Annotated in this window: 50 protein-coding genes (1 of these 50 cut by a window edge); 36 read left to right on the plus strand and 14 right to left on the minus strand. The window is 45.6% G+C overall.

The annotated features are described in order from the left end of the window. Positions 1–892 precede the first annotated feature (892 nt). From HMPREF0240_RS07050 to HMPREF0240_RS07105, 12 genes are all read left to right on the plus strand, one after another. Positions 893–1,585, plus strand: a complete 693-nt coding sequence (locus HMPREF0240_RS07050; protein ID WP_050794499.1) for an ABC transporter ATP-binding protein — start codon at positions 893–895, stop codon at positions 1,583–1,585. Next, complete coding sequence (locus HMPREF0240_RS07055) at positions 1,573–2,328, plus strand: hypothetical protein (protein ID WP_009002759.1); 756 nt, start codon at positions 1,573–1,575, stop codon at positions 2,326–2,328. The genes HMPREF0240_RS07050 and HMPREF0240_RS07055 overlap by 13 nt, the downstream gene beginning before the upstream one ends. 2 nt (positions 2,329–2,330) lie before the next feature. Continuing rightward, positions 2,331–3,323: a hypothetical protein gene (locus HMPREF0240_RS07060; RefSeq protein WP_035312621.1), complete on the plus strand. Its 993-nt coding sequence runs from the start codon at positions 2,331–2,333 to the stop codon at positions 3,321–3,323. A 189-nt stretch (positions 3,324–3,512) separates the two neighbouring features. Then, positions 3,513–3,812 (plus strand): 2'-deoxycytidine 5'-triphosphate deaminase, encoded by a 300-nt coding sequence (locus HMPREF0240_RS07065; RefSeq protein WP_009002761.1) that lies wholly within the window; start codon positions 3,513–3,515, stop codon positions 3,810–3,812. A 42-nt stretch (positions 3,813–3,854) separates the two neighbouring features. Continuing rightward, on the plus strand, positions 3,855–4,415 hold the full coding sequence (locus tag HMPREF0240_RS07070; protein ID WP_009002762.1) for a YdeI/OmpD-associated family protein: 561 nt from the start codon (positions 3,855–3,857) through the stop codon (positions 4,413–4,415). A gap of 182 nt (positions 4,416–4,597) precedes the next feature. Next, entirely contained in the window at positions 4,598–5,272 is a 675-nt protein-coding gene (locus HMPREF0240_RS07075; RefSeq protein ID WP_009002763.1) for a response regulator transcription factor, read from the plus strand. After that, the gene (locus tag HMPREF0240_RS07080) at positions 5,260–6,459 is read left to right on the plus strand and encodes a HAMP domain-containing sensor histidine kinase (RefSeq protein ID WP_009002764.1); all 1,200 of its coding nucleotides are present in this window, start codon (positions 5,260–5,262) and stop codon (positions 6,457–6,459) included. The genes HMPREF0240_RS07075 and HMPREF0240_RS07080 overlap by 13 nt, the downstream gene beginning before the upstream one ends. Positions 6,460–7,339: 880 nt before the next feature. Next, complete coding sequence (locus HMPREF0240_RS07085; protein WP_035312622.1) at positions 7,340–8,413, plus strand: ABC transporter permease subunit; 1,074 nt, start codon at positions 7,340–7,342, stop codon at positions 8,411–8,413. Further along, entirely contained in the window at positions 8,413–9,063 is a 651-nt protein-coding gene (locus HMPREF0240_RS07090; protein WP_009002766.1) for an ABC transporter permease, read from the plus strand. The genes HMPREF0240_RS07085 and HMPREF0240_RS07090 overlap by 1 nt, the downstream gene beginning before the upstream one ends. A 4-nt stretch (positions 9,064–9,067) precedes the next feature. Continuing rightward, positions 9,068–9,943, plus strand: a complete 876-nt coding sequence (locus HMPREF0240_RS07095; RefSeq protein WP_009002767.1) for an ABC transporter ATP-binding protein — start codon at positions 9,068–9,070, stop codon at positions 9,941–9,943. A 109-nt stretch (positions 9,944–10,052) separates the two neighbouring features. Next, complete coding sequence (locus HMPREF0240_RS07100; RefSeq protein ID WP_242833306.1) at positions 10,053–10,814, plus strand: response regulator transcription factor; 762 nt, start codon at positions 10,053–10,055, stop codon at positions 10,812–10,814. Next, positions 10,814–12,214 carry a HAMP domain-containing sensor histidine kinase gene (locus tag HMPREF0240_RS07105; RefSeq protein WP_009002769.1) on the plus strand — a complete coding sequence of 467 codons (1,401 nt, stop codon included), beginning with the start codon at positions 10,814–10,816 and terminating at the stop codon, positions 12,212–12,214. Before HMPREF0240_RS07100 ends, HMPREF0240_RS07105 begins: the two co-directional genes overlap by 1 nt. Positions 12,215–12,292: 78 nt before the next feature. Here HMPREF0240_RS07105 and HMPREF0240_RS07110 read toward each other — a convergent pair whose 3' ends face one another. The 4 genes from HMPREF0240_RS07110 to treR all read right to left on the minus strand — a co-directional run bounded on the left by HMPREF0240_RS07110 (position 12,293) and on the right by treR (position 15,764). Continuing rightward, positions 12,293–13,039, minus strand: coding sequence for an NAD(P)H-dependent oxidoreductase (locus tag HMPREF0240_RS07110; RefSeq protein WP_347462570.1), 747 nt, complete (start codon positions 13,037–13,039; stop codon positions 12,293–12,295). Then, positions 12,996–14,306, minus strand: a complete 1,311-nt coding sequence (locus HMPREF0240_RS07115) for a replication-associated recombination protein A (protein WP_035312624.1) — start codon at positions 14,304–14,306, stop codon at positions 12,996–12,998. The genes HMPREF0240_RS07110 and HMPREF0240_RS07115 overlap by 44 nt, the downstream gene beginning before the upstream one ends. 111 nt (positions 14,307–14,417) lie before the next feature. Continuing rightward, positions 14,418–15,011, minus strand: a complete 594-nt coding sequence (locus tag HMPREF0240_RS07120; RefSeq protein ID WP_009002772.1) for an SOS response-associated peptidase — start codon at positions 15,009–15,011, stop codon at positions 14,418–14,420. 21 nt (positions 15,012–15,032) lie between these two features. Next, positions 15,033–15,764, minus strand: coding sequence for a trehalose operon repressor (treR, locus tag HMPREF0240_RS07125; RefSeq protein ID WP_035312625.1), 732 nt, complete (start codon positions 15,762–15,764; stop codon positions 15,033–15,035). A 393-nt stretch (positions 15,765–16,157) separates the two neighbouring features. On the opposite strand from treR, the gene asrA reads away from it, so the two are divergent. The 8 genes from asrA (at position 16,158) to HMPREF0240_RS07160 (ending at position 25,818) form a co-directional block, all read left to right on the plus strand. Continuing rightward, positions 16,158–17,192 (plus strand): anaerobic sulfite reductase subunit AsrA, encoded by a 1,035-nt coding sequence (gene asrA / locus HMPREF0240_RS07130; RefSeq protein WP_009002774.1) that lies wholly within the window; start codon positions 16,158–16,160, stop codon positions 17,190–17,192. Positions 17,193–17,205: 13 nt separating this feature from the next. After that, positions 17,206–17,997 (plus strand): anaerobic sulfite reductase subunit AsrB, encoded by a 792-nt coding sequence (gene asrB, locus HMPREF0240_RS07135; protein ID WP_009002775.1) that lies wholly within the window; start codon positions 17,206–17,208, stop codon positions 17,995–17,997. Between the two features lie 18 nt (positions 17,998–18,015). Continuing rightward, on the plus strand, positions 18,016–19,083 hold the full coding sequence (asrC, locus tag HMPREF0240_RS07140; RefSeq protein ID WP_009002776.1) for a sulfite reductase subunit C: 1,068 nt from the start codon (positions 18,016–18,018) through the stop codon (positions 19,081–19,083). A gap of 444 nt (positions 19,084–19,527) precedes the next feature. After that, positions 19,528–19,743 carry a PTS transporter subunit EIIB gene (locus HMPREF0240_RS25300; RefSeq protein WP_009002777.1) on the plus strand — a complete coding sequence of 72 codons (216 nt, stop codon included), beginning with the start codon at positions 19,528–19,530 and terminating at the stop codon, positions 19,741–19,743. Continuing rightward, the gene (gene treP, locus HMPREF0240_RS07145; RefSeq protein WP_347462571.1) at positions 19,682–21,544 is read left to right on the plus strand and encodes a PTS system trehalose-specific EIIBC component; all 1,863 of its coding nucleotides are present in this window, start codon (positions 19,682–19,684) and stop codon (positions 21,542–21,544) included. Before HMPREF0240_RS25300 ends, treP begins: the two co-directional genes overlap by 62 nt. Before the next feature lie 80 nt (positions 21,545–21,624). Continuing rightward, complete coding sequence (gene treC, locus HMPREF0240_RS07150; protein ID WP_009002779.1) at positions 21,625–23,271, plus strand: alpha,alpha-phosphotrehalase; 1,647 nt, start codon at positions 21,625–21,627, stop codon at positions 23,269–23,271. A 640-nt stretch (positions 23,272–23,911) separates the two neighbouring features. After that, positions 23,912–24,745 (plus strand): MerR family transcriptional regulator, encoded by an 834-nt coding sequence (locus tag HMPREF0240_RS07155; RefSeq protein ID WP_009002780.1) that lies wholly within the window; start codon positions 23,912–23,914, stop codon positions 24,743–24,745. Positions 24,746–24,825: 80 nt separating this feature from the next. After that, the gene (locus HMPREF0240_RS07160) at positions 24,826–25,818 is read left to right on the plus strand and encodes a serine hydrolase (protein ID WP_009002781.1); all 993 of its coding nucleotides are present in this window, start codon (positions 24,826–24,828) and stop codon (positions 25,816–25,818) included. A 166-nt stretch (positions 25,819–25,984) separates the two neighbouring features. On the opposite strand, the gene HMPREF0240_RS07165 is transcribed toward HMPREF0240_RS07160, so the two are convergent. From HMPREF0240_RS07165 to HMPREF0240_RS07185, 5 genes are all read right to left on the minus strand, one after another. After that, a complete protein-coding gene (locus HMPREF0240_RS07165; RefSeq protein WP_009002782.1) occupies positions 25,985–29,770 on the minus strand; it encodes a multicopper oxidase domain-containing protein in 3,786 nt (1,261 codons plus the stop codon). 14 nt (positions 29,771–29,784) lie between these two features. Next, positions 29,785–30,690 (minus strand): DUF2935 domain-containing protein, encoded by a 906-nt coding sequence (locus HMPREF0240_RS07170; RefSeq protein WP_009002783.1) that lies wholly within the window; start codon positions 30,688–30,690, stop codon positions 29,785–29,787. A 169-nt stretch (positions 30,691–30,859) separates the two neighbouring features. Next, positions 30,860–31,348, minus strand: a complete 489-nt coding sequence (locus tag HMPREF0240_RS07175; protein ID WP_009002784.1) for an ureidoglycolate lyase — start codon at positions 31,346–31,348, stop codon at positions 30,860–30,862. A 95-nt stretch (positions 31,349–31,443) separates the two neighbouring features. Further along, positions 31,444–32,769 carry a M20/M25/M40 family metallo-hydrolase gene (locus HMPREF0240_RS07180; protein WP_009002785.1) on the minus strand — a complete coding sequence of 442 codons (1,326 nt, stop codon included), beginning with the start codon at positions 32,767–32,769 and terminating at the stop codon, positions 31,444–31,446. A 56-nt stretch (positions 32,770–32,825) separates the two neighbouring features. Then, positions 32,826–33,839, minus strand: coding sequence for a LacI family DNA-binding transcriptional regulator (locus HMPREF0240_RS07185; RefSeq protein ID WP_009002786.1), 1,014 nt, complete (start codon positions 33,837–33,839; stop codon positions 32,826–32,828). Positions 33,840–34,350: 511 nt separating this feature from the next. On the opposite strand from HMPREF0240_RS07185, the gene HMPREF0240_RS07190 reads away from it, so the two are divergent. The 9 genes from HMPREF0240_RS07190 to HMPREF0240_RS07230 all read left to right on the plus strand — a co-directional run bounded on the left by HMPREF0240_RS07190 (position 34,351) and on the right by HMPREF0240_RS07230 (position 44,696). Next, on the plus strand, positions 34,351–35,325 hold the full coding sequence (locus tag HMPREF0240_RS07190; RefSeq protein WP_009002787.1) for an aldo/keto reductase: 975 nt from the start codon (positions 34,351–34,353) through the stop codon (positions 35,323–35,325). A gap of 90 nt (positions 35,326–35,415) precedes the next feature. Continuing rightward, positions 35,416–36,366, plus strand: a complete 951-nt coding sequence (locus HMPREF0240_RS07195; protein ID WP_035312626.1) for a substrate-binding domain-containing protein — start codon at positions 35,416–35,418, stop codon at positions 36,364–36,366. 186 nt (positions 36,367–36,552) lie between these two features. After that, positions 36,553–38,091, plus strand: a complete 1,539-nt coding sequence (locus tag HMPREF0240_RS07200; RefSeq protein ID WP_009002789.1) for a sugar ABC transporter ATP-binding protein — start codon at positions 36,553–36,555, stop codon at positions 38,089–38,091. Next, entirely contained in the window at positions 38,084–39,055 is a 972-nt protein-coding gene (locus tag HMPREF0240_RS07205) for an ABC transporter permease (protein WP_035312627.1), read from the plus strand. The genes HMPREF0240_RS07200 and HMPREF0240_RS07205 overlap by 8 nt, the downstream gene beginning before the upstream one ends. 19 nt (positions 39,056–39,074) lie before the next feature. Next, positions 39,075–39,812, plus strand: a complete 738-nt coding sequence (gene fabG / locus HMPREF0240_RS07210; RefSeq protein ID WP_009002791.1) for a 3-oxoacyl-ACP reductase FabG — start codon at positions 39,075–39,077, stop codon at positions 39,810–39,812. A gap of 13 nt (positions 39,813–39,825) precedes the next feature. Then, on the plus strand, positions 39,826–41,460 hold the full coding sequence (locus HMPREF0240_RS07215) for a class I adenylate-forming enzyme family protein (protein ID WP_009002792.1): 1,635 nt from the start codon (positions 39,826–39,828) through the stop codon (positions 41,458–41,460). Between the two features lie 26 nt (positions 41,461–41,486). Further along, a complete protein-coding gene (locus tag HMPREF0240_RS07220; protein WP_009002793.1) occupies positions 41,487–42,665 on the plus strand; it encodes a thiolase family protein in 1,179 nt (392 codons plus the stop codon). 31 nt (positions 42,666–42,696) lie between these two features. Then, complete coding sequence (locus HMPREF0240_RS07225; protein WP_009002794.1) at positions 42,697–44,280, plus strand: acyl CoA:acetate/3-ketoacid CoA transferase; 1,584 nt, start codon at positions 42,697–42,699, stop codon at positions 44,278–44,280. 14 nt (positions 44,281–44,294) lie between these two features. Then, the gene (locus HMPREF0240_RS07230; protein WP_009002795.1) at positions 44,295–44,696 is read left to right on the plus strand and encodes a VOC family protein; all 402 of its coding nucleotides are present in this window, start codon (positions 44,295–44,297) and stop codon (positions 44,694–44,696) included. Positions 44,697–44,832: 136 nt separating this feature from the next. On the opposite strand, the gene HMPREF0240_RS07235 is transcribed toward HMPREF0240_RS07230, so the two are convergent. The 4 genes from HMPREF0240_RS07235 to HMPREF0240_RS07250 all read right to left on the minus strand — a co-directional run bounded on the left by HMPREF0240_RS07235 (position 44,833) and on the right by HMPREF0240_RS07250 (position 48,808). Beyond that, on the minus strand, positions 44,833–46,293 hold the full coding sequence (locus HMPREF0240_RS07235; RefSeq protein ID WP_009002796.1) for a M20/M25/M40 family metallo-hydrolase: 1,461 nt from the start codon (positions 46,291–46,293) through the stop codon (positions 44,833–44,835). An 83-nt stretch (positions 46,294–46,376) separates the two neighbouring features. Further along, the gene (locus HMPREF0240_RS07240; RefSeq protein ID WP_035312628.1) at positions 46,377–47,039 is read right to left on the minus strand and encodes a membrane protein; all 663 of its coding nucleotides are present in this window, start codon (positions 47,037–47,039) and stop codon (positions 46,377–46,379) included. Positions 47,040–47,041: 2 nt separating this feature from the next. Further along, positions 47,042–47,767, minus strand: coding sequence for a DUF5058 family protein (locus tag HMPREF0240_RS07245; RefSeq protein WP_009002798.1), 726 nt, complete (start codon positions 47,765–47,767; stop codon positions 47,042–47,044). A 168-nt stretch (positions 47,768–47,935) separates the two neighbouring features. Continuing rightward, entirely contained in the window at positions 47,936–48,808 is an 873-nt protein-coding gene (locus tag HMPREF0240_RS07250; RefSeq protein WP_009002799.1) for an AraC family transcriptional regulator, read from the minus strand. A 262-nt stretch (positions 48,809–49,070) separates the two neighbouring features. Here HMPREF0240_RS07250 and HMPREF0240_RS07255 point away from each other — a divergent pair, with 262 nt between their 5' ends. The 5 genes from HMPREF0240_RS07255 (at position 49,071) to HMPREF0240_RS07275 (ending at position 54,608) form a co-directional block, all read left to right on the plus strand. Then, on the plus strand, positions 49,071–49,946 hold the full coding sequence (locus HMPREF0240_RS07255) for an alpha/beta hydrolase (RefSeq protein ID WP_009002800.1): 876 nt from the start codon (positions 49,071–49,073) through the stop codon (positions 49,944–49,946). Continuing rightward, positions 49,915–50,901 (plus strand): ABC transporter permease, encoded by a 987-nt coding sequence (locus HMPREF0240_RS07260; protein WP_198137775.1) that lies wholly within the window; start codon positions 49,915–49,917, stop codon positions 50,899–50,901. The genes HMPREF0240_RS07255 and HMPREF0240_RS07260 overlap by 32 nt, the downstream gene beginning before the upstream one ends. A gap of 29 nt (positions 50,902–50,930) precedes the next feature. After that, positions 50,931–52,424 carry a sugar ABC transporter ATP-binding protein gene (locus tag HMPREF0240_RS07265; protein WP_009002802.1) on the plus strand — a complete coding sequence of 498 codons (1,494 nt, stop codon included), beginning with the start codon at positions 50,931–50,933 and terminating at the stop codon, positions 52,422–52,424. Positions 52,425–52,437: 13 nt separating this feature from the next. Beyond that, complete coding sequence (locus tag HMPREF0240_RS07270; protein ID WP_035312630.1) at positions 52,438–53,433, plus strand: ABC transporter permease; 996 nt, start codon at positions 52,438–52,440, stop codon at positions 53,431–53,433. A gap of 68 nt (positions 53,434–53,501) precedes the next feature. Continuing rightward, the gene (locus tag HMPREF0240_RS07275) at positions 53,502–54,608 is read left to right on the plus strand and encodes a substrate-binding domain-containing protein (RefSeq protein WP_035312631.1); all 1,107 of its coding nucleotides are present in this window, start codon (positions 53,502–53,504) and stop codon (positions 54,606–54,608) included. A 207-nt stretch (positions 54,609–54,815) separates the two neighbouring features. Here the strand turns inward: HMPREF0240_RS07275 and HMPREF0240_RS07280 are convergent, their stop codons facing one another. After that, a complete protein-coding gene (locus HMPREF0240_RS07280) occupies positions 54,816–55,769 on the minus strand; it encodes an AraC family transcriptional regulator (protein WP_009002805.1) in 954 nt (317 codons plus the stop codon). A 315-nt stretch (positions 55,770–56,084) separates the two neighbouring features. Here HMPREF0240_RS07280 and HMPREF0240_RS07285 point away from each other — a divergent pair, with 315 nt between their 5' ends. Next, complete coding sequence (locus HMPREF0240_RS07285; protein WP_009002806.1) at positions 56,085–57,206, plus strand: carbohydrate kinase family protein; 1,122 nt, start codon at positions 56,085–56,087, stop codon at positions 57,204–57,206. A 15-nt stretch (positions 57,207–57,221) separates the two neighbouring features. Continuing rightward, positions 57,222–57,671: the start of a class II fructose-bisphosphate aldolase gene (locus HMPREF0240_RS07290; protein WP_009002807.1), read on the plus strand. 504 nt of this gene lie beyond the right edge of the window; the window shows 450 of its 954 coding nt (coding positions 1–450); it begins with the start codon at positions 57,222–57,224; the stop codon falls past the right edge of the window.

Genomic DNA, 57,671 nt, shown 5'->3' on the forward strand with positions numbered 1-57,671 from the left:
ATCCGCAAAATCAGCCAGAACCGAACGCATTCAACGCTTAATCTGATGATTAAGCGTCTCAGGCGTTCTGAAAAGTTGCTTCGGAAGCAACTTTTCTCTGGCTGATTTTGCGGATTTCTTCTAACTGCTGTTAAGCTCGCTGGGATGCATTTCAAACAGGACAGGTGCTTTACACAGTCCGTCCCGGCTCTTGGTAAGCTAGGTGCATCCCCCGGTAGGAGAAAACCTGCTGAGGGGCGCTCTTTGGCCGGGGCAGCGTATGGATGCTGGATTGAGGGAAGGTTGGTATCCACGCTAAGTCTTTGTGGAAGATATTGAAGATATTATCACAGTTGAATTGAATTCAATTGTGATAATTCTATCTTCAAAGTCTTGCTGGAGATACGAATGCACCACCAATTCAACCCCCATACGCCGCCCCCGCCAGAACCCCCAGAATGAACGGTTTTAGCTTCTTATTGGAATACACCAGCTCCATGAAGGGACAGGCGCAAGCCTCCTTCCGGGCATACAGGGCGTTTTAAATCGCTAAAGCGGATCTTAGAAATTCTTGGAGGCAGACAGCCTGGAAAATGGGGAGATTCTGTGATCTCCGAATCACAGAATCGTCTGACCCAGCGTGGGAAAATATCAATTTTCCCATGATGTGTCAGACGTGCCCCATTTTCCAGGCTGTCTGCCTCCTAGAATTTCTTAGTTCCGTGTCCGCGATTAAAAACGCCCTGTATGCCCGGAAGGAGGCTTGCGCCTGTCCCTTCATGGAGCGCCCCCTTATCCAAAAAGCTCCCGCTTCATTCCCCCCTTCTCATTTAAGGTTAACTTTAGGTTGCGTTTATTTTTTCTTTAGCCCCCCGCCGTAAGATAGATGTATCTTAACAAAGGGAGGGTACATATGAACATGTTATCATGCAGCAATCTGAAAAAAATATACCAAAAGCAGTGTGTGGTCAATGATTTGAGTTTTTCGGTTAAAAGAGGAGAGGTGTTTGCTCTGCTGGGAAGTAATGGAGCGGGCAAGACCACTACGATTAAGATGATACTGGATCTGATACCAAAGGACGCGGGAAATGTTGAGATCCAGGAGGGGATCCGGATTGGATATTCTCCTGAAACGCCGTATTTCCATCCGTTTCTGAGCGGCAGAGAGGTGCTGGAGTTCTACGGGGGGCTTCAGAAGATACCGAAAGAGGAACTGAAAAGGCAGATTCCTGTGCTGCTTGAACGGACAGGGCTGGAGGAGTGCAAAATAAAGGTGAAAAATTATTCCAAAGGGATGCTGCAGCGGCTGGCGCTGGCACAGGCCCTGCTGGGGGATCCGGAGTTTCTGATCCTGGACGAGCCGTCCGCCGGGCTGGATGCACTTGGGCGTGTGGAGATGATGCATACGATACAGCGATTAAAAGAAGAAGGGAAAACTATTCTCATTAATTCTCATATTCTCAATGACATTGAGAGAGTGTGCGACAGAGGAATCATTATGAAAAAGGGCAGCCTGCTTCATGAGTGGGAGAAAGGAACAGATAGGAGAAGCCTGGAAGAGATATTTGTAGAGAAGATTGGAGGAGCGAAGAGATGGGAATCATGAAAAATGCTTTACTGGAACGGATGAGGAGAAAAGATATTTATGTTGTGCTTGTCATTGGAATACTGATTGTGATGATGTGCATGAGCGGAGCGGCAACGCTGTCTATTGACGGCGTACCGGTAACAGAATTCAGCATGATGATGCCTATGGTGCTGAATGTTATTTCCGTGATCGGAGGCGGGATTGCCATTGCACTTAGCCTGAGGACGATACCGAATGAGTATGAGCGAAAGACCAGCCATCTTGTCTGGATCCGCGGTATCAGCCAGTGGAAATATCATGGTCAGCTGGCTCTGGCCAATATCATCAGTTCTCTGGGTTCCTTATTTATCCTGTATGCCGGTGTCATGGTATTTGCGGGAATTAAAGGGGAATACGCGGTTCTGGCAAAATGTATTCCGGCGTTTCTGCTTTTTTCAGTCAGTACGGCGGCAGTCAGCCTGTTTACAAGTGCGGTCAGTCTTGTTCTTCCGGGCATGGCAGCGGGCGTGCTTGCCGCGGCGCTGATGCTGGCGGGGACGATGCATCCGATTCTGGAAACATTTTCGGGAATCGTGTCGGGCGTGGCGAGGCAGGTGCTGAGGGGGATTCTGTTCCTGACACCTGATTTGTATGCGGCGGAGTCACAGGCGGGAAGATTTCTTTCTGGCAAAGATATTCAGATCCACAGTATACTGGGCGGCCTTCTGGTTCTTTATGTATGCGGCATGCTGTTATATCTGCTGCGCAGAAAGGAGGCATAGGGATGAAAAAGAGTACAGGAAAAATCAGCATACAAAAAGCGATTGCAGCCGTTATGGGAACCGCATTGCTGGCAGGGTGGATTTTTACAGCAGACAGGGGGATTGGAAGCCAGGAGAAAAAGATTTACAGGGAAGCAGTGGAACAACAGGGGCTGGTGGATAAACTGGGTTTTTCCGGTTTCCGGCTGGAAGAGTATCCGGTTGCCATGTATGACGGAAAAGCGGATTATGTATTTTATCAGGGGAAAATAGAAAAGCGGTCCCCGGTACTGGAGACATTTGCAGGGACAGCGTATCCGGTAGGAGATCATTATGAAGTGATCGTACCCACGCTGGAGAGGTTTGACGGCCTGCTGTCTCTGGCAGGCGGTGTGGAAGGGATGGTCTCGGGGAGCGGATATGGCGGGGAAGAGCAGATTGCAACGATCTGGCACGAAGGCCTCCATGCATGGCAGATGAGTCATTTTCAAATACTGGGAGAGAATCTGACTCCAGCAGAGATGGAGAAGGAACTGGAGCAGAGCGGCAATGAGAACGGTGATTCTGAGGAAACCCTGCTTGTTAAAGAGTTAGATCAGAATGCGGAGCAGAAGAAACGGATGAAGAAGGAAATGCAGCTTCTGAAAACGGCGGCAGAGAAAAAGGATATTGATGGAATGAAAGCGGCTATATTAGAATATAGAGAGCAGCAGGAGAAGCGGCAGGAAAATATGTCAGCCGAAGCATTGATGGCGGAAAAGCGCTGTGAACTGACGGAGGGAACCGCATACTATGTGGAGGGAAATGTTCTGAAAGCACTGCGCGGGGAGAATGTTTACCGGGAACGGTATCTGGATACGCTGGATGTATTTGAGGGCGGCAGAGGAAAGTTTTACCGTACAGGCATGGCCAAGTGCCTGATTCTGGACAGACTGGAACCGGACTGGAAGACAGGGCTGGACTTTACAGAAAGCCTGGATGAACTGCTTTATAAGGCTGTGGAAAGTACGCTGTAAGCAGCGGGTGGTTTTAGAGTTAGAATAAGCGATAAATATATTCGAGTTCAAAATGTTGTTTGACGCTTTTAGCTAACCATAGGCTCACGAATGAAGTGGAAAATAAGCAAGAGATATGATACAATCTTTTTCAAGGAAAATCACATGGAATATGAAGAAAATTTATATTAGGTGAAGGAGATTATTTTAATGATATTGTCAGATAAAACTTTGCTTAAAATGTTAGAAGCAAAATCACTTATTATTGAGCCTTTGGAGAAAAAACAGGTTCAACCTGCAAGTGTAGATATTCGTTTAGGAAATACATTTAGCATTGTTGAAGATTCATCAACAGGAATTATAAATTTAGAAAATGAAATAAAATATAAAACAATTACAAGCGATACTTATATTCTTTTGCCTAATCAATTTGTCCGAGTGCTTTCCTTCGCACAAACATTTATAAGAAGATATAAGGCGTTTTTCATCTATCAGATCAATAAAAAATAGTAAATCTTTAGCGGAGAAGGCATACGAAAGGTGGGGCACATAGTGAGTGACGTAATAGAATTTACAAACAGAGAAGAATTTAGGCAATGGCTTTCTGACCATTGCCTGTCAAATGCTGGCGTTTGGCTTCTATTTGGAAAAGCGGGCGGGCCGAAAACAATAAAGGCAGGCGAAGCGCTTGAAGAAGCCCTCTGCTTTGGCTGGATTGACGGACAGATGCAAAGTATTGATGACAAAACTTACAAGAAATATTTTTCTTTACGCAGGGAGAATAGTAAGTGGTCGGAGAAGAATAAGGCATTGGTTAAAAGCCTTGAAGAACAAGGACTTATGACCGATTGGGGCAGGAAGAAAATAGAGGAAGCCAAAAAAAACGGACAATGGGATGCCCCCAAATCCCCGACGGTGACAGAGGAACAGATAGCCTTTTTATCTGATTTACTAAAAGTGCACGAGCCCGCTTATGCAAATTTCCAGGCGATGTCTTCATCAGTAAAGAAAACCTACACGCGGGCATATTTTGACGCAAAGACAGATGCCGGGCGGGAAAAGCGAATCGCATGGATGGTGGACAGGCTCAATAGAAATCTAAAACCGATGTAAATGTCATGTATGCCTTCTTGGTCAGCCTGTGTGAAAACAAAGATCCATATTATAGCCATTATTCTATAATACGATTTGCTGCGTTATGAGGGCGAAATTAGCTATAAGGGCAATAAAAAATAAGCGCCTGACACAGGCCATCTCAAAGAAGATGTCCTGCGTCAGGCTGGAGGTCTTTATTTATGCAATATAAAATTCTGATTGTGGATGATGACACGGAACTGCTGAAAATGCTGAGGAGCTATTTTGAGATCAAGAAGTATGAGGTAATTACCGCGTGCTGCGGTGCCGAGGCGTTTGACAGGATAAGGCCGGAGCCGGACATTATTCTGCTGGATATTAACATGCCGGGGATAGACGGGCTGGATGTGTGCAGGCAGATTCGGGATAAGGTTATGTGCCCCATTATATTTCTGACGGCAAAGGTCGAGGAACAGGACCGGGTGAACGGCCTTCTCTCCGGAGGGGACGACTACATCTTAAAGCCATTCAGTCTGAAAGAACTGGAGGCCAGGATTACCGCGCATCTGAAAAGAGAGGAGCGGCACAGGGGGCAGACAGAATACCGGTTCTTAAACGGCCTGTGTATCAACTATTCGGCTAAGACGGTAACAATCGGTGAAAATGAGATCGAACTGACGAAAGCAGAATATGACATTATCGAATTCCTTTCCTCAAATGCCGGGCAGGTGTTTGATAAAGAAAGAATTTATGAAAAGGTGTATGGTTATGATGCGGAGGGCGGCAGCAGGGGAATCACGGAGCTGGTTCGGCGGATCCGGAATAAGTTCTCGGCTTATACCGAAACGGAATACATTGAGACGGTCTGGGGAATGGGGTACCGATGGAAAAAATAAGAAATTTGTCAATCAGGAAAACAATTGTACTTTATATGACTGTCAATCTGATCGTATGCTTTTTTCTCTCTGCTGCCATTATGCTAACAGCGGAAAAAACGCAGAATGCAATCTGGCAGAAGTACATTGATATGGGGGTATATTACCAGGCGCAGCAAGAATCAATGGAAGAGGAGAACAAAAGCTATGAGGCGGTTGTTCCAAGGGTCAGCGGATCCAGGATGTCAGATCTAGACGGACATATCTCAGAATTATGCGATTTTCTTGAGACATACAGTATTTTAGTGATTTCATGGATTGGGACGATCATAACGGTTATCTTATTCTATAAAAAGAAGATCAGAGTTCCGCTGACAGAACTGAAACAAGCCTCGCAGCTGATCTCACAGGACGAACTGGATTTTACTATAAGTTATTCGAATAAGGACGAACTGGGACAGCTGTGTCAGGAGTTTGAAAAAATGAGAAAACAGCTCATGGAAAACAATAAACAGCTGTGGAAGATGGTGGAGCAGGAAAAAGCGCTGCGGTCCGCCATTGCACATGACATCCGCTCCCCTCTTGCCATCATGAAGGGATATCAGGAAATGCTGCTGGAATTCGTGCCCGACGAATCTCTGGACAAGGATCAGATTCTGGAAATGCTGGACGCGGGAATGAAGCAGATCGGACGGATGGATGCATTTATAAATGCCATGCAGAAGCTGACAAAATTGGAAGATCGTGAGATAGAAGCAGAAGAAATCGAGATTAAAGAATTTGCCAGGCAGTGTCAGCAGAACGCAGATGTCTTGGGGAAAAAAGCGGGGAAAGAGTGCAGGGTTTATCTCAGGACTGAAGACGAAAAAGTATGGTTTGACCCCGGGATCGTTTACGAGGTATTGGATAATCTGGTTTCCAATGCCCTGCGGTATGCCAGAGAAAATGTAGAGGTCATAATAACGGCCGAAAACGAAAAGCTGACCCTTGCGGTGACGGATGACGGGGAAGGCTTTAAAGAAGGGACGGAAACATTGACAAAAGCCTGCTACCACGCCAACCCACAGGATGACCTGAACCACTTTGGACTGGGATTGTATATCTGCAGAATATACTGCGAAAAACATGGGGGGAGACTGCTGCTGCAAAATGCACCAACCGGAGGGGCCAGTGCGGTAGCGGAGTTTGGGGAAGGTGCGGGCGACTAGGGGGCGCCTGAGGGAAGCGGGATGTTTTGATGCTGCCCGGGGAGGCTTATGCTGATTTTGGAAACCGGCCACTTAGCTTAGAAGCACTAATTGCGAAAAAGCTGCATCTTATGGAACCGAGCGTATTCACTTAGAAAGCCGATGCTTTCTAAGCTCAGACGCTCTGGATAATTGATTCGGAATCAATTATCCTCCATAAGATGCAGCTTTTTCGCAATAAGTGCTTCTACAGCACGTTAGAGGCTTCCATAATCAGCATAAGCCTCCCCGGGCAGCATCAAAACATCCCGCTTCCCTCAGGCTGGACGCATCCAGGCGGGACGGTAATATTCCCCGGGAGGATCCTCTGGGCGGGGGCAGTGGATCTTGGCCGGCTGGGCGCAGAGCGGTTGGCTGGAGATGGTTAAAAAGGCTTGCATGGGGTTTGCACCGGTGTTCTGGGGCAATTTCCGCGGCACCAGTTCAACTTGATCCACTGCCCCCGCCCGAGACTCCTCCCGGAAGGGGACTTTTTCCGCCCGGATGCGACCAGCTGTGCGGAATTGGAATATGCCTGTCCCGGATGCTGAATCAGGGCATTAGTGCCGCTTCATCAAAATCGGAGCCGGCATGTGAACTGCTTCCAGGCCCACAAGGCCTGGAAGCAAGCAGACCCGCAGTGAGAATTCATCAGAATTCTCGCAAGTGTCCGCGGTGTTCACCATGCCGGCTCCGATTTTGATTAGCGGCACTTATGCCCTGATTCCGCATCCGGGACAGGCATATTCCAATTCTGCACAGCGGCCCCCACCCCCAAAAAAATCCCCCTCCCGATTGTCTTTTCGTTGTTATTTAGGGAGTATTCTTTTCCTATAAAGAGATAAAGGAGGTGCCTTCGTTTATGTGGGTTATTTTAAAACGGGAATTTAAGAATTATCTGAGGAATCCGATTTTATGGATTGGTATGGTTGTGGTGATCCTGGGGGTTTATCAGGATGTGTCTCCGGGACTTCAGGTGCATTATTTTCAGTCGCAGGAGGAACTGGATAATCTGGAAAAGGTGATACCGTCGGATGCAGATATCTGGGATGGGTATATTCCGGCTTCGGAAGATAAACAGATGGAGCTTGGGTATGCAGAGATAAAACGGCAGCTGATAGAAGCCATGGAGTTCTCAGAGGAAGATGCACAGAAAGTGATTGATGAAATCCAGAAAGCGGATATGACGATCTCCGAGGTGGATACTTATATGGAGGAAAATTATAGTTATTATAATGCAAAGTATTCGTTCGAGGATGCTGCGGTCTATAAGGGAACGAAAGATGAAGTGAATTCTTATATCCGGGAGAAGATGGAGGAAAAACCGTTTTCTTTTTACTTTTCCAGAAAATTTGCTGATTTCGGTGGATTGTATATGGGCTTTTTTGCTGCTGTTATGCTGGCTTTTCTGTACATCAGGGATACGAGAAAGGATATTTATGAGCTGCTGCATACTAAGCCGATCTCTGCGGGGGCATATGTGGCAGGCAAGGCGGCTGGGGGATTTCTTTCCATGCTGGCCGTGCTTGGAGTTATGAATCTGATATTTGGAGTATTGTGCTGGACAGTTGGAAATAATGCGGGACTCCCGGTCAGATTCTGGGATATAGCTGCGGCATCTGTTATGTATATTGTTCCTAACCTGATGATGATAACCAGCGTATATACCGTTGTGGCAGTCATTTTTAAAAATCCGCTGCCCGGGGTACCCCTTCTGTTTCTCTATATGCTTTACTCTAACATGGGAAGCATAGGGATTGACGGAGAGTGGGGATATTATGGCAGGGCGCTGGCGATTATGGTGCGGTTCCCGGGTTCATTTCTGGAAACTTCTCCCCCGCCTATGGTGTGGATGAATCAGATATTTCTTGTGATTGCATCGGCACTGCTTTTGCTTCTTGCGGCGGCAATATGGAAAAAGAGGAGGGTTTATTGATGAAAGAGGTTAAGATCTGTCTGCCTGCATTTAAAGTGGCCTATTCCATTTGTTTTACAGTGATCTTAAGCCTTGTGAGGGGGATTTCGAATGTCACGGAAATCGGAATTACGCTGGATGCGTATATGCCGGTGCTGGCAATTGTATTTTGTGCGGATGCATACAGAATGGAATACTCTCAAAAACGATGGGAAGTTTTTCGTTTGTATCCGGTAGGAACAAGGCGGAAAACGATTTTAAAGAGGCTTGTGATTCAGTGGATTTATCTGTGTGTGTTAACTTTTGCAGGCTATGCCTGTTTCTATTGGCAGAGACCTATGAATCTGAATGAAATACCGCAGATACTGCTGTACGGGATGTCCATGGGGTCCGTGGCTGTCTCTATCATATTCTGGGGGACATTTGCCATGACAGTTTCCAATATATTCAGAAATATCTGGGCCGGTATCGGAATTTCAGTTATCTTGTGGATGGCGGTATATTCCACAAGCGGGGAGCGGATTTTAGGAAAATTCAATGTGTTCTCATTCATTTTCCGTGACATTGCGGACGTGGGAGACTGGAGCTGGCTCTGGGGCAAAGGAACAGCACTGGTGCTGACTGCGGTTATGCTTGTCATAATGCCGGTAATTATAAAGAAAAGAGGTTGACGATATGAGTATAAAAGTAAAAAACTTATCTGTGAGTTTTAAAAACGGTGTGAAGGCAGTAAACCATGTGGATCTGGAGATTGACACCGGAGTTTATGGGCTGCTGGGGGAAAACGGAGCGGGAAAAACAACGCTTATGCGTGTTCTGACTACGATTCTGAAGCCTACAAAAGGCATGGTTTCCCTGAACGGTATCCTTTATAATGAGGCAAACTATGAAAAAATACAGAAGAAAATAGGCTACCTTCCTCAGGAGCTGAATCTGTATCCCAACCTTACTGTATGCGAATGCCTGCAGTATATGGGAGAGCTTGCAGGAATTCCGAAGAAGAAATGCGGGAAACGGATCGAATATTATCTGGAGAAGACCAACCTGGCAGAACAGCAGAAGAAAAAAATCAAACAGCTTTCCGGTGGGATGAAAAGGAGAGTCGGACTGATACAGGCGGTTTTAAATGATCCGGAATTTTTGATTATTGATGAGCCCACATCAGGGCTTGACCCGGAAGAGAGAATCCGGATCCGGAATCTGCTGATTGATCTGGGCAAGGAGAGGACCGTCCTGTTTTCTACACATGTGGTGGAAGACCTGGCGGCAACCTGTTACCAGCTGGCCGTTATGAAAAAAGGCTCCTTTTTGTATGCGGGTACGCTGATGGAATTGCTGGCCCAGACACGGGGGCATGTATGGGAGATTGATGCCAGGGAGGAAGGCCAGATCAAACGGTTGGAGGAGCGTTTCTGCATATCGTCCAGGCAGGTGACGGAGGCGGGGACTAAGGTAAAGATTATCAGTCCTGTCAGGCCTTCACTGGAATGTGTGCCGGTGGAGGGGACGCTGGAAGATGCCTATATGTATCTGATGAGGGAGAAGGAGTAAATAAGTTGTAGGTCTGGGAGGCAAAGCGGCATATCGCAAAAACTGCAGGGGTATGCTATACTATGCGCATGGGAAGATCGGGTTTACGATGGACAGGGAGGAAATGGAGATGCATATATTTAACGGGGATTCTGCGGCAGGACAGTCTTTGATGAAATCTGAGAGGGAGGATTCTGGATATACTATTCTTGCGGCAGATGACGAAGCGGAGCTTCTGGATGTGCTGGAATTATATCTGGAAAGGGAAAATATTGGAATCAGGAAAGCGAAGGATGGGATCGAGGCAATGGAGATCTTTCGGAGCGAGAAAGTGCATCTTGTTCTTCTGGATATTATGATGCCGGGGCTGGATGGGTATGCGGTTCTGCGGAAGATTCGGGAGACAAGCCGGATTCCGGCGATTATGCTGACGGCGAAGAGCGAGGACTATGATAAGATACTGGGGCTGGAGCTGGGGGCGGATGATTATATTACAAAACCATATAATCCGCTGGAGGTGGTAGCGCGGATCAAGGCGCAGCTCAGGAGAAATTATGATTACCGTGAGGAAACAGGGCAGAACAGGGAGGTGCTTCGCCTCCGGGGTCTGCAGCTTTGTGTGGAGGAGGGAAACGTGGAACTGGATGGCAGGGCGGTAGAGCTGACATCTACGGAGTTTAAGATTCTCAGGCTGTTTATGGGACAGCCTGGCCGAATATTTACAAAACAGCAGATCTTCGAAAACGTGTGGGAGGATTCTTATGAGGGGGATGATAATACTGTCATGGTACATATCAGCAATCTGCGGGGCAAGCTGGAACAGTCGGGCGGACAGCCGCCTCAGATTAAGACAGTTAAAGGTCTGGGGTATAAGATCGAGAGGGAAGCGTAATGAGAAAAAGAAACAAATCAGGCAGTGTGTTCCGGCAGATGGTCGGCAGCTATGTTCTCTTTGCTATTTTTCTGGTAATCGGACTGTACGTATGCATGTTTGGAATACTGATCGGAATCGGGGGCGGCAGTATTGAGTCACTTGCCCCCTACGATATGGTGGATGACAGCGGAAAGATTCAAGATTTAAGTGCGCTTGAGAAAAATGGCGGCTGGATTGAAAAGCTGGATAAAAACTATCGTGTTTTGGAGGTATACGGAAATAAACGGGATGAACCGATGTCTTACACACAGGAAGAGATCTACGAATATCTGGTGACGGACAAATTTCTGGAAACGGATACCTCGGCAAAGGAGTACAGGGGGTTTATAAAGACGGTACAAAACGAAGATGAAACCTGTTATTATCTTGTAAAAATAGGCCGGACCACTCTGGGACTGACTTACAGCTATAATGCGGGAAACAGTGAGCAGGGAAGAAGACTGACACTCGGATTCTTTTTGCTGTTTGTGGTGTTTTTTGTGGGGAACTGTTTCCTGATGAGCCGTTACCTTTCCAGAAAGATACGCAGGCCGCTGGGAGAGATCACCGGCGGGATGGAGCAGGTGATTAAAAACGGTGTGGATCAGGTGCGGCTGGATTTCCGGGCACAGCGTGAGTTCGAGGAAATACGTGACAGTTTTAACATTATGACGGAACGGCTGGAAGCAGAGAAGCGGGAGAAAAGGATCAGTGAAGAAAAGAAAAACAGAATGCTGTTGGAGCTTTCCCATGATATCAAGACCCCGGTCGCCACGATCAAAAGCTATGCAAATGCCCTGGAAGAGGGTCTGGTAAAGAGTGAAAATCTGAAGGAATGCTACCGGATCATAGACAAGAAAGCTGTCAGAGTGGATGTGCTGGTCAATGAGATGTTTCTGCTGCTGAAGCTGGATAATCCGGAGTATGAACTGGAGCTGAAACATACGGATCTCTGCGAGCTGGTGCGTTCTGCCTGTACCGGATATTATGAGGAGCTGGAAGACAAGGGAATCGAGATGCATATTGATATCCCCGAGACCCCGATCCGGGCGGATGTTGACTTAAAAGAGTTCCCAAGGGTTATTGAAAATCTTCTCGGCAATATTGGAAAATATAACCAGACTGGACGGGGAGCCTGGATTACGGTAAGAGAAGTTGAGGGAAAAGCAGAGATCATTGTACAGGATGACGGGGAAGCGGTTGCAGAAGAGATCCGTCAGATCATGTTTGACCCGTTTGTGCGCGGGGATAAAGCCAGAACCTCAAAAGGCGGCACCGGACTGGGGCTTGCCATAGCCCGGAAGATCGTGGGCAAGCTGGGCGGAACGATTGAGTATGCCTATGAAGCGGAGAAGAATCAGTTTAAGATTACACTTTGATTTATGAAGCAGGGGAATCTGATACAGAGGCCCCTGCTTGATGGAGTTTGTCAAGTTAAGTGGTGCGATTTCAATGGTTTACTTTTTCCACGGACGTTTTTTACCCGTCCATCCTTTTTCATGCCAATAATTGGCATCTGCTTCATTCCATCCATTTTTTTGTACGATTCGCATAATACTAAAAAATGCTCTGGTTTTTATAGATGGCTTTACAGTACCAAAGTTTTTCCTGATTCTTCGGGCTAAAGAGGACGTCTTTTTCTGGATATGTTTTTTTATCTTATCATCTACTCTATTCCAGGATACTTCCCTGACACCTACTCCATATTTATAGGTTTTTGCGATTCCCCAGAAATATGTACTATCTGCCATATCCTTATTAGTACTCTTCATCCCTCCGCCCGCTGCAGTTGAAATGCAGACGGCCTGCTTACGGAACATTTTTTCTTCAGGGCGATGTACCATCCATCTATAACCATAATGGTCCAAAAAAACTTTCATTGCACCTGTTGCATGATATACATATACCGGACTTGCCAAAATGATGACGTCTGCATTGTCAATGGCTTCTGTAATTGGTTTTAGTTTTTCATAATGGGGACATAGTGTTTCAGATTTGCCAAAGCAATTCGTGCATCCTACGCAAAAGGAGCTAAAATCTCTGGGCAAAAAGAATTCTGTGACATCGCCACCCAATTTTTCTGAAAGTATTTTTGCAATATGGTAAGTCGAGCCTTTATGGCTTTGCCCGTGTATAATCGTTATTTTCATATTAAAAATCCTAACCTTTCCATTTCCGAATCGCTTCAAATCTCTTCTTAACATCCAGCTCCTCCCCCTGTTCGGTCGGATGATAGTAGTGCCGGTCTTTCAGCGATTCCGGCATGCACTGCATGTGGGTCAGTTTTTCTTCTGTATCGTGGGCATATTCATATCCCTTACCGTACTCCAGCTCTTTCATCAGGCGGGTGGGCGCGTTGCGGATCTGCAGGGGAACAGGTTCGGCCCGCATATTGCGGACGTCTTTTTTGCAGGCCTCACATGCGGTATAGAGTGCGTTCGACTTAGGCGCCAGGGAAAGATAAGTGACCGCATGGGTCAGATGAACATCGCATTCCGGCATACCCAGAAAATGGCAGGCCTGATAAGCGGCCACGGTCACCTGAAGGGCATGGCTGTCCGCCATTCCGATATCCTCGCTGGCAAACCGGACCAGGCGGCGGGCAATATAGAGGGGATTCTCCCCGCCTTCCAGCATCCGCATCATCCAGTAGATTGCCGCGTCCGGGTCGCTGTTTCTCATGGATTTATGCAGGGCGGAGATCAGATTGTAATGTTCTTCCCCATTTTTGTCGTAGAGGAGCGACTTTTTGCTGATACACTGTTCCAGACCTTCATTCGTGACAGTGATCCCGGCTGCACTGATTTCTCCGTTGAGAACCGCCATCTCCAGTGTGTTCAGGGCAGTCCTTGCGTCTCCGTTTGCAAACGCAGCGATGGCCTCAATCTGGGTTGGCGTGATATGTACATTCTGGCCGCCGAAACCGGACGGATTTGCCAGGGCATGGCTCAGAAGTTTCACCAGATCTTTTTCTTCCAGTGCCTTCAGTACAAATACACGGCACCGGGAGAGCAGAGCGGCGTTGACTTCAAAGGATGGATTCTCTGTGGTTGCTCCAATGAGAATGATACTTCCTTTTTCAACAAAGGGCAGAAATGCATCCTGCTGCGCTTTATTGAACCGGTGGATCTCGTCTACAAAAAGAACGGTGCGAATGCCCATGCGCCGGCTCTGTTCGGCCTGATTCATGACCTCTTTGATCTCTTTAATTCCACTGGTGACAGCACTGAAATTAATAAAATCCGCCTTTGTCTGTCCGGCGATAATGCTGGCGAGAGTGGTCTTGCCCACACCCGGGGGGCCCCAGAATATCATAGAAGAGATCTGGTCCCGTTCGATCAGCTGCCTGAGAACCTTTCCTTTTCCAAGTAAATGTTCCTGACCCACGAAATCTTTGAGCGTGTCCGGGCGGAGGCGGCTGGCGAGAGGGGCGGTCTGCCTGCGGTCGTCGAATAAATTCATTTGTTCCATATTTTTCATCTCCTGTTCAGGTGCCTTGCAGAATGCTTACCGGGGTGTTAATCGGTGCTGGTCTGTATATACCCGTTGCATCCTGTAAAGTAAAGAATCTGGCAAAGTAGTTTACATGCTGGTAAACGGCAGACTCTGCTGTTCGTATTCTGTGTCTTTATTCAGCGGTCCGGGAATTTTCCGGAGAATCAGCTCCGTCTGATCATCATCAAACAGCCAGGCGTCCAGTTCCTGCCTGCCAAGGAGCAGCGGCATCCGATTGTGTACGCTTTTCATAGAATCGTTGGCCTCTGTCGTCAGGATTACAAAGCGGGTGCCTTCCTCGTATTCTTTATAGAACCCGGCCAGATAACAGATGCTGCCATCCGGGTTCTGAAACGCATATTTTTCTTTTTCAGGATTCCATTCATAAAATCCCGCCGCGGGTACGGCGCATCTTCTGGTGCGGACACTTTCCTTAAATGTCCTTTTTTCCATCGCAGTCTCGGCCCTGGCATTGATAATCAGGTTCTTACTGCCAAATCCCGGGAATCCCCAGGTAAACAGTTCCTCCGCAAATTCGTCGTGATGCCCGGTAATAACGGGGGCTGCATTGGACGGATAAATGTCCCGCTTTCCGGAAACGGCCATTTTTCTGTCCAGATGGCGCACAAGTTTCTCGATCTCCCGGGCTGTTTCATCGTCAATATAGTAACGTCCGCACATGGGTGATACTCCTTTCAGTCGTTATACAGGCTGCCGTTTTCTCGTGGCAGTATCCTGGAAGCAGAAGTAATCGGGGCGGTGCCTGGACTGGGTATATTCAAACATGATCCCATCCGAATTAAAGGTCTGTCCGCTGACAACTGCAAGGCAGTTATAGTCATTCAGCTCCAGATATTTTTCATCGATCTGGGTGGCACGCTCCACGGTCATTTTTCTCTTGCTGGTTACAATAGCCATTCCCAATTCATTTTCAATATATTCATAAATGGATTTTTCGGCAATTTCTTTTGTAAGTCCCGGCACAAGGGATTTGAGGAACATATTGATATCCAGGATCAGCGCCTTGTCTTCCAGATAACGGACGCGTTGGATGTAATACAGCTCGCTTCCTGCGGCAAAGCCTGTGTTTGCAGACACGCGGGCATCGGCTGTGATTTCTGTGAACTGGATGACCTGTGTAGAAGTTTTCCGGTTGTTTCTGTCCGCGGATTCTTTAAAACTTTCGATTCCGCCCAAAGTGAAATCGGCCTGATCCACCGGCTGGTAAATCACGCGGACTCCTTTTCCGTGAAGGGACTGTACATAGCCCTGCTCGGCCAGCTCCAGAACGGCACGGCGGATCGTGTTCCGGGAACTGCTGTATATGTCCACCATTGTATTTTCTGAGGGCAGCAGCTCCTGATAAGGGTATTCCCCGGCCTCTATTTTCTGTTTCAGGTCTTTATAAATTGATTCGAATTTTGCTTTTGGCATGGCATATTTTCCTTTATAATAGCATACTTGTTTAAACATCTGATTTTATTATAATTCATTGAACTGAGATGTCAAGTCTTTGTGCGGGAAGGAGAGGGATTACTAACCGGGGATAAATATCAGTGATAATTTAATGTTATCATATAATAATATTAAATAATTTTTGCTTATAGTAAAATAGTGGTAAAATAAATGTAAATGTGGTGCGGGCAGAAATTTGTCTGGAACATAACAGTTCAGATAAGTCTGAACTGTTACACATCCAGCCATTAAAATCGCTTTGCGATGGGCTGGATGCCTGCGGCCACCACGTTTACGTACGGTCTGCTCAGCAAATGCGCAGATCAGTCTGAACTATGATTCTGGAACAACAATGAAAAGGAGGCTTTCAGAATGGATTATGTACTTAATACCGCCCAGGCCGAAGAGGTTCTGCGTGCACTCAAAAAGGACTACTGCATTTACGCTCCGAAGCGATTCCCGAAAGAGGGGCGCTTTTCGGATACCGACATTATCCGCTATGATAGCGTGGAAAATGTCAGCGAGATTGTATGGGACACAAAGTCTGCTTATCCTGCAAAGGAGGTTATCAATCCAATCCAGGAGACAATTCTGTATTTTACGGAAGATGAGTTCCGTGAGAGTAAAGGACCTAAAAAACCAATTCTGATACTTGCCCGACCCTGCGATATCAATGCACAGCATATTCAGGCGAAGATTTTTTCGGGTAACGGTGGGTATGAGGATTTCTATTATCAGCGTGTGCGGGAGCTGGTTAAGTTCGCCATGATGGAGTGTAATGGCGGAGACGATACCTGTTTTTGTGTTTCCATGGGAACGAACCGGACGGATGACTACTCACTGGCACTTAAGTTTTCAGAAGAAGGGGTGAAAGTTCATGTGACAGATGAGAGTTTCCAGTTTTATTTTGAAGGGATGCCTGATACCAGCTATACACCGATGTTCGTAGAGGAGAATGAGCTGAAAGTAAAGATTCCCGATCTGTCGGATAAAGACGTACGCAGGGCGCTTAAGAACCACCCTATGTGGAAGGAATTCGATGGAAGATGCACATCCTGCGGAAGCTGCACGGTGGCATGTTCTACCTGTACCTGTTTTACTACACGGGATGTTGTCTATGGAGACAATCCGGAAGTAGGAGAGCGCCGCAGAGTGACTGCTTCCTGTCAGGTGGAAGGCTTCGACCAGATGGCAGGGCAGAAAGAGATGCGAAGTACTCCGGCAGACCGGATGCGTTTCAAGGTCTTACATAAGTTTTATGATTATAAGGCGCGTTTTGGGGATTCCCATATGTGCGTGGGCTGTGGCCGATGCACGCACCGTTGTCCGGAAATGATTTCGATTAGTGCAACTGTCAACAAAATGAATCATGCGGTGGAGGAGATCAAAGCCGGCATGGAACAGTAAAGGAGGGGCTGTTATGATGAATCCTGTTATGCCAGAACCGTGCACAATTCTGGATGTGCACAAAGAAAGTGAGCATGAGTGGACCTTTAGAGTCGCTTCTGATGCCTGTCCGGCTCATGGTCAGTTCATGCAGCTTTCCATCCCTAAGATTGGTGAGGCACCAATCTCAGTATCAGCACAGGGAGAAGGATGGCTGGAGTTTACGATCCGTTCAGTTGGGAAAGTGACAGACTGTATTTTTTCGAAGGAGCCGGGAGATATGCTGTTCTTACGCGGACCTTATGGCAAAGGTTGGCCTGTTGATGAATTTGCCGGGAAACATATAGTAGTGATTACCGGTGGAACGGGCTTAGCACCAGTGCGCTCTATGCTCCGCCGCTTTGCAGAGAAGCCGGAGTATGTGAAGAGCGTGCATCTTATTTCCGGTTTTAAGAATGAGGAAGGAATCATTTTCAGCGGGGATCTGGTAAAGTGGAAGGAGAAGTTTGCTGTGACCTATGCACTGGATACAGATCAAAAGGAAGGCTGGAGGACCGGCTTTGTAACTGAATTTGTAAAAGAGATTCCATTTGACGAGTTTCAGGGAGACTATGCAGTCGTAGTAGTTGGACCGCCTCCGATGATGAAGTTCACCGGGCTTGAACTTATGAAATACAATGTAGACCCAGAGAAGGTCTGGATGAGTTTTGAGCGGAAGATGTCATGTGCCATTGGAAAATGCGGGCACTGCAGGATTGATGAGGTCTATGTCTGTACAGACGGCCCTGTTTTCCCATATACAACAGCCCGTGATTTGGTGGATTGAGAAAGGAGTGTAAATGGTATGAATCAGGATATTAATATCAAAAAACTGCGGATTAACTGCTTTCGCCAGTCCAAAGTCCCTGGACAGTTTATGCTGCAGATGAGGGTTCCGGGAGGTTTCATTGATTCCTCCTATCTTACAGTGATTGAGCATATTGCCAGAACCTGGGGCGATGGGAACTTTCATTTTGGAACAAGGCAGACGTTCGACATAACCGGTATTCCTTATGAGAATGTTCCTGCTGTGAATGCCTATTTGGAAGACTATATCAAAGAGGTAGATGCAAAGCTTTGCCAGGTGGATATGGACACCGTATCGCATGAACCGCAGGAATGGAATCCGAAGAGCGGATACCCGACGATCGGTGCACGAAATATTACGGCATGTATCGGGAATTATCACTGTATCTGTGGAAACTGCAATACATACGAACTGGCGAGGAAAATAGAGCCAATCATTTTCCCGAGCCATTATCACATTAAGATTAATATTGCCGGATGCCCGAATGACTGTAATAAGGCACATCTGTGTGACTTTGGAATTATTGGGGTGGCACGTATGGTTTATCATCCTGAACGCTGCATTGGCTGCGGTGCCTGTGCCCGCACATGCGAGAAGGCATCTACCAGAGTGCTGAAACTGAATGAGGATACTGGAAAGATTGAGAAGGATGCCTGCTGCTGCATTGGCTGCGGTGAGTGCGTCAGGGCATGTCCAACCAGCGCATGGACGAGAGAACCCACGAAGTATTACCGCGTAATCTTAGGCGGCAGGACCGGGCGCCAGACTCCGCGTACTGGAAAGATGTTCCTGAACTGGGCGACAGAGGATGTGATACTTTCTGTTCTTAGCAACTGGCAGAAGTTCTCAGCCTGGGTTATGGATTATAAGCCGGAATATCTCCATGGCGGACATCTGATTGACCGGGCGGGTTATAAGAAGTTTAAAGAAATCATTCTGGATGGGGTAACTTTGAATCCACAGTGTCTTGTGGCAGAAGATATTTTCTGGGATGAGACAGAATACCGCTCGAATTTTAATGTCAAGCCGCTGACCATGCATCAGGCGGCAGGACCTGCTGAATAAAACTTCATAGAACAAATGTGGCTGCAGTACTGACGGATTATCGTTGTGCTGCAGCCTGTATTTTTTATACCGCAGATCATCGGAAACGTATAATGAGCCATGCAATCAGAACCCAAATCAGGACTATAGGAAGGGCATAATACCTTTTTTTAGGTCTTCCCTCTTTACACAAGTCTTTAGATGCCTTACTATTTCTTTCCCATACATTTTTGGGAATCAACTTCCAAACCGGGCGTCCCGTTCGTCAACGGGACTAAATCCCGTTCACAATATCCCAATCTAAAGAATAAATTTGTGAAAATCTCTTGACTTGTTTAAACAAGTGTGATATAAAATGATTAAAGGAACTTGTTTGAACAAGTAAAGACGGCAGCAGGGCAGGCAGTGAATAATCAGACAGGTAAATGCTAAACCTGATAAATGTAAAGATTGGGAGGAAGAGTAATGGGCAGATATGCAGAGGACGCAAAAGAACTTTTGAAACTGGTCGGCGGGAAAAATAATATTGCCGCGGTTTCTCATTGTATGACAAGGATGCGATTCGTACTGAACGATCCATCGGTGGCGGATGTAGAAAAAAATCGAAGCCATGAAGGCCGTGAAGGGCAGTTTTACTCAGGCGGGACAGTTCCAGGTTATCATTGGGAATACGGTAGCTGATTTTTATAACGATTTTGTTGCTGCTGCCGGGATTGAAGGGGTATCTAAGGATGCTGTGAAGCAGGCGGCGAAGAGCAATCAGAATCTCCTGCAGCGCGCAGTTGCGGCGATAGCGGAGATTTTTGCGCCCCTGATACCGGCGATTATCGTAGGTGGTCTGATTCTGGGTTTTCGAAATTGTATCGACAGTCTTTATCTGTTTGAGAACGGGACGAAGACATTATGTGATATCAGCCAGTTCTGGTCCGGCATTGACAGCTTTCTCTGGCTTATCGGTGAAGCGGTGTTCCATATGCTGCCGGTAGGGATCTGCTGGTCAGTAACGAAAAAGATGGGTACGACTCAGATGCTGGGAATCGTTCTGGGTCTGACACTGGTATCGGGACAGCTTTTGAATGCCTATTCCGTGGCGTCTACGGCAGCGGCAGAGGTTCCGTTCTGGGATTTCGGATTCTTTAAGGTGAACATGATCGGATATCAGGCACAGGTTATACCTGCAATCCTGGCTGCATTTACCCTTGTATATCTGGAAAAATTCTTCCGGAAAATCACGCCTCAGGTCATTTCCATGATAGTAGTTCCGTTCTGCAGTCTTGTGCTGGCAGTGATTGCGGCACATTTTATACTGGGGCCGGTTGGCTGGAAGATAGGCTCCGCCATATCCAGCGTCGTATATGCGGGAATCACCGGCTCGTTTAAAGTTGTATTCGGGGCAGTCTTTGGATTTGTCTATGCGCCGCTTGTTATCACCGGCCTTCACCATATGACGAATGCCATAGACCTGCAGCTCATTGCCGATTACACCGGAACGATGTTATGGCCTATGATTGCCCTTTCTAACATTGCACAGGGATCCGCAGTACTGGGAATGATCTTTCTGCAGAGAAAGAATGCGGAAGCACAGGAAGTGAACGTGCCTGCATGTATCTCCTGTTACCTGGGCGTAACAGAACCGGCAATCTTCGGCGTAAACCTGAAATATCTCTTTCCGTTTGTATGCGGGATGATTGGTTCGGCCTGTGCCGCGGTTGTCTGTGTAGCAACCGGGACAACGGCAAACGCAATCGGTGTGGGCGGAATCCCCGGAATCCTTTCCATCCAGCCTCAATACATGCTTTCCTTTGCGATATGCATGGCGATTGCAATCATAGTGCCTTTCGTACTAACTACAATTGTAGGAAAGAAAAAGGGCGTGGCAATAGCAGAGAAAAATACAGATTCTCCGGGACAAATGGGAGAAGATTTGGTACGGTCCGATAGAATGCAGTCAGAAGGATTAGAACCGGATGGAATTCATACGGCAGCATCACCGGTGGAAACGCCTTCGGATAAAGTGGACACAAAAGCGGAGCTGAAGGCATTTTTGGACGGAAAAGTGATTTCCTTAAAAAAGGTAGGGGATGGCGTGTTCTCTGAGGGAATCATGGGTGACGGCGTTGCCATTCTCCCGGAAAATGAAATTCTCTGTGCACCGTCTGATGCAAAAGTAACTGTGTTGATGGAAGATTCCCGTCATGCCTGCGGTCTGACGCTGGACAATGGAATGGAAGTGCTTCTTCATATAGGTATCGACACGGTAGATATGCAGGGAGATGGATTCGAATATCTGGTAAAAGAGGGTGATGATGTCAAAGCAGGAACCCCTCTTATCAGATTCAGCAGGAAAAAGATAAAGGAAGCGGGCCATCCGGACGTGACGGTGTGTATCATTACCGGAGAGGGCGATGCAAAAGACATCCGGTTCCGTACAGGAATCCAGGCAGCAGCAGGCGAGACGGCGGTAGTAACATATCGGATTTAGTACGTGTTTTAAACAGGCGGCAATCAAAAGCCATTAGTAGGACAAATGATAAAAGATCAGTGAAAGCGGAGGACGGCAGCATGACAAATTTTAAGAATAAAACAGTATACCAGATCTATCCAAAATCATTCAGGGATTCCAACAAAGATGGAACTGGAGACCTGCGCGGAGTCCTGGAAAAACTGGATTATCTGCAGGCTCTTGGCGTAGATTATCTTTGGCTGACACCATTTTTTGTATCTCCTCAGAATGACAATGGCTATGATGTGGCAGATTATCGGGAAATAGATCCGCTGTTTGGGACGATGGAAGACCTGGAGGAGCTGATTGCAGAGGCGGACAGCCGGGGGATGGGTCTGATGCTGGACATGGTATTCAATCATACCTCCACAGAGCATGAGTGGTTCCAAAAGGCACTGGAAGGTGATCCGAGATACATGGATTATTATATTTTTCAAGAAGGCTCTCCGGAAAAAGCCCCCACAAACTGGGAGTCCAAATTTGGCGGTCCTGCATGGGAATATGTGCCCCGCCTTGGCAAATGGTATCTCCATCTGTTTGATGTTACCCAGGCAGACTTGAATTGGGAAAACCCAAAGGTGAGAGAGGAACTGAAAGAAGTAATACGTTTTTGGAAAGGAAAGGGCGTGAAAGGGTTCCGCTTTGACGTTGTCAATCTGATATCAAAGCCGGAGAGATTTGAGGATGATCTGGAAGGGGATGGCAGAAGATTTTATACAGACGGCAGGCATGTGCATGAATTCCTGAAGGAACTGGTCCGGGACACTGCAATTGAAGATATGGTAACCGTAGGAGAAATGTCCTCCACATCGCTGGACAGCTGCATCCGCTACTCCAATCCGGATGAAAAAGAACTTTCCATGTGCTTTAATTTCCACCATTTGAAGGTGGACTATAAAAACGGAAATAAGTGGGAGCTGATGGATCCTGACATACCGGCCTTAAAGCGCCTGTTTGAGGAATGGCAGACCGGCATGCAGAAAGCCGGGGGCTGGAATGCAGTATTCTGGTGCAATCACGACCAGCCAAGAATCGTATCCCGCCTTGGAGATGACGGAAAATACTGGAAAGAATCTGCTAAAATGCTGGCTGCGGCCATCCATTTGATGCGGGGAACTCCGTACATTTACCAGGGAGAAGAACTTGGAATGACCAATGCAGGATACCTGGACATCTCTCAATACAGAGACGTCGAAAGCCTGAACTATTATGAGATCCTGCTGTCTCAGGGAAATAGCCGTGAGGAGGCGCTGGAAATCCTGGCTGCCCGTTCCCGTGACAACGGACGGACCCCTATGCAGTGGACGAAAGGTGAAAACGCTGGTTTCTCAGAAGCGGTACCTTGGATCGGTATTCCGGAAAATTATAAAACCATTAATGCAGAGTCAGAGGCAGAAGATGAGGATTCGATTCTTTCTTTCTATAAAACGCTGATCCGGCTTAGAAAAGAAAATCAGGTAATAGCAGAGGGCGAGATAGAATTTCTGCACCAGGAGAATCCGGATGTGCTGGGGTACAAAAGAACGCTCGGAGATAAGGTAATGATTGTGCTGTGTAACTTCAGGGATAGAGAGATTGGAGTGGAGGAGCTTACGGATAAGATGTATCATAGGGGGCTGGGGAATTATAAAGATAGATCAGAATTCCTGCGTCCATATGAGGTTGTGATTTTGGGAAGGGGAGTTTGGGGGCAGGAGGGACGCTGAGGACGAGGTGAATCTTGCTCCTGCAGGGGCGATGTATGCTGATTCAGTATCCTGCCCGCTCGCGAAGAAGATGTAAACGAAAAGACAGGCGACTTGGAGGGACTTGCCGCATTCAACGCAAAATCTTTATGATTTTGCGTCTCAGGCGGCAACAAAATTTGTTTGGTAAAACAAATTTTGCCCTCCAAGTCGCCTGTCTTTTCGTTAACATCTTCTAATCGCTTACTCTATGGATCTTGAATCAGCATACATCGCCCCTGCAGGAGCAAGATTCACCTCGTCCTCAGCTGCGTTCATCCGGCGGAGGGAAACTACTTTCCCGGAGGGAATCACGAGGGGGGAGCAGCGTATGTGAACTGGATACACGGGGATATGTCTCAGGAAAGTTTGTTAAGACTTCTATTCCACCCACAAACATACGCTTCATCACGCAAAGTCTTCCCTACCGGGAAGTTATTTCATCCGACTGGAATGCATCAGCTCGAAGGCGGGAATGCAGGGACGGGACTTACACACTCCCGTCCCTGTATTCCCGCCTTCGAGCGACCCCCATACAAGAAAATTTCCCACCTTGACTTTCCCCTTGGGTCAAGGTGTAAGATTAGGTTAGACTTTCTACAAACCAAAAGGAGGATAACCGATGTTATCAATTGGAGAGTTTTCTAACATATGCAAAGTATCTACGAAGACGCTGCGCTATTACGCTGAGATAGGACTGATTCTGCCAAGTGAGGTGAATCCGGAAACCGGGTACCGATATTATTCCATTGATCAGCTGGAAACGATGTTATTTATTAGCAGACTGAAGTCCTACAATTTTTCTTTGGAAGAAATCAGCACGATCCTTAAATCTGAAGAAGAGCAGGATGCGAAGCTTTATCTGGCGCTTACCAGGAAGGCAAAAGAGATTGAGAAGCAGGCCCGGGAATTTAAAAAGACTCTGGATCAGCTGAGTGATGATATATCAAATCTGAAGGCGGGCAAATCGATTATGTCATACTTGGAGACAATAGATGTTCAGCTTACGGAAGTGCCGGTAATGTATCTTCTGTCAGTCAGGAAGATGGTGCATGAACACGAATTCGCAGAAGAGTATGGGAACTGTTATCGTAAGCTATTTCGTAAGATAGAGGAGGACAAACTGACTTTATCTGCGCCGCCGATGGTGCTTTTCCACAGCGACGAATACAGTCCCTTTGGCCTGGATACTGAATTTGCCGTACCAGTGAGAGAGTATGCAACCGGCACCAGAGATTTTTGCCCGGGACTGTGCCTGAAAACGGTTCTGTATGGCTCATATTCCAATCTGTCTTCCATATACACTAAACAGCGTGAATGGGCGGAAAAAGAAGGGTATGAGAGCGGCAATGCGCTGTATGAAGTATATGTAACCGATCCATCCCAGGTTACGGATGAAAGCGAACTTATCACGGAAGTATATTATCCTGTCAAAAAGAAGGCGGCAGGGATTTAGAGTTGGGAAAAGATAATGATACACGTTGTTCAGCATGTACTTCCTCAATAAATATATTACAGCAGAATGGAGAAATAAAAATGGATCAGAATAAAGTGATAGAGTTCGAGAATTTAATAAAGAATGAGTATAGCAATACAGCGGGAGTGGTAGTACTAAAAGATGGAAAGGTTCAGTATGAAAAGTACTTTGAAGGATATAATCAACAGAGCCGGTTTCATGTTTACTCTGTAACCAAAAGTGTTATTTCCATTTTGATCGGGATCGCCATAGAGAAAGGATACATAAGAAGTGTCAGTGAGAGGGTGCTGGATTTTTTCCCTGATTACAGCGTGAAAAAAAGAGAGAAAACAATCCAGAATATTACCATTGAGAATATGCTGACGATGACGGCACCTTATAAATATAGAGCGGCCCCCTATATTAAGTACTTTACAAGTGATGACTGGGTAACGTTTGGGCTTGATCTTCTCGGCGGACGGGGGAAAATAGGCGAGTTTCGATACGCGCCTCTCATAGGTCCCGATATTTTATCGGGCATTCTCATGAAAACAACCGGACAATCCGTGCTGGATTTCGCCATAGAAAATTTGTTCGATCCTCTGGAAATTACCGTGGAGCGTAATATTATTTTCCAGAGTAAAGAAGAACAACTCGCATTTAACAAGGCTCAAGATATCAGCGGCTGGGTATCGGACCCCAGAGGCGTCAATACCGCCGGATGGGGGCTGACCCTTTCACCCTCAGACATGGCGAAGATCGGGCAGCTGTATCTGGACGGCGGGATTTGGAACGGAAAACAAATCGTTTCATCGGCCTGGATAGAAGTAAGTACAAAAGAACACAGCCGGTGGAAAAAAGAAAACCTGCCCTATGGTTACCTGTGGTGGCTGATTGACGATAAAGAAAAGGGCTATGCAGCAATGGGGGATGGCGGAAACGTTATTTACATTAACCCGTCTAAAAAAATAGTGATTGCCATGGCCGCCATGTTTATCCCGAAGGCGAAGGACAGAATGGAACTCATCAAAAGATATATAGAACTGGTTTTAGAAAATGATTCAGGTGAATAGACGAAGTCGGAGATCCGGCTGGCTTCTGAAATGAAAATAATCGGACTGCCATGTTTTTCGGAACATGGCAGCCACTCTTTTGCAGTACTGTATTCTTTGGCTGGTTTCATCTGCAGACAGTACCATAGGAATATTTAAATGCCGCAGCCAGTATTTTCCTTCACAATCAGCGGCACATGCAATCCAATACTTTTCGGCATGCATTTTTGCATTTGCACCCGATGTTTCTCTTAAGAACTCTGAAAATTCCCCACATGCCGGATTCTACATCCCATTTCAGACTCCCTGAACGGTAGAGGTAGTCGCCAGGGCAGGAAGCCCCGTCTTTTAATTCCATCTGAAAGGTATTTCCAATACTGATTGCACCCTGCAGCGGTATGATTCTGGAATAAGAATCCTGCTGCTGTTCTCTCCATACATGCCCATGAATGCAGAATCCAACATTTCTGGGTTTATCTGCCGGCATAGCCGTGCGGAAAATAACCCGGTCGCCGGAATACGCTTTGAAAATCGGAGTGGCAGGATCTCCGTGTATCCTGCTGTTAAATATCCGGGAAATCCGTCCATCCCGCTTCAGTCTGTTTGCAAATCGCTCGGAACGGTAGTTATAACCCTTTTCACCGGTATCCTCGGCGTCGACTGCCTCGCCGTCATCCTCGCTGATCGTTTTCACAAGTTCGCCATTGACATCAAGCATACGGATTCCATTTTGAATCATGAGGACGAACTCCCTGAAGCTTTCAACGCCAGGCGCTGTAATAACTGCCTGCTCATCGTATAAAGCTTGCGCCAGGGAAAAGTTCCGGTACCATTTTGCTCCAGGAGGCTCGATTATAATTGCTCCAAACAGCCCGTGATACCTGTGATTTCTCATATCACCAAATGATTGGATGGTACAGATTCCATATTCTTTATCGGCATACCAGAGATATTTTTTACTTTCTCCTATTCCTACAGTCTGCTCCCGGTTATTGTATCCCACATTCACTCCGGAGTCGCATACAGGATCATAGTTCAGAAACTGTGGATTTAAGGATACACGCATGGACGGTGTGTGTTTGAAGTCCAGCGGGACACGGGGGTAGTCAAAGTATGGAATTGGTTTTTTCGGATCGAACAGATTGTGAAGCGTTACTTCTATCCAGTCGCCTGCATTTGCCCGTAAAATCAGGGGTTTCGGGCAATATCCCGGATACATGGCTTCCTCGGCTTCTTCAAGCGGCACAAAGATAAGGCCGTCGGGATCGTGGTCTCCGTTACGGTTGTATGGGATATCTTTCTGGATTGCGGCAACCTCATACCGCCGGATAACTGCGTCTTTCCCCGGGCAGGGCGGGAGCGGGAGGAACATCTGTCCTTTCTCTTTACAGAGCGGCTTCAGGTATTTCTGCGGCGTGCTGTATGCCCGTACGATTCCCCACAGGCCCAGCCAGGCATCGTCTATTCCGCCAAAATAATACAGATAATCACCGGGTGCATAATTTTTAGTAATATGAATGTTAAATGCTTCTGAGATCCCTATGCTCTGGGATGCAGTGTCCGGAGATGCCGGATCTGCAATTTCTTTTTTCCAGGACATTCCGGTAAGGTTAAAAGCATGCTGTTCTTCATGGGCGCCATCCAGCAGGCGGATCACCATCTCATCGCCCGGGTATGTCTCCAGAATTGGAGTTGCCGGATCCCCGTGAATAAGTGAACTGAAAATATAGGCAGGGGCGTTATGGCGTTTCAAGCGCTCCCGCATTGGTTCTGAGCGGTAGTTAATACCCATGACACCAGGGTCATCATGAGAACCGGGAACTTCCGGCGGGTTTAATGGACAGCCATCTTTATCAAATAGCAGGGCAAAGTCGTGCACGAATAAGGCAAACTCACGGAATGAGGTCCCATCCCTTCTTTTGATGACCGCTTTTGTTCCATATCTGATTTCCTTGCCGGTTCGTATATCATGAAAGGTAGCCCCGGCCTCTTCTATGATCAGAGAACCAAATACACCATGCTGCTGATGGGAGTTGGCAAAGAGATGGTCGTGGAAAAAGACTGCACGAAGCTCAGTATTTGCAAAAAAACGTTCAATTAATGTCTCGTATTTTCTTGCCCCTGCTATATTATTCCAGCCGTTTGCTGCACCGTCAGAGACAATCGTATCGAACTTTACCAGATGAATATGATAGCCTGCTATATCAGTTTTTGTTTCTAATTGAAAAGCACTTGCCTCCAGGTGTTCCGCCAGCAGATTGGTAAAGCGCATTTCAATGCAGTCTCCCGCGTTCGCCCGAATAACGAGCGGTTCTACGCAGATTTCCTGATTCTCTATTTTTTGGATATAAGCATCAAGTCCGCCGTGACGTTCTAATTCTTCCTTCATAACAAAGAATCTTCCCTGAGGATCATGCCAGCCGTACTGGTTATATATGACTTTTGCCTGGATAACTGCAACCTCGAATATTTTTACATTTTTTTCCGTATCAGCTAAACTGCATCCATTGATCTCCTGATTTTTTCTGTTTGTATTGCTGTTAATAATATTCTTACGCCATATTTCTTCAGCTAAGGGAGCAGCAGAAGCATTTCCACAACAGGCAATTCCGTCTGTGTGGCAGGGACACGTGTCCGTATAGAGCGCCCCGGGTTCAAATGCCGGCACAAAGTTCGCTTCTTCCAGTGGGGTAGGATCAATCTTATTGCTCCCATCTTGGTTCAGTATCCCCAGAGGCGGCTGCAGCGGCCTTTCTCCGTAGGTTCCGTTAATGAAGTTGGGATATCCCGGGTGCAAGGGATCCTTCTTTGGAGGCAATATCCGGTCTTTGAGGGGCTCCAGCGGCGGAATTTTTGTTCCGTCCGGTAGGATTCCGTTACCGTCTTCCAGTCTGTCATGAATTCGCCATAAAGTCCACATCCCTTCGTGGAAATGGGGATATAAATGGCAATGGAAAATAACATCACCGATCGTCCCGTTTAAGCTGCCTGCCCCATACAGGATATCCAGTGTGTAGCATTCCTGGGGACTGATAGAAATGGAATCCAGAATCGTAGAACTGGGATTCTCACCTTCCAGCCGCCATTGATGGTTATGAAGATGGAAAACATGGGTTTCCTTGATACCGCCATGGATTAGCCTGATTTTTGCCGGGTCACCTGCATAAGCACGTAAAATGGGGGGCGCGGGATCTCCATATACCCAGGAACTCATGGAGATATCTTCTCCGGTATCCGCATGTTCATTCGTAAGAGGCAGGCGGTTCCTCATCGGCTCAGAACGGTAACTGATACCAGTAGTGGAGGAAGGGAGCCCTGTGTGAGGGTCTGTTGGCTGAACTCCATTTTTGTTTTTTATTTCCAGCTCATCGTGGAAAAATACTGCGTATTCCCGAAAGGACGGCCTGGCGGGATTATAAATATCCGCAAACAGACCACTTTCTAATTCGCATCCTGTTTCCGGGTCTAACCAGCGTGACTGAGCAGCTTCTACAATGATGGCACCAAAAAGCCCATGCACGTTTGTTCCTTCCTCACTGCTGCTCGTGTCACCCATATCGTGGAAAAGGTATACCCCCTCCCGGACAGCGTACCAGGTATAGGTTATCTGATGCCTTGTTGTAGAATCCCTGTTGTATCCTACATTTGCCCCGTCCGATGTCTGTACGTCATAGGCAAGGCCCTGGACGTGGATAGAAAGCTCCCGATTCAGAGAGTGAGAGAAGGAGATGGTGACCGTATCACCAGCATTAGCGCGGATGACAAGCGGTTTTACCTCCTCATATGGCTGCGGAATTTCCAGAGAAAAATTGTGAAGAGCACCTTCCCGGATCCGCGAAGCATCCTTTTTTAATACATAAAGTAAACCATTCGGGTCATGGTCACCATATTTGTTGTAAACAATGGGGAGTTCAATGGCTTCAATTTCAAAATAGCGTTCTTTTCCCTGTCGGGGATAATTGCATAATTCCATGCTATATCCCTCCTTTAGTATGCACTTTTGCATTCCAGAATCCGTATATAATGATTTGCTTCACGCAGTACATGATCGGCAAGCAGCGGCAGAATAATGGAGGCTACCTTGCAGTTGAGGATACCTTCTGCTCCGGCTGCTTTAAACTTACGATATTTTAGAGTTTCTTCCAAAGATTTTCTGGTCAGCTCATCCATTGCACGGCAGTCCTGCTGATTAGCAAGTTTCAGAAGCTTACTGTAGTCTGCCGCAAATCCATTGGCCGCCGCAATCAGCTGCTCTTCGGAAGGATCCAGCAGACCCCGGATAAACAGTGCATGTTCCATCATAATCTGATTCCAGAATTTTTCAGTTTCCCGTATATTTTCATATGTTGGACGTTTGTTCTGAACCAGTCCCTGAACCGTAGCACGGTATAATTTTGCCTCCCGTATGATATGTTTTATGAGAAGCGGGTAGTTCGCAGTGAACAGCTGTCCTTTTTCCACTTCCGCCAAAATATTTTCTTTAAATCCGATCAGGCCGTTTAACAAACAGATGGAACGTTCATTTATTTTGCGGACAGCCTGGATGAGTTCCCGGGTTTCTTCCTGCGGGCATCCTGGACGGAGTCTTTGGGCTGCCACAGAAAGCCTGGAGTCGATGGAAACACCGCTAAGGAATTCCGTTCTGTTTTCAGCGGGAATCGTAAACTCAGTTACTAACTCATCCGATTTTAAAATAGCACAATTGACTCTTCTGTCGCTGATTTTTAACGTCTCTCTGAGAAGATTCTCAAATTCCCGCCTGAACCAGTCGGCCCGTTCTATCCAGTCGGCATTGACGCAGGGAAATCCTGCTTCCAGAAAGAGTGCATGTTCTTTCATAATACGTGAAAAAAACAGATGGGTTTCTATTGATAAAGTAGCATAATCTTCCATATTCGTTCATACCTTTAAGTTTAACGTCTATATAATATATGGTAAAAGAAAGGAAAGTTTCTATAAATAAAGAACTATTTTATAAGTGCTGGGGGCGTGACAGGTATACTAATTGATTCGGGCAGGCGGCCGGTCAATGAATGAGCGGCTGCCTGCCCGATACAGTTTCTTATAATTCAATATCAATAGGTTCATCCAATGTAATATATGTACAATCGGTGTTATAAGTGGACGGTGGGAGGATAACGGTTCCATACGCTGCCCTGTCTTCTAAAACGAATGGACCAAAATGCCATACACCGCGTTTTGTACGCACCCACCAGCCCTTTGGAAGATAGAAGGCGCGGTAAGTAGAATAATCAGGAGTATCGTTCCAGGTTGGCAGGCCGACGTGGAAAACAGTATCATCGGTAAATCCGCCGATTGCCTCATCTGTATCGTGCCATTCAGTGGCTTCTATCTTTAAAGCGCCCGGATTGATCTTAGTAGAGCTTACTGCCATCAAAGAGCCGCAGGGGATTTTTAATACCAGCTGATCCGGAAAGAAATTGTTGCGGCCCCATTCGCCTGCCAGAGGCATGCCAATGTCGGCCGGGTCGTAAAAAGTTCCGAAAGGCGCAAATGCTTCTTTTGTAAGTTTTTCTGCTTTTATGCTCATTATAAAACCTCCTTATCTTAAGGCTCATCCGCTCATATCATGCTTCAGAGCAATCATCTTTATATGTTTATATGATTCCAATACAGTTATCATATTTAAGATTCATCCGTTTTGCACCATTCCATCATCATGCAGGCATAAACTTTTACTGCTTTTATCAATTCGCTGATACTGCACCATTCATCTACACCATGCTGATTGGTCTCATTGCCGCCCGGACCAAAGCCAACAACGGGGATGCCTGCTCTTGCAATGAAAGACGTATCCATGACTGATTTGTTGGCCGTAACAATGGCCTCAGTACCTAATACATCCTTATAAACCTGCCGGAGCGTTCCGATACCTGGATGCTGAATCGGAGTCTGGAATCCTGGCCAGTCGGAATATACCGGGATATTCACAATTGGCGGGTGCTCCCTGAGCCAGCTGTCTGTTGATGCCGCTGCCGCTACACAGCGTTTGATTTCATTACTGATTTCTTCTAAGCTCATAGAAGGGGGATAGTAGAGATTATAAGTTATCTTTACACTGCCCATGGTTGACATGAGATAATCCCCGCCTTCAATTTTGCTTGGGTTTACAGTGAATGCACCAAGCCCCTTTTTATCATGGGAAGGGGTGCCGCCCGCGCCCCATATGGGAAATTTTTGGTTTACACACCAGTCCTGCTCCAGACGATAGAACATTTCTATTATCGGAAGTGCTTTCGCAAGCGCATCCACACCTACCTGGTTACCGGACGGCACGTCATGCATCTGGGGAAAGAGTATCTGATTGCGGCCGCAGGTATGGGTGCCTTTTCCCGGGACGATGACTTCGAAATAGGTCATATTGGAAGAGGCAATGTCTATCTCCATACATGTTGCTTCACTGACAATTGCAAAATCAGCCTTAGGCATTTGCTCTGCAGCAGGTCCGGCGCCGATACTGCCGCCTTCACCGGATTCTTCTCCGACGCTTGAAAGGAGATAAACATCTCCTTTGAGTGTAATGCCGCAGTCGATCAGTGCTTTTACTGCGTAAATCATTGCAGTGACAGCCATCTTATCATCGGATGCCCCTCTGCCTAAGACTTTTCCGTCACGGATCCATCCACCGAGCGGAGGAAAGGTCCAGTTATCCGGCTCTGTTACGCAAACGGTATCGATATGCGCGTTCATGAGCAGGGAAGGACCATTTCCACTTCCTGGAAGCGTGCCATATACATTGGGGCGTTCCTGATTCGGGTCAAACGTCAGACGCATGGGAGAAAGCCCTGCATCCTGCATGATTTTGAAAACAAATTCCTGGGCAGGTCCTTCATGCGCAGTGTTCGGCATACCCAGATTTTGTGAATCGATTTGAATTAACTGGCTTAATGTCCTGACAATCTCTTCCTGGTGCTGGTCTAAATAGTTTAAAACTGCTTGTCTTTTCTTCATTCAAATACCTCTTTTATAGCAGCTCAATGATACCGACGGCAGCAATATTCATAAAACTATGACTTTTGCATGTCGTTTAAAAACTTCACACTGTTTCCTTCATTCAAAACTGGAGGGAAAACCAGCTTTCTTGGTAAATGCTGTTTGCTTTTCAGTGCTTCCAGCATCAATTCAGCTGCAGCGGTTCCCATCGCATAGGGATTCCGCGATACGCTGGTTAATTGTACGGTTCCGGAGACCGTTGCTGTAGAATCATCAAAACAAATAACGCTTAAATCTTCGGGAACATGAATGTCATATTGTTCTAAAGCGTTTAAAAGAGCGGCTGCACAGATATCATTGGCGCAGAATACAGCTGTGTAATCACGCAGATTCTCCATATAGTATTTAGAAAATGCAATTCCGGAGGATTTCATCAGGTCTCCGGCGAATACAGCCTTTTCGGGGCATTCCAAACCAGCATCTGACATTGCGGCACGGAAACCGATCAGTCTGTCCTGGCTGGCTGTGGAATTTTGTGGGCCGGTGAGGTGGGCTATTTTTTTGTGGCCTGCCTGTATCAGGTATGATGTAGCCAGGTAGCCGCCACGGTGATTATCGATGCAGACAACATCCAGGTCCATGCTTCGGATATAGCGGTTGACTAAGACGACAGGACAGGAGCTGTTGCTTAAAAGATTGGATAATGCTTCGGTTTCGCTGGCGGTTATCATAAGTATACCTACATAATTATCTTCAAAAGCAAAACGAACAAAGTCTTCTTCAGAGGCTGTGGAATAATCGCTGTAAAAACATGCGGCTTTATAACCTTCCTGGTTGAGCAGGTGGTTGGCTCCTTTTATAATGCCTGCATAAAATTGATTACTGATATCCCCGGATATAATCATGATTTTAGACGGTGGGTTATATTTTTGCATACTGAAGTTGTAGCCCATTTTCTTGGCGCAATCGATGATTTTTCTTTGTGTTTCTGATTTCACACTGGAGTTTCCTGATAATGCACGTGAAACAGTGGCATTGGAAACGCCGCATTCTTTGGCTATGTCTTTAATTGTTACAATTCTACTCATATTACTCTCCTACGTAGTTGGTTTGTCAATATACAAGCGCTTGTTTATTATATTTGACAGTTCTATTTTACATGGACAAATTGAAAAAGTCAATGTAAAATATGAAAAAATGTTTCATAAAATTGAAAACTGCTCTAATATATGGGAAATAATGGGAATAATCGCAAATTGCTAAGAAAGAAATAGCGATTTTAGTGCAGGTAAGGTGGAATTAAAATGAAAAAGTTTGTAAAAACGAAATGAAAATAAAAAACTTTTATGTTTGAAAATATGTAAGAAGTGTTTAAAAACATATAAATATTTGTGAAAATATATAATAAATAAACAAAACGAAATTAAAAGAATATAATCGAAAAAATACAAAATGAAAAATATTACATGAAATAAATGAAAATATTGCTTGACATTATGAAAAAAACGGGCGTAGAATATAAGTGTAAAAGAATTTCGAGATTCGTAATCAATGATGAGAAAGGTTGCAAACTTTCTCAGAATAAGGAGGTTTTGAAGTATGATTTTACGAGAGTATGGAAAAACGGGAATTATGATTACACCGATTGGACTGGGAACCTGGGTTATGGGAGGTTCCTGGTGGGGCGGTTCAGACAGCCAGGAATGTAAGAATACAATACTGGCAGCGCTGGAATCCGGGGTCAATCTGGTGGATACGGCGCCGGCTTACGGACAGGGGATCTCTGAAACGATTGTTGGAAAGGCAATAAAGGAATTTGGACGTGAAAAAGTAGTCCTTTCCACAAAAGCGGGACTTCGCTGGGATGCAAATGGTGATGTAACCAGAAATTGTTCTCCGGAGAGTCTTGAATATGAACTTGAACAGAGTATGAAAAGGCTTCAGACAGATTACATTGATATTTATCATCTTCACTGGCCGGATTTTCATACCTCCATGGAATCTGTGATGGGAAAAATGGAGGAATTTAAGAAGACCGGAAGAGTCAGGGCTATTGCAGTCAGCAATCTGGATATGGAGCAGATGAAAGAGTGTTTGGCATCAGGTGTTTTGGATGGTTGTCAGCCGCCGCTCAATATGTTTGAGCGAGAGAGCGAAAAAGAGATTCTGCCGCTTTGTTTGAATAACAATCTGGGGGTTTTAAGTTATGGTGCTATCTGCCGTGGCCTGCTATCTGGCAAATTTACGAAAGAGTCCCGGTTTAAAGAGGGGGATATGCGCTCTTTTGATCCCAAATTTCAGGCAGAACATTTTGGACAGTATATCGATGCGGTGGAGGAGTTAAAGGAAATTGCATCCGGTATGGATGTAAGTGTCGCGCAGCTGGCGGTTGCCTGGGCATTCCACCAGAATGGGGTAACAGCCGCCCTGACAGGGGCAAGGCGGCCGGAACAGATTAGAGAAACGGCGTCAGCAGGCGAAATACATCTAGAAAACGAAGTGCTGGAGCGGATTGAAAGCATTCTCGAAAAAAATATTGTATATGATATTGGGCCTGAGTTCATGGCTCCTTAAATACTCTGCTGATTTCAGTGGTTTTAAAGCATACAAGTTTATTTAACAATGGTCATTGGATTCTTTTATAAGGAATGGAGGAATTTGTTCATGAAAAAAAGATGTTTAGCAATTGTATTGTGTTTGATCATGGTATTAGGCTGTGCAGCCTGCGGAAGCAAAGGGGATGAAAAAGAGAAAGGTGACGGCGGCACTAAAAAAATAGGTGTTGCCGTGGGAAATGCTGCGGATGTATGGGCAACTTACTGGATGGATGAAGTGAAATCATATGGAGCCACGTTTGAGGGATATGAATTTGCATTTGAAGATGCAGGCGACTATGATTTGGCAAAACAAATTTCGCAGGTTGAAAACTTTATTAACAATGATTATGATGCCATCATCATGATTCCGGCAGATGCTTCTTCAAGCGGAAGTATCACCGCGGCATGTAAAGAGGCGGATGTGCCTCTGATTGTTGCGGAGATCAAGCTTTCTAATCAGGATGAGGCCACAGCACTTGCCGCATCCGATGCTTACGAAGGGGGTATGATGCAGGCCAGCCATGTCATGGAAGATATGATGGACGGAAAAGGCAAAGTGGTGATCCTTCAGGGAAAAGCGGGAAACGACAATGCTACATACAGATATCAGGCAGCCTGTGAAGTGGCAGAAAGAAATCCCGGTATTGAAATTGTGGCAACGGACATTGCGGACTGGGACCGCTCAAAAGCAATGACAATTATGGAGACCTGGATTCAATCGGGAATAGAATTCGATTGTGTCCTGGCGGGGAATGATGAAATGGCTATTGGTGCGTCACTTGCCCTGCAGAATGCAGGATTACGGGATGGGAAGATTATAGCGGGCTTTGATGCGACGGATGAGGGAAAGGCTGCGGTTAAAGACGGCACTTTAGATATTACAATGCTATTTGACGCAGTAGGACAGGCACGGGCATCCGTTGATCTGGCGATAGAGGCAATTGAGGGCACGATGAAAGAAAATGAGATTATGGTGCCGCATACGGTTATTGATAAAGACAATGTGGATGAATATTAAAGCGTCAGACGGCAAAAGGACACCCGGTGCTTCATGCCCTGCGGGCAGTTTTGCTGCCGGATACTGTGAAAAAGCGGATTGAAAATGTCCGTCTTATGATTCGCTGTATGCCGGTATATGCACTTGCAAAAGTGAAAGGTGTGTATGCCGGCAGTACATAAGATTGTAAAAATGAGGTGAGAAGAGGTGCATGAAGAATATTTGTTACGTATGGACAACATTACAAAGACATTTCCCGGGGTTGTAGCGCTTGACCATGTATCACTGCAGGTAAAAAAGGGGACTGTGCACGCAGTAATGGGGGAAAATGGCGCGGGAAAATCGACTTTAATGAAGATATTGTTTGGGATTTACCATGCAGACAGCGGAGACATTTATCTAAAAGGGAAACAATGTCATTTCGAAAGCCCAAACGATGCCCTGAAACAGGGTGTAGCTATGATTCATCAGGAGCTGTCTGCTGTCAGGCAGCTGACAGTAACAGAGAATATTTTTTTAGGGAAAGAACTGAGAAAGAAAGGAACCAATTTTCTGGACCGCTCAGAGATGCATCGTCAGGCCGTAGAATTAATGGAGACTTTACATATTCAAATTAATCCGAAAAGCATAATGGAAGAGCTGAGTGTATCGCAGCAGCAGCTTTGCGAGCTGGTAAAAGCAGTTTCTTATAATGCAGACCTGGTCATTATGGATGAGCCTACTTCAGCCATGACAGAGTCAGAAGTAGAACATTTATTTTCTATTGTACGGGAATTGACCGCAAGGGGGATTGCAATTATTTATATTACGCATAAGCTGGATGAAGTGTATCAAATTGCAGATGAAGTGTCTGTATACCGGGATGGTAAATATATCGGCAGCGGGAAGATGCAGGAGGTTACGTTGAATCAGCTTGTAGAAATGATGGTAGGACGGTCGATTACACAAATGTTTCCAAAAGAAGAAGTTTCAATAAGAGAAGAACTCTTGCGGGTAGAGGGACTGAGCTGTGAAGGGACTTTTTCTGATGTTTCGTTTACGCTGCATCGCGGGGAAATTCTTGGTATGGCCGGGCTTGTAGGTGCCGGGCGTTCGGAAGTAATGGAGGCTCTCTTTGGAATCCGTAAAAAGAGTGCCGGAAAAGTATTCATAGAAGGGAAAGAAGTGACTATAAAATGGCCAAAAGATGCAATCGCTAACAAAATTGCCATGCTGACAGAAGACCGGAAGTTTAATGGCTGCTTTTTGCCTCTGAACGTATCGCAGAATATGATTATGGCATCTGTTAAAAAATACTGTGCCGGGCCATTTTTAAAGAAAAGAGCCGTGCGGATGACGGGGGAAAAAATGCGGGAACTTCTGAGCATAAAAACGCCGGGCCTGAACCAGCAGATTGTAAATCTGTCAGGCGGAAACCAGCAGAAGGTTCTGGTGGGAAGATGGCTTTTAACCGAGCCGGAAATTCTGATTTTTGATGAGCCAACCCGGGGGATTGATGTGGGAACTAAAAGTGAAATTCATAAACTGCTTACTCAGATGGCAAAAGAAGGAAAAGGAATTATAATTATCAGTTCTGAAATGCCAGAGGTTATGGGAATGAGTGATAATATCATTGTCATGCACGAAGGAAAGGTAACTGGCAGGCTGAACCGGCAGGAAGTATCTCAGGAAAAGATATTAATGCTGGCATCAGGGCAGGAAATAGAAACGGGAACAGATAATGTGGAGGAAACAGACTATGAGTAAAGAAAGAAATGAGACCATAAAGAGGTTTATGGGAAAGTATTCCTTATATCTACTTCTCCTCTTAATGATTGTAATCATGTCGATTGTAAAGCCAAACAATTTTCCTACATGGAATAATTTGAGTAATGTGCTGAGACAGATGACCCCGGTAGGAATTATTTCGCTTGGGATGACATTTGTAATCGTAACTGCCGGGACAGATTTGTCTTCCGGTATGATGACGGCACTTTGCTCCGTACTTGTTGCGCATTTTATGATAATCGGGCTGTTTGGAATTCCGCTCCATCCTGTAATTGCGGTCATATTGACGCTTGCAGCGGGTGCAGCCGGAGGCGGGCTGAATGGATTTCTGATATCGTATGGCGGTGTGCCCCCGTTTATCGGAACGCTTGCTATCATGTGGGTGGCAAAAGGGCTGGCATTATTAATATCAGGAGGGCAGCCAATTACGGGCTTTTCAAAAGGCTTTAACTTTATAGGCGGCGGGACTTTTATGCATGTGATTTCCATGCCGATTCTGATTTTTATCATATGCTGTGTTATTTCTTATATTGTCCTGCATAAAACGATGTTTGGAGTACATGTATTTGCGATTGGCGGAAATAAAAATGCTGCATTAGTTTCAGGCATTCATGTGAAAAGAGTAGAAATGACTTGTTATATTATCGCTGGGGTTTTCACGGCAATTGGGGCAATTGTACTGACATCACGCCAGCAGGCAGGGCATCCAACCACGGGCACCGGATATGAGATGGATGCGATTACCTGTGCGATTATCGGCGGCGCAAGTTTTTCAGGTGGCGTAGGCTCTATATCGGGAACAATAGTAGGTGTTCTGATCCTGGGCGTCATTTCGAATGCGATGACAATGCTGCAGATTGATCCATATGTTCAGATGACGGTAAAGGGCATTCTGATTGCAGCGGCAGTACTGGCAGATGTTCGTAAAAACAGAAAAAAATGAGTGACAGGAGGGAGCTAAAATGCGTCTAAAAGGAAAAGTAGCAATTGTGACAGGCGCCGGAAGAGGAATTGGGAAGGCAATTGCGGTAAAATTGGCAGAGGAAGGTGCATGCGTAGTATTAGCCGATTTAGTATATGAGAATGCGGAGCAGGCTGCGGAAGAATTATTAAATCTCGGCTATGAAGCACTGCCCTATGAAGCAAATTCTGCGGATTTGGAAATGGTTGAAAAAATGTTCGCAGACATAATTGCTGAAAAAGGCACAGTGGATATTGTCGTTAACAATGCAGGGATCAACCGGGATGTCATGTTACATAAAATGGATAAAAAACAGTGGGATGATGTAATCAATGTGAACCTGACAGGGGTGTTCTATGGGACTCAGCAGGCAGCAAAATGGATGAGGGAAAAGGGGTATGGAAGAATTATTAATATCTCATCGGAAGGAATGCACGGCAATGTAGGTCAGGCCAATTATGCGGCGGCGAAAGCCGGAGTGGTTGGTCTTACAAAAACGGCAGCAAAGGAACTTGCCAAAAAAGGGGTGACGGCAAATGCAGTCTGCCCGGGATTCATTGAAACCGAAATGACGAAAGGAATCCCGGAAAAAGCATGGGATATCATGGTCAGTAAAATTCCCATGGGATACGTTGGAAAGCCCGTGGAAGTGGCAAATCTGGTCGCCTTTCTGGCCAGCGATGAGGCGGGGTATATAACGGGAGAAGTCATCCGTGTAGGCGGCGGCTTTAAATTGTAGAGGGGTTGATAGAATGTTGGAAGGCAGGAAGCTGTGGGGAAAGGACCAGGAAGATGCTTTGCAGCAGATCAGTTACAAGAATCAGAATATATATTCTTACAAAGGAATGGATCAGAATATATATATCAATTTAGTGAATTCTGCAAGGCGCTACGGTAAAAAAACGGCAATTGTGACAGACAGTGGAAACCGGATTACTTATGATAAGTTTTTAGAGGAAGTGGATATTACGGCAGCGTATCTGAAATATGAAAAGAAAATTCTGCCGGGAGACAGGGTAGTTTTAATGCTTTATAATACGCTGGAATTCTGCGTACTGGTGTACGCTGCGGCAAAAGTCGGGGGAGTGATTGTTCCGATCAGCACAAAATATAAACTCTATGAATGGCATGCTTTATTTCAGAAATTCTCATTTACATTATTGTTTTTAGATCAGCGTCTGAGACAATATGAAGAAATTCTCAGGAAGGAATATCCCTGTGTGGAAATAGAGGTATTGAGAGAAGGAGATCTGCAAAAGCGGACAGAAGGGAGTTTAGACAGAAATCATATCGTAGAGGCAAAGGCCGGCTGGGAAGATGATGTTATCATGATGTTTACATCAGGGACAACTTCTGAAAGTAAGGGTGTCATTTTGACAAACCTGAATATCATGAATGCAATCTATTCATATGAAAAGATTTTAAATGTCAAAGAGACAGATAAAACATTGATAGCAACTCCCATTTATCACATTATCGGAATTGTCTCGCTTTTGGGGGTGTTTATCCATTGCGGCGGAACTGTTTATCTGCATTTGAACTTTCGGCCCGAGCGGGTTTTGAAAACGATCGGCGGGGAGAACATTACCTTTATGCATACAACGCTCACAGTGTTCGCAATGCTTCTGGATTACTGTGATGAATATCCGGAGCTTCCTTCATGGAAAACATCTCTTTGCGGCAGCGCAAATACACCGCCAAGCATGATTGAAAAACTGCACGGCTGGCTGCCGCAAATGGAATTTCATCCGGTATATGGGTTGACGGAGAGCAGTTCAGCAGGGGCAATATTTCCTGGTGGAGCCGCCGGCAGTGCACAGATCGGAACTTCCGGAAAAATAGTGCCCGGTATCTGCGCAAAAATTATACGAGGGGATGGAACAGAATGTGAACCCTTAGAGGCAGGGGAACTTCTGCTAAAAGGCTGTTTTATGATGGACAGGTATTGGGGGGAGTCATGCCGGCCGGTCAGTGGGGATGGTTGGATCCCAACCGGTGATATTGCTATTCTTGAACCGGAAGGTTTTTTACGCCTGATCGACAGGAAAAAAGATATGATTAGTCGGGGAGGAGAAAAAATCTGGTCTAATGAAGTGGAAAATATAATTTACAAGATGAATCAGGTAGCATCGGCAGCATTGATCGGAGTTCCGGATCCCAAATACGGAGAGATCGCTGTTGCAGTGGTAAAGCCGCGCGATACGCTTACGGAAGACGAGGTAAAAGCATGGGTTGGAGAACACCTTGCCAAGTATAAAATACCTTCAAAAGTACTATTCATGGATGAGCTGCCCCGTACCCAAAATGGAAAAATCAGCAAAAAAATGCTGAGAGAACAATATAAAAAACAATATTCTATCGAGCGGACCATTGAAGAAAAGGAATAGGCCCGAACGATCATGGGGGTATATCAATGAAGAAAGAAGTTGTAATTATTGATGGCGCCAGAACTGGTATCGGCGCATTTGACGGATCTCTGCGGGACATGGAAGTGACGGACCTTGGAGCGATTGTTATAGAAGAGGCACTGAAAAGATCAGGCGTGGAAAAAGAAGCTGTAGATGAAGTGATTATGGGGTGTGTGGGGCAGGTAGCTGAAGATGCTTTTATGGCCAGGAGAAGCGCGGTAAAAGCAGGGATTCCTGTTGAGACAACGGCGTATACCGTGAACAGGCTCTGCTCTTCCGGGCTGCAGGCAATTGTATGCGGTATGATGGCAATTTCAGAGGGAGATGCTGAAATTGTGGTTGCCGGGGGTGGCGAAAGCATGAATAATCTGCCTTATTATGTAAGAAAGGCGAGATTCGGACTGCGTATGGGAGATTCTGTACTGCAGGATGGGCTTGTAACAGCACTGCGCGATCCTTTTTCAGGGGTACATATGGGAATTACGGCAGAAAATGTTGCAGAGCGTTATGGAATAACAAGAGAGGAACAGGATAAATGGGCTTTAAGAAGCCAGAAGCTTGCGTTAAAAGCGCAGGAGGACGGAGTATTTAAATCAGAAATTGTACCGATTGAAATCAAACGTAAAAAGGAACGGTTTATATTTGATAAAGATGAACATATCAGACCTGGAACTACTTATGAGAAACTGTCAAAATTGCGTCCGGCTTTTAAAGAAGGAGGTACGGTTACAGCAGGAAATGCCTCTGGAATAAATGACGGAGCGGCAGCGGTTGTTATGATGTCAGCGGATAAGGCGGAAAAGCTTGGTTTAAAGCCCAAAATGCGTATAGCAGCACAGGCAGCAGGCGGAGTGGATCCATCTGTAATGGGGATAGGACCGGTTCCGTCAACAAAAAAGGCTCTTGCAAGGGCGGGAATGAAAATTGAAGATATGGATACGATCGAATTAAATGAGGCCTTTGCCTCTCAGACGTTAGCGTGTATCAGGGAACTTGGGATGGAGGAAGGCAGGGTAAATGTTCACGGCGGGGCAATTGCGATGGGGCATCCCATTGGCGGAACAGGAGCAATATTAGCGGTAAAGCTTATGTATCATATGCAGAGAGAGGGGCTGCATTATGGCATGGAAACACTTTGCATAGGAGGCGGCCAGGGTCTGACAGTCATTTACGAAAGCATTTAACAGCTGACTTTTCGCGAAAGGAGGGATAGCTATGAGAAAGCCGGAATTCGTAGATGCCGGTCAGGCGGCCGAAATGATTCGAAGCCATAGTACAGTTGCCACAATTGGGATGACGCTTGTTTCAGCTTCTGAAAGTATATTAAAGGCGATTGAAAAAAGATTTTTAGAAACCGGGGAGCCCTGCGGATTAACGTTGGTTCATTCGTGCGGGCAGAGCGATCGTGACAGGGGTATTCAGCATTTTGCACATGAGGGGATGCTCCGCTGCATTATAGGAGGACATTGGGGACTGCAGCCTAAAATCATGGAAATGATTTCTGATAATAAAATGTTGGCCTACTGTATTCCGCAAGGCCAGTTTGCACAATTATACCGCAGTATGGCGGGTGGAGAACCAGGGAAAATTACGAAGGTAGGTTTGGGAACATTTGCAGATCCCCGCTATGAAGGCGGAAAAATGAATGAGATTACAAAAGAGGCTCCGGATATTGCAGAGGTGATTGAGATTGATCGGGAAGAATATATGCGGTACAAGCCGATACCGTTGGACTATGTGATTATCCGCGGAACAAGAGTGGATGAACTTGGAAATCTGTCTACCGATGAAGAATGCATGTCGCTGGAAGTATTACCGGCGGTTCTGGCTGCAAAAAAGTATGGAGGAAAAGTAATTGCACAGGCCAAATATCTGGTAAAAGCAGGTTCCATTCATCCAAAGGAGGTCACAGTACCAGGTGTCTTTATTGATTCCGTTGTGCTGTGCGAGGATCCCGAAGAGGACCACAGAATGACGCATAGCTTCTATTATCGGCCATCCTACTGCGGCGCCATAAAAGAACCGGAAACACAGACTGAGCCTATGCCGCTTACGATCCGTAAAGTAATTGGAAGAAGGGCAGTTATGGAAGTATCCAGTCAGGATATCTTAAATGTAGGAACCGGAATACCAAATGATACCGTAGGCGATATCTTAAAAGAAGAGGGGCTTACCGATGACGTTACACTGACTGTAGAATCCGGAATGTATGGGGGCCTGCCCATGGGAGGCGTAGACTTTGGAATTGCAAAGAACTGTTATGCCATGATACGCCATGATGATCAGTTTGACTTTTATAATGGCACGGGTGTGGATGTAACCTTTATGGGGGCAGGACAGCTGGATCAGGAAGGAAATGTAAATGCAACCAAATTGGGAGCCCGTCCTACAGGAGCCGGTGGGTTTGTAGATATTACTGCCAACGCCAGACATGTGGTTTTTTGTTCTGCTTTTACAGCCAAAGGGCTGGAGGTTTCGATTGATAACGGGAAACTTATAATATTACATGAGGGGCAGATCAAAAAGTGTGTAAAGAAGGTGCATCAGATCTCGTATAATGGAACCTTAGCCAGAAAAAAAGGACAGAAAATGCATTTTGTGACGGAGCGATGTGTTTTTGAACTGAGGGAAAATGGATTATATCTGACAGAGATCGCAAAGGGAATAGACTTGCAGAAAGATATTATTCAGCAGATGGAATTTGTTCCCAATATAGCGGAAGACATAAAAGAGATTCCCGATATCTTATATCGCCAGGGAGCATTTGGTCTGAGAGATTTGATGCAAAAACGTAGATAAGGAGTGCGGTCATTATGAAAAATAAGAATTATCCACTTCACCATGTAGGTATTATTTTCAACAGTATGCAAAGAGCAGAAGAATTCATGGAGACTACCGGTACGGAAGAGGAATACAGGGGATTTGTAGAAGCTTATCAGGCATGGTGTATCTTCCTGAAGCCGAATGGGGGAAGCAAAATAGAGTTAATTGTACCGACAGGGGGTGTGCTGGCCGATTATAATAAGGGCAAAGGGGGAATTCATCACATTGCCTTTTCTGTTCCAGATGTGGAAGCGGTCCGAAGAGAATACCAGAGCCGGGGAATTATTCTGTTAGAGGAAAACGCAGTACCGGGAGCCGGGAATATTAAGGTTAATTTCATGAGGCCCAGGGATGCCTGCGGTGTTCTTACGGAATTTGTAGAAGAAATCTAATACGGTTTGGATTTGACAGAAGTAAGTTTCTTTCCAATTCTAAATATAAAAACGCCGAAAGGTAACAGAAGTTTCCTTTTCGGCGTTTTGTGTTTCAGAAAGTTATTTATTAGCTGAAAGCCTTTCTCCTATTCCATCAACACTTACTCAAAAGACGGACATAAAACTCCACTGTCTTTACAAGTGTATCAACCGGCACCCGCTCATTATTCCCATGGATCATCCCGCGTTCTTCTTTTGAAAGTTTCATTGCCGAGAATTTGTACACCCGGTCTGTGATGCGGCAGTAATGCCAGGAATCGCTGCATGCCATCATGAGGTAAGGGGATACGATTGCCTCCGGCCATGTATCCGCCACTGCCTGGCACAGGCGCTTGTATTCTTCACAGTTTGTATCGGATTCTGTGGACGGATTTCTGCCCTCGAATACGGTAACCTCTATGTTTGGATTATGGATGGTTTTTTTTAGGTATTCTTTTGCAGACTCTACGGTGTCTTTACCAAGCAGACGCAGGTTCATGCCCACAGAGGCTTTGGGCGGAATGACGTTGAATGCTTTGCCGCCTTCCATCTTTGTCATTGCACAGGTCGTGCGCATCATAGCATTAAGCTCACCGCCGGATGCGCGGCAGATCTTATCAAACAGCCCTTCAAAGCACCAGAGATTCGCAAAGATCAGCTTGTAGGTGAAGGAAGAGTGCCTGCCCAGTGTGTCGAGCATTTCCCTTACCGGCTTAGTCAGCTGACGCGGGAACGGGTGGTTCTCCACCTCTGTGACTGCCTGAGCAAGTTCCCCCACGATGGTATGTACCGGCGGCATAGAAGCATGGCCGCCGCTGCTTTTTGCATGGAATTCGATATTGGTCAGCCCTTTTTCTGCGATACCGATTAATGCGCATTCTCTGTTTACGCCCGGGAATACGTTCTCCACCACAGCTCCGCCCTCATCCACAACCAAAGCAGGCCTGATGCCGCGGTTTTCGAACAGATCTACGATTGCCGGGCAGGTAGGACCATTGATCTCTTCCTGGCCGGAAAATGCAAAATAGATATCGTGTTTTGGCGTGAAACCGTCCCCGATCAGTTTTTCCGCAGCTTCCATAATACCGCAGAGAGTACCCTTTGTATCCAGCGTTCCGCGTCCCCAGAGCACTCCATCCTCCACGAACCCGTCAAAGGCCGGTTTATCCCACTGGGATTCTTCCACCGGCACCACATCGTAGTGCGACATCAGAACAACCGGGCTGTCAGAACTCTCTCCCTTCCAGCAGTAAAGCATCCCGTTTTCGCCTACAAGTTCACGTGTACAGGCTTTGTGGAGCTGTGGATATAATTCGGGCAGCAGGTTCTGGAATCTGATAAACTCCTCCTGGTCTATGAGTGATGCATCGTTATAGGAAATGGTTTTGCAACGGATCATTTCTGCCATATCCTCAACGATTTTACGGGAATCCAGAGATAATGTTTCCCCGGAAGCCTCCGGTTCCTCTTTGGGTTTGAAACTAAGGGCACGGATAACCAGCACAGCCAGAAAAAGTACCAGAAGTATTAAAATAAGATATAAAATAAAACGTAATATCAACCACAAGTTAATCATAAATTTTTCCTCTTTTCACAAATATAAGACACTTCTTTTTTAGGCATCTTTCCAGACAGTTTCTGCCCGGAAAGACATATTTGTTATAATTTTCCTTTTTTGTATAATATCCTTGCGCTTCCCATGGCGATCAGTGCGCCCACTGGAACCAGAACTCCGACAGAGCCGGACAGGCTTGGGACAAGTAAAAACAGCACAACCATAAATACCAGCGGTGCAATGGAGATCTTCCAGTTCTTGCTCACATATACAACGGCAAGCCCTCCGAACAGTGCGGGAAGGATATTGTCAAATGCAGGTTTTAATACCGGTGAGTTCAGGATTGGGGTCAGCGGTACCAGAAGGGCAACTCCAATGGCGATAATGATGGTTGTGACGATAGAAGAGGTAGCCACTGCTATGGTGGAGACAACCTCGCCTTCCTCAGAACCAGGTTTCACATCCATGTTTTCCATTGCTGTCAGTGCAGCCGGAACCTTAAGGTTAGTCAGGTTACCCGTCACAAAAGCGAGGTAGGAACCTGCAGTACCCAGCATGGGGACAAATGTAATAACTTCGATCAGTCCGACTGTCCAGAAAATAGGCGCTACACCCAAAAGGCCTTTGAGAACCGGTGTCCAGCCGGGCCAGGCATCATAGTATACGCAGGCGGCAATCGGAAATGAAAAGATCAGGACGAGTGCTGTCAATATCCAGATCCGTCCATAAAGATGAGTATTGTCTTCGTATGTTCTGTTTGGTTTCATAATCAGCCTCCTATCAGTGGTGTCAGAAATACTGCAAATACCATGGCCCCCAGCATACTGATGGGCAGCGCATAGTTTTCCAGCCATTTTACATTGAATTTTTTAATGAGCAGTCCGCAGATACCCATTAAGAGAGCTGAAAACAAAAGAATAAATATAGGGATCCAGCCTCTGAGCCCTTTACGGATATCGGAGAACACCATTCCGAGAAATGCGGAGATCATACCCAGGAACAGGGCGGTCATCATGATATCCCCCCATTTACTGTCTTTGTTTTTAATTTTCATCAGGCCGCCCTGAATCTTGCGGATAAATAATGGCACCCAGATCAGGCCCGGGAAGATCCCAAGCGTCATGACCCATGCGATAGCGGTATATACCTTAGGGTCTGTTACGGTACTGGAAAGTGAGATCTGCAGTGCATTGGCTGTGGATGTGGCGGCAGGAAGCTCATATGTAATGGCGCCGATAACGCTCAGGCGAAGCCATGGGAGCGGAAGCCCAAGAAACTTGGAAAGCGTGATGACGCCAAGCAAAATAGAGACTGCCGGTGCAAAAGTAAAAACCGCGGTGGAAACCATCGTCCGCCGAAGCTTACCCATATCCATCCCGAGCGCCTTACCTCTGCGGTATGCGCGCACAAGAAAGAACAGGGACTGACAGATAACGAACACAATAATGACGCCTGCCAGTAAAAATAAAAAAGTGCTGCTGGGGTTAAAATTCATGTCTCTCCTCCTTTAGATGTAAAAATCTGTTTTCCCTAGAATCGGAAAAAACGTGTGAAAGGACGCGGCATATATCCGCGTCAGCTTTGCTATTCATTGTATCATGAATGCCATATAAAAGCTGTAATTATGTGAGATTTGAGCGCGGAAAATACAGCAGAGAACAATTCAGTTGTTGTCATTTTTCTGTAAGGGCTCTTTGCGCCGGGTTCTGCGATAAGTTATGGGGCTAATGCCATAGTATTTTTTAAAAGTAGAAGAAAAATGTTCTATTGAAGAATATCCAAGGACATCGGATATCCTGGACACACTTACATCTGTATTAATCAACTGCAGTGCAGCCATTGACATGCGCGTTTCCTTCTTTTTCTCAGCAAAAGATTTATCGTAATGTAATTTGATAAAGCGTTCCGTTTGTCTCGGACTGAGCCTGAGGCGGGATGCCAGATTCGGGAGCGTTATAGAGGAATACTCGTACAGAAGGGCTTCTTCAACGATTAAAAGGCGGTCATCATAAGGTAGTAATGAATCAGGATGAGCAAACTGGGAAGAACGGTAATTTCGGGTGATTTTAATAACCAGTTCCTGAAATAATGACTGTACTACAATTTTATATCCCGGATTTTTATATTCATACTCCTGAAATATTGAATTGAAGATTCCAAGAAGCTTTTGCCGGTCTTTTCCGATCCAGAGAGGAGTGCCGAAAAAAACATCAATAAAATGCGGATGCTCTAAGGGCGTATATTCAATTTCAAAATAAACGGCATATTCTGTCATAGGATTTGTCATATCTGTGATTTGTTCATGCATAATTTTAGGCCCGGTTATGAATAAAGTTTCTGAGGAGAGCGGGAATTCCCGGGAATTCAGTATAACATGTCCTGCTCCGCTGACAATATAATGAATTTCAAAACTATTATTGCCATGGCAATGCAGCGGAAAAGAATTTATGAAATACTCGGCTGATAATTTTAGCGCATGAAATGTTATAGAGCCTATTTTAAAATTTATATCCAGATTTCGGTATTTTTTATCCATAGAACCTCCCTGCGAGTTTTTCGGGTAAATGATTTATTTATATTATAGCATAAGTATAACAGTAATAAATTGCAGATTTTATTTTTCATGACAACCTGCGCAAAAATTGCGGTATTTGGAAAAACTTGTTAAAATACGACATGAATAGCTTATAATCGTCAACATAATGTCTTATTTTTATAAAAATGAATAGTATAATAAAATTATCAGCTGAATAAAAAGATTCGTACGGATTACAAAAATGAAATGAAAGGTGAAATAAATGTATGACAAAATAAAAGTAGAAATTAATCATAAGAAAGTTGACGGAAAATATGATCCCAAATATAAACCCTATCTTCAGGCTTACATCCTGAGCAAAAGCAAAGAGATAAAAGGGTCGGATAAAAGGCCCGCAGTTATCATATGTCCGGGCGGCAGTTATTTTTTTACTTCTGACCGTGAGGCTGAGCCAATTGCGATGCGATTCCTGGGTCGTGGGATTCATGCATTTGTTTTGCGCTATAGCACGGAGCCGGCAAAATATCCGTGTGCTTTGTTGGAACTGGCACAGTCAGTCGTAATGTTAAAAGAAAAGAGCGAAGAATGGGGGATTGACGAATCAAGAATCGTGATTTGCGGATTTTCAGCAGGGGGCCATCTATGTGCTTTATTGGGAACCATGTGGAACGGAAAAATGTTTGAGCAGTATTTTGAGACGAAAGACAAGAAGTGGCGGCCTTACGGAATGATTTTGGGGTATCCGCTGATTACAGCAATTGATTACGACGACAGGAGTCTTTACCGGAATTTATTAGGATCAGAATTTAATAATGATCAATTAAAACAAATATCTGCTGAATTACTTGTCAGTGAAGATACACTTCCGGCATTTATCTGGCATACGGGGGAAGATGAAGTTGTTCCTGTAAAAAATGCTCTGATGTTTGTAAATGGGCTAGAGAAATATGCAATACCGTTTGAGCTTCACATTTATGAAAAGGGAGTACATGCACAGGCACTTTGTGACCATACGACAGAAGAATACCCGGAACAAATATCTGCGGATAACAGTAATTGGATGGAGATGGCAATTAACTGGATTTTCAGAATTGGAGGGAGTGGGCGTGAAAAGGATAAAAAACAATGCACTTGTTAAGAAAATTGGGTTTAACAGAGTTGTCTTGTTTTGTGCACTGATACTAATGTACATTATATTTGCAATACTGAGTCCGACATTTCTCAATTACAACAGGATATTAAGCGCGCTGAATTATGCATACTTTCTGGGCTTTTTATCTCTGGGAGTTACATTTGTTATTGCGACCGGGGGGATTGATTTTTCGATTGGGCCGGTTATGTTCTGTGCCGCATTGATCAGCGGACATCTTCTGACAAAAGCAGGTGTGCCTTTATTAATTGCACTGCTTGTTTCCATACTGGTGGGAATGGCATTCGGAGTATTAAACGGATATCTGGTTGCATATTGGAAAATGCCATCTTTTATTACCTCTATGTCCAGTATGATGCTTGCAAAAGGAATTGGCTCAGTATTTACAAAAACGCAGTCCGTCAGATGGCCGCAGGCGGCTCAGGAAAACGGTGAATTCCGTATGCTGGTAAAGATGACAACAAGTACAGGAATGCAGATTCCGACAGGGCTCATACTTTTGCTTGTAATTGCTGTTATCTGTGCAATTGTCCTGAACAAGACGGAAATTGGGCGGCATATACTCTGTATCGGCGGCAACAAAGAAGCCGTAAGGCTTTCAGGTGTGAATGTAAGAAAATGGGAAATGCTTGCATATATCATTTGCGGATCAATGGCAGGTATTGCGGCGATCGCTTACGTGGGGGCATATTCCACTGTACAGCCTGGTATGGGGGACACGTTTAATAATGAAGCGATTGCAGGATGCGTAATGGGCGGAACATCTATGACGGGAGGAATTGCTTCTATCAGCGGAACATTAATTGGGGTCATGATTATTGCTTTGCTTCAGGAAGGCATTTTAGCAATGGGATTTCAGAAAGACTGGCAGTATGTAATCACCGGAATCATTGTGCTTGTTGCAGTATATACAGATGTCCGAAGCCGCAGAAAGTCAGATTAGACATTGATTATGGAGAGAAAGGTGAAATTATGGGAGAAGTAATTTTATCAATGCAGGGAATTGATAAATCCTTTCCGGGAGTACATGCGCTGGATCATGTGGATTTGGAGATCAGAAAAGGTGAGGTTCACGCGCTTATGGGAGAGAATGGCGCAGGCAAGTCCACTTTAATGAAGGTTCTGACCGGGATTTACAAAAAAGATGAAGGCACCATTGTATATGAAGGCAAGGAAGCAGAATTTTCAAATCCAGGAGAGGCACTGGCAGCAGGCATTGCAATTGTGCATCAAGAGCTAAACATGATGAATCATCTGACAGTTGCACAAAATATCTTTATCGGGCGTGAGATAATGTCAGGGAAGCTTATTAATGATAAAAAAATGAATGAAGAAGCTGACAGCCTTTTCCAGAAATTAAATATTAATATTAACCCATCTGAGAATATGGGAAACCTGACTGTCGGAAAACAACAGATGTGTGAGATTGCCAAGGCAATTTCACATGATGCAAAAGTAATTGTTTTTGATGAGCCGACGGCGGCGCTTACAGAATCAGAAATAGAAGAACTGTTCAAGATTATCCGCGATCTAAGAGAAAAACAGATGGGAATTGTCTATATTTCTCACCGGATGGATGAGATTAATGTCATTACCGACAGAGTGACAGTTATGCGTGATGGAGGTTATGTGGGGACTCTGATTACAAAAGATTCTTCCAAAGATGACATTATCAATATGATGATAGGCAGAGTCATTTATGAAGAGCCGAAATCCAAAAGTAATGTAGCTGATGATGCACCGGTTGTGCTGAAAGTAGAGCATTTGACAGCAGGAAAGATGGTACAGGATGTCAATTTTGAACTCAGGAAAGGAGAGATTCTCGGTTTTTCCGGTTTGATGGGAGCAGGTCGGACGGAGACTGCGAGAGCGCTTTTCGGAGCAGATTCGAAAGAAAAGGGAAATATCTATATTAACGGAAAAAAAGTAGAAATAAAAAATCCTGAGGATGCTGTAAAGTACGGGATCGGATATCTTTCCGAGGATAGAAAAAGATATGGGATTGTTCTGCAGAAAACAATAGCAGAAAATTCTACAATGGCAGCACTGCGCAAATTTATAAAAGGAATTTTCATTGATAAAAAGAAAGAAAATAAGGCAGCTGGAAAATATGTGGAGTCATTGAAAATTAAAACACCGTCAGTTGACAGCCAGGTGGTTAATCTTTCGGGCGGGAATCAGCAAAAAGTGGTTCTTGCAAAATGGCTGGTGAGAGACTGTGAGATATTAATATTTGATGAACCTACCAGAGGGATTGATGTGGGTGCCAAAAGTGAGATTTATCATTTGATGAACAATCTCGTAAAAGAAGGTAAGTCTATTATTATGATTTCCTCTGAAATGTCAGAGATTCTCAGAATGAGTGACCGCGTTGTTGTAATGTGTGAAGGAAAAAAGACTGGCGAGATGGACATTTCAGAAGCAACGCAGGAAAACATAATGCGTGCTGCAACCCGGAGAGATTAGGAGGAGATGGAGAATGGTAAAAAGCAGGAAAAAAGGCAGCGATCCGGGAAATTTCAGGATAATACATAAAGTGGGGCTCCAAAAGTTATTGATTATTTTGATTATTGTTATACTGGTGTCGTTCTTTAGTATTGTGAGCCCTGCCTTCAGACAATACAGTACACTGATTAGTGTATTTGATTATTCATACTATATCAGTTTTCTTGCGATTGGAGTCACGTTTGCCCTGATTACGGGGGGCGTAGATTTGTCCGTTGGAACCGGGATGATAGCCGCATGTTTGTTTGGGGGGCATTTTATAGCCACGAATAACGGCGGCGCAGTAGTTGGTATTTTAATTACAATTGCTTTCGGTCTGGCACTGGGCCTTGCAAATGGTTTATTAGTTGCTGTTTTAGAGCTGCCTCCATTCATTGCCACCTTGGGGACGATGATGGTTGCGCGGGGGATTGCAGGCGGAATTACAGTTACCTGGCCTACAGAAGGGATGGCCGGTGGCTGGGTAAGAAATATATTTAAAATCCAGATTTTAGGATATAAGTTTCCCATGGGTATTGTTTGGGTGGTTACTCTGGTTATTATTATGAGCATTGTACTGAATAAGACAAAATGCGGCAGGTATATCAAAGCCTTGGGGAGCAACAAAGAAGCAGCAAGGCTGTCAGGAGTGCAGGTTACAAAATATCAGGTGACTGCCTATGTATTTTCGGGTTTATTTGTAGGAATTGGGGCAATTGCATATGCCACAACATTTCAGTCTATCACATCAGGAAGCGGCGGCGGATTTGAATTAGAGGCGATTGCGGCTGCTGTAATCGGAGGAGTGTCGATAACCGGGGGTGCAGGTTCTATTGTAGGCACACTGTTAGGAGTATTTGTAATGTCTGTGCTAAAGGCAGGGCTTCCTTTTATCGGCCTGCAGGCCAACTGGCAGCAGATCATTACCGGAATTATCCTGATGGCTGCAGTGTTCGCGGATATATTGAAAACTAAAAGAGGAGAAGCTTAAAGTTGTTTTGAGTGACCCTTTTACTGTGAAACACGTTTATGAAACAGATGTTAAAGGAGAAAAAGAATATGAAGAAAAGAATCGTAAATATTTTATTATGTGCGGCACTTATAACAGCTATGGCAGCAGGCTGCGGAAATAAAGAAACTGCCGGTGATTCCGGTGAAAGTAAAGAGAAGGCACCGGAAGACCTTAAAATCGAAATAGTATCAAAGGGGTTTCAGCATCAATATTGGCAGTCAGTATTGAAAGGGGCCGAACAAAAAGCAGATGAGCTGGGAGTTATAATAAATTTTGTGGGGCCAAACTCGGAAACAGATATTGCAGATCAGGTACAGATGCTGTCAAATGCCATCAATGCAGCACCGGATGCAATTGGCTTTGCAGCATTGGATACCGAGGCGTGTTTGGATGCAATTTCACAGGCACAGTCGGCGGGAATTCCAATAGTCGGTTTTGACTCAGGTGTTCCGGGGGCTCCGGAGGGCGCTATTGCAGCAAACGCGTCTACTGATAATTATAATGCTGGGGCGTTGGCGGCGGAAGAGTCATATAAAGCGGCATTAAAAGATAGGATATCCAAGGCTTCCGATCCGGTAAGAATTGGAGTTATGGGGCAGGATGCCACATCCGAGTCTATTATCAACCGGGGACTTGGATTTATTGATAAAATTGCGGAACTGGCCGAAGCTGACGGGAAGACGGTTACAATCGAAGGGAATGACAAATATGTTGCTGATTCTAAAGTTGAACCTCAAAGCAAAGCGGATGTAATTATTGATGTTGCAGTACCTGCTCAGACCACCAGCGAGCTTTCGGCCTTAGATTGCCAGACTCTGCTGAACAAGTCAGATACGATTGCAATTTATGGCTCGAATCAGCATTCAGGAGATGCTATGATTATTGGAAACGAAAATCTGAACAAATTTGGGACTGGTGAGGATCAGATCATCGGAATTGCGTTTGACTCTGGAAAGGGCATCAAAGCGGCCGTTAAAAAAGGTACATTTATAGGTGCCGTTACTCAGGCCCCGGTACATATGGGAGAGACTGTTGTTGACCTTTGTGTAAAGGCTGCAAAAGGGGAGGCTGTTGAAGATGTTGATACAGGCTGCCAGTGGTATACGGCAGAAAATATAGAGGATGAGGAAATAGCTCAGAATTTATATGACTAAAGTAATATATCAAAGACCTGCCGTTACATTCTGATTCAGGCCATGGAACCTTTTATCTGCCCGGATACGCATATCTATTTTAGAATGTGTTTCCGGGCACCGTCAAATAAGCGAAAAGGTGGGTTAAGGACTGTTTTTGGAGAGTGCCCGGTAGTTCGCGAGGAATGTTTTCAGGAGAAACTGTTCCGGGGCGGGCAGTTACTTGTTTTATGATGTACTGGTATCAATATTTTCCGAACCGGGAAGCTTACTCAGGGTGAAGATGGATTTTTCGGATGAGTAACGGTTCTGTATATTTCCGGTAGGGAGGGCATGACTTGTGATACAGGGCTTTTCAGGAAGCCTTCGATATTCTTTTACCGTGTATCCAAAGGCCTTCTGGAACATCTGATTCAGATATCTGCTGCTTGAGATTCCGGTCTCCAGGCAGATATCCAGAATATTCAGATTTGTCTGGGTGATCAGGCGCAGGGCATGTTCGAACCGGACATTGCCAAGATATTCCTGAAATGAGATTCCCAGCATCTTTTTTATGAAATGGGAAGCGTGGTAAGTAGTGATATTTTCCAGGCAGGCAATATCATTCAGGGATATATGTTCCATGTAATGTTCAGCTATATAGCCGGTAATCCGGTTCAGCCGATGGGAATTGTTCTGCGCAGTTGTGCATTCTTTTTCACTTGCCGATGTACAGGGCAGGGATGTCAGCAGCTGATAAAGGACTTCCATCATGATCCCGGAGCATCTCAGCCCATTATGAGGCAGGGCATTAAAATAAGTATGCGCGCAGGAAAGAAGCATCTGATACAGTGAATCTCTCAGAGGACCGGCCGGAATGACTGGAGTGTCAAATCTTAGAGAACTCAGCTGGTAATCCGTTCTGCGGTAAAAATCTGTATGGATCTGGAAGGCCAGAATCAGATTGGGACTGTCTGTCTTTTGAAAAGAATGGACCTGATAGCGGTTGATAATATAGATATCTCCTTTTTGAAGTATATACTGCTCGTTTTCTGTAAACAGATTTAGCCCCCCTTCCAGTAAAATACCGATTTCCAAATCTTCGTGGCCGTGAGGGCTTCGTGCGGTCATCTCAACGAAAAAGATCTCCAGATTGCTCATTGCAGTATGGCGGACGATTTCAAATTCTTTTTTATTCTCCATTTTTCCCTCCCATTATTAAACAGTATACCAAAAGGGCACTTTAAAACGCATCCTTTCGACGAGGCTGCGGCTAAACCCCAGGATAAAAATTGCCCGGGGGAGCACTTGGTAAGGCAGGTCCTTCAGACGGAGCTGCGGACGATCCCTGGATTAAAGTATACCATGTAAGTGCACAACAATACTACTGCAAAACCGCAAGATTGTCATTTTTGCATTTCCGGTATCTGATATAAATAATATATAGGTTTTATTTGAAAAAAATAGGGGGACTCATGGAATTCTCCGGTTTTCGAATGAAAGAGATGAGGTGGTAATATGAAGAAAAAAGTAATCGCAGCCGGTCATATTTGCCTGGACATTACACCTGTATTTCAGGGGAAAAAGGTGAAGAAACTGAGCGAAATCCTGCTTCCGGGTTCATTGATCCAGATGGGGGAGGCGGATGTACATACCGGCGGTTCTGTTGCCAATACGGGACTGGCCATGAAGATTCTGGGGGCAGACGTGACACTGATGGGGAAGGTAGGCAATGACGCTTTCGGTGAACTTGTCTGCAGTATGCTGGAAAAATATGATGCGCAGGGCGGAATGCTGATGACAGAGGAGGAGTCCACCTCCTACTCCGTGATTCTGGCGGTTCCGGGGGTTGACAGAATATTCCTGCACAATCCCGGGGCAAACCATACCTTCCAGGCAGCGGACATTCCCGAGGATATGCTGGAGGAAACGGCGCTGCTGCATTTCGGATACCCGCCGCTGATGAAATCGATGTATGAGAATGATGGAGAAGAACTGGTGCGTCTGATGAAACGCGCAAAAGATATGGGAACGGCCACCTCCCTGGACTTCTCAGTGATTGATCCCGACTCAGAAGCGGGACAGATCAACTGGAGAAAAATTCTGGAGCGGGTCATCCCTTACGTGGATTTTCTGGTGCCGAGCGTGGAGGAACTCTGCTTCATGCTGGATAAGGAAAGATATTTTGAATGGCAGGACCGGGCAGGTGAAGGGGACATCACGGAGATTCTGGATATCGGGAAAGACGTGAGGCCTCTTGCGGATCAGTGTATGGAGTTTGGAGCGAAGGTCCTGTTGATCAAATGTGGTGCGCCGGGATTGTACTATCGGACCGCAGATCAGTTTAAACTGTGCCGTGTCGGCAGAAAGGCAGGGCTGTCTCTGGAAAACTGGGCGGCCAGGGAAGGTTTTGAGAAAAGCTATGTTCCCGACAGAGTGCTGTCCGGAACCGGTGCAGGCGATACCAGTATTGCCGCTTTTCTGACGGCCACCATGGAAGGGTATTCTCTGGAAGATGCGGTTCATCTTGCAGCGGCAACCGGGGCGTCCTGTGTTGCGGAATATGATGCTCTGAGCGGACTGAAGTCCTTTGAAGAGCTTGAGGAAAAAATCAAGGCCGGATGGAAGAAATATGAATAAAGGAGATAAAGAATAATGTTAGTAAACATGAATGAAGTCCTTCTTCCTGCGAAGAAGAACCACTATGCAGTCGGACTGTTCAATGCAGTAAATCTGGAGCTGGCAAGGGGAATTATCAGTGCTGCAGAGAGCACGCAGTCTCCCGTTATTATGGGAACAGCAGAGGTCCTGCTGCCCTATGGGCCTCTCGAGGAGGTATCCTATTATCTGATTCCTATGGCTAAAAAAGCCGGTGTTCCTGTTGTGATTCATCTGGATCACGGCCTGACGCGCGAGACATGCCTGCAGGCGCTGGAGCTGGGATTCACCTCGATTATGTATGACTGCTCCACAGATTCTTACGATGAAAATGTCCGAAAAGTAAAAGAAATGGCGGACATTGCACATTCCTACGGTGCAACAATAGAGGGAGAACTTGGACATGTGGGAGATAATGAAGGCTCCGCAGAGGGTGATTCCAGACTG

The organism is Clostridium sp. D5, assembly GCF_000190355.1.
Taxonomy (GTDB): domain Bacteria; phylum Bacillota; class Clostridia; order Lachnospirales; family Lachnospiraceae; genus Faecalicatena; species Faecalicatena fissicatena_A.

Coding starts and splice junctions, on each gene's coding strand:
- HMPREF0240_RS07050 (WP_050794499.1), top strand. CDS start 893: ATGAACATGTTATCATGCAGCAATCTGAAAAAAATATACCAAAAGCAG.
- HMPREF0240_RS07055 (WP_009002759.1), top strand. CDS start 1,573: ATGGGAATCATGAAAAATGCTTTACTGGAACGGATGAGGAGAAAAGAT.
- HMPREF0240_RS07060 (WP_035312621.1), top strand. CDS start 2,331: ATGAAAAAGAGTACAGGAAAAATCAGCATACAAAAAGCGATTGCAGCC.
- HMPREF0240_RS07065 (WP_009002761.1), top strand. CDS start 3,513: ATGATATTGTCAGATAAAACTTTGCTTAAAATGTTAGAAGCAAAATCA.
- HMPREF0240_RS07075 (WP_009002763.1), top strand. CDS start 4,598: ATGCAATATAAAATTCTGATTGTGGATGATGACACGGAACTGCTGAAA.
- HMPREF0240_RS07080 (WP_009002764.1), top strand. CDS start 5,260: ATGGAAAAAATAAGAAATTTGTCAATCAGGAAAACAATTGTACTTTAT.
- HMPREF0240_RS07085 (WP_035312622.1), top strand. CDS start 7,340: ATGTGGGTTATTTTAAAACGGGAATTTAAGAATTATCTGAGGAATCCG.
- HMPREF0240_RS07090 (WP_009002766.1), top strand. CDS start 8,413: ATGAAAGAGGTTAAGATCTGTCTGCCTGCATTTAAAGTGGCCTATTCC.
- HMPREF0240_RS07095 (WP_009002767.1), top strand. CDS start 9,068: ATGAGTATAAAAGTAAAAAACTTATCTGTGAGTTTTAAAAACGGTGTG.
- HMPREF0240_RS07100 (WP_242833306.1), top strand. CDS start 10,053: ATGCATATATTTAACGGGGATTCTGCGGCAGGACAGTCTTTGATGAAA.
- HMPREF0240_RS07105 (WP_009002769.1), top strand. CDS start 10,814: ATGAGAAAAAGAAACAAATCAGGCAGTGTGTTCCGGCAGATGGTCGGC.
- HMPREF0240_RS07110 (WP_347462570.1), bottom strand. CDS start 13,039: ATGTTAAGAAGAGATTTGAAGCGATTCGGAAATGGAAAGGTTAGGATT.
- HMPREF0240_RS07115 (WP_035312624.1), bottom strand. CDS start 14,306: ATGGAACAAATGAATTTATTCGACGACCGCAGGCAGACCGCCCCTCTC.
- HMPREF0240_RS07120 (WP_009002772.1), bottom strand. CDS start 15,011: ATGTGCGGACGTTACTATATTGACGATGAAACAGCCCGGGAGATCGAG.
- treR (WP_035312625.1), bottom strand. CDS start 15,764: ATGCCAAAAGCAAAATTCGAATCAATTTATAAAGACCTGAAACAGAAA.
- asrA (WP_009002774.1), top strand. CDS start 16,158: ATGGATTATGTACTTAATACCGCCCAGGCCGAAGAGGTTCTGCGTGCA.
- asrB (WP_009002775.1), top strand. CDS start 17,206: ATGATGAATCCTGTTATGCCAGAACCGTGCACAATTCTGGATGTGCAC.
- asrC (WP_009002776.1), top strand. CDS start 18,016: ATGAATCAGGATATTAATATCAAAAAACTGCGGATTAACTGCTTTCGC.
- HMPREF0240_RS25300 (WP_009002777.1), top strand. CDS start 19,528: ATGGGCAGATATGCAGAGGACGCAAAAGAACTTTTGAAACTGGTCGGC.
- treC (WP_009002779.1), top strand. CDS start 21,625: ATGACAAATTTTAAGAATAAAACAGTATACCAGATCTATCCAAAATCA.
- HMPREF0240_RS07155 (WP_009002780.1), top strand. CDS start 23,912: ATGTTATCAATTGGAGAGTTTTCTAACATATGCAAAGTATCTACGAAG.
- HMPREF0240_RS07160 (WP_009002781.1), top strand. CDS start 24,826: ATGGATCAGAATAAAGTGATAGAGTTCGAGAATTTAATAAAGAATGAG.
- HMPREF0240_RS07165 (WP_009002782.1), bottom strand. CDS start 29,770: ATGGAATTATGCAATTATCCCCGACAGGGAAAAGAACGCTATTTTGAA.
- HMPREF0240_RS07170 (WP_009002783.1), bottom strand. CDS start 30,690: ATGGAAGATTATGCTACTTTATCAATAGAAACCCATCTGTTTTTTTCA.
- HMPREF0240_RS07175 (WP_009002784.1), bottom strand. CDS start 31,348: ATGAGCATAAAAGCAGAAAAACTTACAAAAGAAGCATTTGCGCCTTTC.
- HMPREF0240_RS07180 (WP_009002785.1), bottom strand. CDS start 32,769: ATGAAGAAAAGACAAGCAGTTTTAAACTATTTAGACCAGCACCAGGAA.
- HMPREF0240_RS07185 (WP_009002786.1), bottom strand. CDS start 33,839: ATGAGTAGAATTGTAACAATTAAAGACATAGCCAAAGAATGCGGCGTT.
- HMPREF0240_RS07190 (WP_009002787.1), top strand. CDS start 34,351: ATGATTTTACGAGAGTATGGAAAAACGGGAATTATGATTACACCGATT.
- HMPREF0240_RS07195 (WP_035312626.1), top strand. CDS start 35,416: ATGAAAAAAAGATGTTTAGCAATTGTATTGTGTTTGATCATGGTATTA.
- HMPREF0240_RS07205 (WP_035312627.1), top strand. CDS start 38,084: ATGAGTAAAGAAAGAAATGAGACCATAAAGAGGTTTATGGGAAAGTAT.
- fabG (WP_009002791.1), top strand. CDS start 39,075: ATGCGTCTAAAAGGAAAAGTAGCAATTGTGACAGGCGCCGGAAGAGGA.
- HMPREF0240_RS07215 (WP_009002792.1), top strand. CDS start 39,826: ATGTTGGAAGGCAGGAAGCTGTGGGGAAAGGACCAGGAAGATGCTTTG.
- HMPREF0240_RS07220 (WP_009002793.1), top strand. CDS start 41,487: ATGAAGAAAGAAGTTGTAATTATTGATGGCGCCAGAACTGGTATCGGC.
- HMPREF0240_RS07225 (WP_009002794.1), top strand. CDS start 42,697: ATGAGAAAGCCGGAATTCGTAGATGCCGGTCAGGCGGCCGAAATGATT.
- HMPREF0240_RS07230 (WP_009002795.1), top strand. CDS start 44,295: ATGAAAAATAAGAATTATCCACTTCACCATGTAGGTATTATTTTCAAC.
- HMPREF0240_RS07235 (WP_009002796.1), bottom strand. CDS start 46,293: ATGATTAACTTGTGGTTGATATTACGTTTTATTTTATATCTTATTTTA.
- HMPREF0240_RS07240 (WP_035312628.1), bottom strand. CDS start 47,039: ATGAAACCAAACAGAACATACGAAGACAATACTCATCTTTATGGACGG.
- HMPREF0240_RS07245 (WP_009002798.1), bottom strand. CDS start 47,767: ATGAATTTTAACCCCAGCAGCACTTTTTTATTTTTACTGGCAGGCGTC.
- HMPREF0240_RS07250 (WP_009002799.1), bottom strand. CDS start 48,808: ATGGATAAAAAATACCGAAATCTGGATATAAATTTTAAAATAGGCTCT.
- HMPREF0240_RS07255 (WP_009002800.1), top strand. CDS start 49,071: ATGTATGACAAAATAAAAGTAGAAATTAATCATAAGAAAGTTGACGGA.
- HMPREF0240_RS07265 (WP_009002802.1), top strand. CDS start 50,931: ATGGGAGAAGTAATTTTATCAATGCAGGGAATTGATAAATCCTTTCCG.
- HMPREF0240_RS07270 (WP_035312630.1), top strand. CDS start 52,438: ATGGTAAAAAGCAGGAAAAAAGGCAGCGATCCGGGAAATTTCAGGATA.
- HMPREF0240_RS07275 (WP_035312631.1), top strand. CDS start 53,502: ATGAAGAAAAGAATCGTAAATATTTTATTATGTGCGGCACTTATAACA.
- HMPREF0240_RS07280 (WP_009002805.1), bottom strand. CDS start 55,769: ATGGAGAATAAAAAAGAATTTGAAATCGTCCGCCATACTGCAATGAGC.
- HMPREF0240_RS07285 (WP_009002806.1), top strand. CDS start 56,085: ATGAAGAAAAAAGTAATCGCAGCCGGTCATATTTGCCTGGACATTACA.